Source organism: Poriferisphaera corsica (assembly GCF_007747445.1).
GTDB lineage: Bacteria > Planctomycetota > Phycisphaerae > Phycisphaerales > Phycisphaeraceae > Poriferisphaera > Poriferisphaera corsica.
On record NZ_CP036425.1, the window covers coordinates 1038086 to 1095756 of the forward strand.

Consider the following 57671-nt stretch of genomic DNA (forward strand, 5'->3'; position numbering starts at 1 on the left):
CTACGGGACCACGCTCGCTGAAGCCGAAAAAGAAGTGCACGCCATTTCCTATGATCGCTATCAACTCATCGAAGGTGTTGATGTACCCTGGCGTATGACTTTTTGGCATTGGGATCCCAGCAAAGGCATCACCGACAAGCTTGGCGAACTCAATTTCTCTTCTGCTAAATTCATCACGCCCGGCAAAACCTATTTTCAAAAACCCGAAAACTCACGCGAAGATAAAATCCCCAATCAATAATTAATACTGTAGGCAAATTCACATCAATAATTTTGTCTTCTAAGCGAACATTAGTCGCCATAGTTTACCCTGCTTATAATAGTGGGTTTTCTGCAATACTCAATCGCATTCAAGACATAGTTCAGTGCATCTCTCCATGGTATATTCGAACCGTTCACTCAAGAGAAACTCAAGAGTGGGCTGTATATCGCAACTTACTTCGTGGTTGTATACCAGAACGATATAACGAATAATTGCCTGTATAACAAACAATATTCGTTTTTTGAATATTCATCACAGGAATAAGTTTGTTCCTCGAACCGAGCAGACGACTCTTTGACTATAGAGAATATCAATAGTCGTTAAAGAAGCATTGCAGCCTAAGATGAGTTATGCACTGACGAGGTGAGTAACGATTGAACTTATCAATAAATGTCTTTCTATTATTAACAATATCAGTACTACATATGACGTTATTACAGCCAACAACGACGCACGCAAACGAACAATTGGATACCCCTTGGACGGCAGATGTCGACAAGAATAATCCTCTTCCAGAATACCCGCGACCACAGATGCGTCGCTCTGATTGGACAAATTTAAATGGCCAGTGGGATTATGCGGTCAAGCACCATTTAGATAACAAACCTACCGAATGGGGAGGAAGCATCACTGTACCTTTCCCCATCGAATCGCATCTTTCTGGCGTTAAACGTCATCCCACAGAACTCGAAGCGATTTGGTATCAGCGTAAGATCAATCTTCACAAGCCGATGGATGATCAGCGTATTCTCATTCATTTCGGCGCAATTGATTGGCATGCAAAGATCTATGTAAACGATCAATACATCGGCGAGCATCGCGGCGGCTTCGTCCCATTCTCTTTCGACATCACACACGCACTCAATAACACTTCCGCACAAACCATCACCATCCGCGTTTATGACCCGACTAACTCCGATTCACAAGCACGTGGCAAGCAGATCCATAAACCCCACGGTATTTTCTACACCAGTGCCTCAGGAATTTGGCAAACAGTTTGGCTTGAAAAAGTACCCCAAGAGTATATCCAATCCATAAAAATTATCCCTGACCTTGATAATCAATCCATTAGTGTCAATGTCAGAACCAACAAACAAAATTCTAAACTCAAAGCCATACTTGTCACAAAGTACAACAATCAATCTTACACGAGTGCCCTTAACACTCCCTTTGAAATCCCCGCGAATGATTGTCAGCTTTGGTCTCCTGAATCCCCTAATCTTTACGATTTTGAAGTCATGCTGATTGATGGCAATCAAACGGTCGACTCTATCAGCAGCTATTTTGCGCTCCGCAAAATCTCTTTTACAAAAGATAAGACCGGCTACAACCGTCTGCATCTCAATAATAAACCCATCTTCCAGTTCGGCCCTTTAGATCAAGGTTATTGGCCAGATGGTATCTACACCGCTCCTACCGACGAGGCGCTCCGTTATGACATAGAAGTCATGAAAAAGATGGGCTTCAATATGGTACGCAAGCACGTCAAGATCGAATCCGCACGCTGGTATTACTGGGCAGACAAGCTTGGCATCATGGTTTGGCAAGACTTCCCCAACAGTGGCGCTACAGGCGAAGCGAACAATCATCATGCCCATCAAAACACAACCGATGGTAAAGACGTTGACTTCAATGCCATCGAACACACACGTTTTATGGAGGAGTGGAAAGCCGCCATTGATGCGTACTATAACCACCCCTCAATCGTCGTCTGGATTCCCTTTAATGAGGGTTGGGGCCAGCATAAAACCAACGACGTTATTCAATGGACAATGAACTACGATCCTTCACGTCTCACCGACGCGCCATCCGGCTGGTTTGATCGTGGGCTTGGCGACATGATCGATAAACACAGCTATCCAGACCCAGGCATGTTCCCCGCATTAGACCACCGCGTATCTGTCCTCGGCGAGTTCGGCGGCCTCTTGCTAAATATCAAAGGTCATCTCTGGCAAGGCAAAACCTGGGGCTACAAAGAAACAAAATCACAAGATGACCTTCTCTATCAGTACGAAGACCTTATTCAACAACTACCACCCTTGATCGCTCGCGGCCTCGCCGCCGCCGTCTACACGCAACTCACCGATGTCGAAATCGAAGCCAACGGCCTCATAACCTATGACCGTAAAGTCATCAAAATCGACCCGCAAACACTCACGCAAATACACGCCACTCTTTTCAAGACCCCTCCTGCCATCAATCAACTCTTGCCTACATCCGACCTCACACCACAAACTTGGCAATATACAACCCGTCTTCCAAAACCCTCATGGATGAATCCCGACTACGATGATTCATTATGGCAAAGCAGCGAAGGCGGCTTCGGCACACCCGAAACGCCAAACACTAATGTCGGCACCAAATGGAATTCCCAGTCAATTTGGCTTCGTAAGGAATTCAATCTCAACACTGAAGATATACAAAACGCGGGCTCACTTCGGCTCAAGATCTATCACGATGAGGATGCCGAGGTCTATATCAATGGCATACTCGCCGCTGAATTCAAAGGCTTCACAACAAGCTACCGAACCGCCAGATTAAAACGTGAAGCCCTCGATTCACTCAAGCCCGGCCTGAATATCATCGCTGTCACATGTCAGCAAACCAAAGGTGGTCAATTCATTGATGTCGGCCTTGAACAATACCAGCAATAACATACCAATGTGATCGACCACGCATTGTTGCTTCTGGGGTATGGCATCTTAACGCCGTCACGTTAAGATAAATCGATCTCCACAGCAAAATCTCACCACGTTGTGGCTGTAAACAAATCAGCAATACTCTTCTCTAAGGATGCAAGACGTGAAAATCCATTGGATGTATCGTTACATACTCCTGTTCTCTGTGATTCTGCTTACAATCCCAAACGCCACCGCACTTGATTTGCCCGCCGCATTCACTGATCACGCCGTTCTTCAGCACGGTGTTTCTGTTCCTGTTTGGGGTTGGACTGACAATAATGCCCAAGTCGAAGTCACCTTCCAAGGACACACCATCACCACCACAGCCAACGCTGATGGTGAATGGCAACTCAAGCTTCCTCCTCTAAAACCCAGCAAAACGCCCGCGAATATGTCCATCCGTAGCGGCTCAGAATCAACTACTGTCAAAGACATACTTGTCGGTGAAGTGTGGCTATGTTCCGGCCAGTCCAACATGGAATGGATCCTTGAACGTTCTCTGTCCTTTGATAACGTCAAGCAAAATCCGAACACGCTTATACGCATGATCACTGTCCCTCGCAAAACATCTTCAGTCAGATTGAAGTCCGCCAAGACCAAATGGCAAACCGCTTCAAGCAACACCGTCGGCCGGTGGTCTGCGGTGGGCTATCACTTCGCAGAAAAGCTTCAGCAGGAACTCGATATGCCCGTCGGTATGCTCTCCATCTCCTGGGGCGGCACCCTCATCGAGCCATGGATCCCAATCGAAGGCTATCAAAGAACACCCGAAGTTGAAGATATTTACAATAAGATCAAATTAAGCAGTCCTTCAACCAGTGAATACGAAACCGCAGCAAAGAAATATGTCAACAAGGTTGAAGACTGGATTCAAAAGTCTAATGATCAGATAGATAAACAAAAACCGATTAGCAGCGCACCAGCTTTCCCAAAGTCACTCAAGCCGCTCGATTCGAATCGCAGCCCAACCGCGCTTTACAATGGCATGATTAATCCTTTTGTTCCTTACGCCATCAAAGGTGTCATCTGGTATCAGGGTGAATCCAATCACACGCAAGATGCCAACAAAATCGGCCCCGCCCGTTGGGGTTATCTCCACAAAACCAAAGCGCTACTCGCAGGTTGGCGATATCTCTGGGACAACCCCACGCTTCCCTATTATTTCGTGCAGATTGCGCCATACAACTACAAAAACAATGCCCCAGATGTACTCCCACAATTTTGGGAATCACAAGCCGAGATCGAAAAGCAACTCCCCAACACCGGCATGGTTGTCGTCAACGACATCGGCAATATCTCCGATATTCATCCTCGCAATAAGCTCGATGTGGGTCACCGCCTCGCCAATCTTGCCCTTCATGAGACCTATGGCAAAACCGAAATCGTTGCTCGCGGCCCGCAGCTCCGCGATATGATCGTCAGCGGTAACCAACTCCGTCTTAACTTCAACAACGCCGCCGACGGGCTTGACACACGTGACGGGAAATCGCCAAGTCACTTCGAAATTGCAGGCACCAAAACTTCATGGCGTAAAGCTAAAGCAAAAATTGAATCAAAAGATACCATCATTCTCTCCGCTAAAGACATCAATCAGCCTGTTGCTGTTCGGTATGCATGGGATATGCTCGCCGAGCCCAATCTCATCAATTCAGTCGGCTTGCCCACAGGTGCGTTCCGGCATGGCGAACTACCCGACTACTCCAAGGTCGAAAAGAATATTCCTGATCGCGATCAATACACCGTCGTTTATGAAGCTGATCTCAATAAAGCCAAAAAGAAAATTGTTTATGACATCAACAATACAAACGATATTCAAGGCTTCGATCGTATCGCATACATGCTTGAGCTAAATGGTGACCAAGGCTATCAATGGGTCTTCGTTTCCATGGATGCATTTACCGACGACATTCAAAAAATTGCCGTCCCGACCGCCGATTCTAAAGCAGTTTTTCAGCAACAACTCGACAACCTCAATGTCTATTCAAATAACAATAGCCTGAAAAACGGCAATCATAAAAACGGGAATATCGAATTCTGGGCGACCAACTACAAGCCTAACAAGCAAAGCGGTGTTGCCTCAGCATCCGACGAAGCCTTCGATCACAGCGATACCAATAGCAAGGATGGTGATTATGGCAGCATGCAAATTCATATCGCAAACCCAGCCGAAACTGTTTTTGCACTCAACCACTGGGTTGAAGGCTCAAAAACGTTAGACATTGGTATCGGTTCTCAGTCTTCCGGAAACGCCGACTGGACCTTCGCGAAAAACGGCGGCCGCTATAAACTAAAAAAATTAACCGTGCTTGTTCGTAAGGCCGATCCCGACGTCATGGCTGCAATTGAAGCCAAGCGACTTAAAAAACAAGCAATTGCTGCAGAGCAAAAACGCAAAGAATCCAAAAAGCTTAAATCAAAACTCATTCGATCCATCCCTGAAATTCGAAATTACACAGCCGTTTACACCACAAATCTCAATAACGCTGGCCCCGCAATCTCATATGATCTGAATATATCGGATCAAATCGAATCTTTTGATCGTATCGCCTATTACCTCGAACTCGACGACGGCTCCAAATCGCGATGGATCTACGTCTCTCTTGACGCGTTCACCGATGATGTCCAAAAAATCGGTATACCTACACTTCAATCCCCGTTCGTCTTTCAGACAACAGCAAAAAATCTTAGCGTCCTTACCAATCACCCCAATGTCACAGCCGGCAAATATCCAACCGGCCATATCGAGTTTTGGCCTTATAATTACGGCCCCAATAATCAACTCAACATTCCAAACGCGTCACAACAAATCTACGATCACGGAGACGCCAACAAAAATACAGGCGATTACGGCAGCATGCAGATCCATCTCCTGAACCCCGCCTCAACCCTATTCGCCATCAACAACTGGTATGACGGTGCCCGCAAAATGGATATCGGTATCGGCAATTCAACCGGCAAATCTCGTGACTGGACGTTCGCGAAAAACGGTAGTCAATACCGTATGAAAACACTCACAATCCTGGTTCGTGAATCTAATTAGCAGTTAGATTCAATACTTAGCCATATTTGGCTAGATAAGTTGGATCATCTATCGCAGCCAACAAAGCCATCACGTATGTGATGGCTTTTTATATGGAACTCTAATAAATGAACAAGTAACCTCATCCGTGTTTCAGGGTAAGGCAGCCTTCACAGATTGAACCAAAAAAAAGACTCACAATCCAAGGATCGTGAGTCTTTTAACTTAGTGACCGGGCTGGGACTCGAACCCAGAACCTGCGGCTTAAAAGGCCGATGCTCTACCAATTGAGCTACCCGGTCAATGAAACTCATCTGAGTCTCAATTTTTGACCAATTATAGATCGAAAACCGGCGTAGTGACTTTAAACGCCGCATCGATGAGGTGCAAATGATAACAAAACTGCGGAAAAGGTAAAGTTTGCCTGCGGTTTTCCGCAATCTTCAACCTTTCAACCGTGGACAAGCTGACATTCGTGTCCGTTCTGGATACAAAACCCACCAGTTGGCTCTGTAATCCCATCATAAGCCCCATTTGAGAGCTTGTCGCTTAGGCCCTCTCTGCGGTACGATGGCCGTATGAGCAGTCTTAAGCAGCGTCATATCCCGCTTTTCATAGAGCCGACAGCCGAGGTTAGCCAGCATACGCTGATCATTGCTGAGATCGGCGTGAATCATGATGGTTGCCCCAAAAAGGCGGTTGAATTGCTGCATGCTGCTCATGAAGCTGGGGCGGATATGGTGAAATTCCAGCTTTTTCATCCGGATCGATTGTTGAGCAGTCAGGCGCAACTCGCGGGTTATCAGGCGGGTAAGGCGGCGGATGCGTATGAACTTTTATCATCCTTAACACTTTCGACACAAGAGCTTACAGGGATTCTTCTCGAGGCAGATCGGTTGGGGGTCATGCGTGCCGTGACACCGTTTAGTTTGCAAGATGTGGATGATTTGGGGCAGATCGGGGCAGGGTTGGTGAGTGCTGTGAAATTGGCTTCACCAGACGCGGTGAATGGGCCGCTGCTGTCAAAGGCGGCAGGGTTAGGGTTACCGTTGCTGATTTCTACAGGCACGTGTGAGCTTCAGGAGCTGGACTATGCTGCTCAAATGATCCGTAGTCATTCCGTAGGCGGAGCATTATTGCACTGTGTATCGAGCTATCCAACGCCGCTTCCAGAAGCAGGTTTAAAAGCCATTGAGGTGATGCGTGATCGATTCGGATTGCCGATCGGGTATTCGGATCACACGCAGTCTGTGAGTACGGGCGCAATGGCGGTTTGTGCTGGGGCATGTGTGATCGAAAAGCATCTGACCTATGACCAAAATGCGGCAGGGCCGGATCATGCAGCAAGCATGGAGCCGTCAGATTTTGCTCTTTATGTGAAACAGATCCGTGAGGCGGAAGTCATGATGGGGCTAAGATTTAAGGGGGTACGTGAGGTCGAACGTGATGTGCGACTTGTATCTAGGCAAAGTGTCGCGGCAGCCAATGTTTTAACCGCGGGCCAAGTCATTGAATCAGCAGATTTAACGGTGATGCGGCCGGGCACGGGCGTACCGGCGATGCGATTTGATGAAGTCATCGGTAAACAGATCAAAATTGACAAACAGGTAGGTGAATTGATCCATGAGGAAGACGTTGCTTGGTAAGTCGTTAAATATATAGCGCTTACTGTTTGCGATTTTGGCTTTGCATGGCCTCAAGCGTGGATGCGGGGATTGAAGGCAAGATTGAGTGGGGGATGGCTGGGGAAAACGGGGGGTGTGTAAAATCATGGATTAGTGTGGGTGAGGCCGATGGTATTGGTGCGGGCCAGTGTGTGGATTGGGGTAAAGGGCATTTCCGGTGTTTCGTTGCAAATTATTTCAGATCCTGAAACGTTAAGTCTAATCTCTGATTAGAGGGTTGGTTATGTTGTCATACGTGCTTTGGGCGTTAGGTATCTATGTGTTATTGAGTTACGTATGGGGTGCATACGTAGCTTGGCGGCTGAATCGGTTGCGTCGTCAGATGCAGGAAACGATCGACGCGAGTGAAATGCAAATGGAGTCGGACGGGCTTTCGGTTGATTTTAAAGGCTTACGGAAATGGGCTGACGAAGGGGCAGGGCAGTTAGGGGAGCAGGACATGATGGACGTTACGGATGGTATTACTGATGGGCAAAACGAAGATGACCAGCATGAACACAAAGGCGAAAACAGCGGGGAGAGCGAAGCAGCCTAATTGAAGGTTAGGTAAACGGTTAACAAAAGACTAAGAATCATATGATGCGACTGAGCGGTAACACCCTCGCCTTTCCGGGGCGAGGGTGTTTGCTAATCTCACCCCCCCCTATCCCCCCCCATCATCCTCCATCCTCCCACCCCCTAAAAATTTCTGATCCCAATCTGCCATCATCCTTTGTCACACTTCTTTTTCGCGATCGTTCTCGAAAATAGAGATGCGATGGTGAGCAGAGCATCATTCTCAACTAATATCTGAACTATCTAGAAAGCTGAGAGGCGCGCACAAAATCAATGTGCATTCTGTGCGCGCGTTATAAAAGCGGTAAAAAACGGTCTATTTCTTGATGTTTTCTCGTGATTTCTATTTATATTTAGAGAAAGTTGAGCTAAAGCGCACGATTATCAGCAAAACATGATTTTGGGTGTGCGCACAAAATGGAAAACCTAATTTATGATTAGATAATATGTTATGGACAGTCTTGCTTGAAACGCACAATTTTTGTGCGCACAAATAATGTGAATAAATTGTGGGAGTTGGATTGTAAAAAACACAGATTGGAAGAGGATGAAAAGAAATGGCTGTACCATAAAAAAAATACAAACAGGATTTAGTATACATGATCTTGGTCGTTTGATACTTCATATGGTTTAGCGGTGGTGCGTATTTTTTTAAGTGTGATCAAGGCGAATAATAGGCAAGTGTTACTCCATGTGAAATTTAGAAAGATGTATAGGAATATAATCACATTGTTGATACGGAAAGGCTGCTTACCTAACGTCCAGTGACTGAGTAGATAGATAGATCCGATGAGCGTCATGGGAAGATAGATCATTGAAACTCGAGATGTGAGTTTTGCGATGCGTGTCTGTTTAAGCAGGCTCAGTGAAGCAGTGATATGACTCGTATATCTAAAGAATGCGGCGGCGTATAGGAATGCGACAAACGGAAAGATGTTATAGAGAAACAGGCAAACAGAATAGAAACGTGCCCGTGCGCGGATATGTGTGAAACCAAATAAATAGTAGTATCCGAAAAATAGTGTGAAATACGCGAGGAAAAGAAAGATTCGTGTAAGGGTTCTGCTTTTAATGCGGATTAGGTTGGGCGGATGGGGTTTGGTGAGTTGTGTGTAGTAAATGTTTGTGATGAAGAAGGGGAGGAGCGTGAGAGAAAGTACGATGCCGAATAGGGAGAATGAACAGTAGTAGAGTGCGGCAAAGGTTTCGAGGATACCACCGAAGGCGGGGATGCCGAAAATATCGGGAAGAGAGATGGTCATGAGTAGCAATTGATGTGTGCTGAGGCAGAACAGGATGACGCCGAGTGTGACGATGAGGGTGTCGAATGTTGAAAGGCGGCTGGTGATCCAGTTGATGGTGAGTTGACGGTGATCGAGTGTTTGATTGACGGGGTAGCCGCATTCAGGGCAAGATTGAGTGGGGGAGAGAGTTTTGAGGTTGTATTCACATTGAGCGCAGGGAAGGTCAGTCGTGATGGGCTGGTTGGCTGCGGTGATATTTGAGGACATAATAAAACCCGGATCTTATGAGTGACATTGGAAGAGGCGATTGCTATTCAGAAGATAGGTGTTATACGTTTGTGGGGCAGTGTTTGTTTACGTGGTTTGAATTTTGTTTTGTTTGAGATGAAAAACGCACGGCTTACTGGGTAAGCCGTGCGATGTGGATGAGAAGTGTTTTGGGGATGTTTAGAAGCGCGTTTATGCAGCGTCTTTGACTTTGAATTGTGCGACGAGCTGCTTGAGTGATTCGGCTTTTTCTGACAAACCGGCGGCGGCGACGCTGGCTTGTTGAGTGCCTTCACGGGACTGGTGCGTCACGGCGGCGATCGACTGAATGTTGCGTGAGATCTGCTCGGAAGCGGCGGACTGCTGCTCGGCAGCGGCGGCGATGGACTGCACCATCTCAGCGACGTTCTCTGCGCCATCCACAATATTGTTTAGCGACTCACCGGCACGACGCGCGGAATCGACACCCTTGCCGACGATCTCGGTGCCGCTGCTCATTTTTTCGACAGCCTGATGCGTGCCGGCCTGGATACCGGAGATGAGTTCGCTGACACCGTCGGTGGCTTTGGTGGTGCGGTCGGCGAGCTTACGGACTTCATCGGCGACAACCGCGAAGCCTCGGCCATGCTCACCGGCACGGGCGGCCTCGATGGCGGCATTGAGGGCAAGGAGGTTGGTCTGATCGGCGATGTCATTGATGACTTCGATGATCTCGCCGATGCGTTCACCTTGCTTGCCTAACTCACCAATAGATAGGCTGGAATCGCTGACGACGGTTTCGATCTCATTCATGCCGGACATGGTTTGCTGGACGATGTCGCCGCCGTCGAGAGCAACCTGCTTGGCATCCCCTGCACTTGAGTTGGCGTCGTGGCTTTTTTGTGCGACTTCATTGATGGAAGCGCTCATTTCCTCGACAGCGGTAGAGATTTCCTGGACCTGGCCGGACTGCTCTTCCATGCCGGCGGCGATCTCCTCGCTGGACGCGGCGATTTGGGTCGATGCGCTGGCGACGTCGAGCGTGAGACGCATGACGTCGGAGATAGTATCGTGAACTTTTTCGACAAAGACGTTGAAAGCTTGGGCGAGGTTGCCGAGCTCGTCTTTGGAGTTGATGGTCAATCTAACGGTTAGATCGCCTTCGCCTTGAGAGATATCGTTGAGGCTATCGACAACGTTTTGGATGGGCTTGCTGATTTTGCCAGCGGCGTACCACATGAGGAAGCCTGCGATGGTGAGGCAGACGATGCCGAGTGCGATGATTTGGTAGAGGGCGGCTTTGGCGGGGGCCATGATGACCGAGCCGGGGATACGCATGGCGCTGACGAGGTACTGGCCGGTGCTGCCGAGCTCGAACGGGTAGTAGAGAACGAGATCGCCGGAAGAGGTCCAGATGTACATGGATTCACCGGTAAGAACGCGGTCTTTCACTTTCATGAAGGTTGGGCTGATTTCGACAAGATCTTTGGTGATGAGGTCAGGTTTGCCTTGGAAGGCGATAATTTTTCCGGTGGGGCTGAGGATTCCGAGTTTTGCTGAGCCATCGAATTCATTGTTTTTGTCAGCGATTTCCTGCATTTGATTCATGGAGATGTCGACGCCGGCAATGCCAACGGTTTTATCGCCGCGTTTGATGATTGTTGCGAAGGATGCTTGGAGCACGACTTGGCCGTTACCGTAATCCCAGATGTAGGGTTCGGAGAGGAAAATTTGTTTTTTGTTCCATGGTTCCCAGAACCACTGGTCAGTTGGTTTGGCGGTGCGATTGACCCGGCTTGATGATTCGAGTTTTCCGTTGTTGCGTATTGTAAGTGTTGAGGCGAATTTGCTCATATCGTGTTTGATGCCGTCTATCTCAAAGTTAGTTAAATCGGCGGTGTCTTTGTTGAGCCATGTCCATGCGGCGAGAAGATCGGGCTTGAAGAGGATCTGTCTACGGTTGATGCCTTTGACATTTTGCATGTTGAGGAGCGGCTCATCATCGGTGCGGTAGAGCGCGTCGCAGAGGGATTGTGCGGTTGATGCCTTTTCGTCCATTGAGCCTTTGAGGGTTGTTGAGGTGGAAGCAATGATTTTCATGGCTTCCTGTTCGGCTTTGGCTTTGGTTTCATTCCAGATTTTGATACCTGCGAAGCTGAAACCACAGATCATGGCGATGGTCATGGTGAGACCACACCAGACGACGACTTTCATACGTATTGATAGATTGCGCATAGATGCCTCCTGGATATGCGTGTTGAGGGGATTGTGTTGCCGAATAACCGGGGCAACACCCCTATATTTGTTCGTGTGAAAAGAGAGGCGGCTTGAAGTGAAAGGGAAGAAAAAAGGAATAATTGGTTATCTTTTTCCGGTTTAGTCCGGATTTAATTGGGGTTTAGTACGTCTTGCACGGTTATTGTTGTGTTGACCAGTGGGCCGATCACATGAAACGAAGGTGTTGATCGATCCTATGAACTGACAAGACTTATGGATTTCATGCAAGCTGCTTTAGTTGTTGTGCTACTTAATGAGAGTGGTGTTGATGTGGGTTTTGATGGAGCGGTAGAGGCGAATAGAGAGGGTGACGGCGTAGAGATAGGAGAGAAAAAAGATGAGGGCGGTGATGAAGGCGGTGACGGTGAAGATGGCGAAGAAGGGGCCGGTGGTGATGTTGTTGAAGAAAATGTAGGTCGCATCAGTGGTCAGGAATGAGTGCATGTTGCTGGGGGGAGAATAATAGGTAAAGACAATGGCGGTGATAATGTTGATGATCCATGCGGTGAAGGTGATGAAGAATGAGTAGAGGAGAGATTTGGCACAGAAGGAGCAGGATCTGGCAGGTGCGATTTGGTTGAAGTGATTGGTGATGTGAGTCGAGAAGCGAAAGAACGTGGCGAGCATGAATAGGGGGTAGAAGCAGATGATGGTGATGCTGAGGAGGTAAATTGAGGCGAGGATCATGCTGAAGAGATCGCTGCTTGAGTTCATTAAGATCATGCTGAGAAAGATACCGATGATGAGGGCGGCGATGGGGAAGGCGATGATGATGACAGACCAGATGATGATGAGATTTTTGAGGACGATGCGCGAGGTAGCTTCTTTGATGTGAATGGGGGGGGATTGGCGAGCAGTGGTGTAGAGGATTCCTGCGATGATGAGAAGAAGGTAGGCGGCGAGGGCGAGGGGGATATTGAGTAGCGCTAAGAGGGTAGATGCGTTGCTGAACGATGAGTTGAGGAGGACGGTGTCGATGACGGGGTAGATGGCGTTGATGATGAAAAAGATGGCGATGAGGTTGAAGATGATGAAGCATGCGAGGCCGCGGCTGATGGATTTTAGCCAAGGGATGTGGTTGTAGTGGTTGTTGCCGCGGATGAGTGAGTCGAGCGTTGAGTGGCCGCATTCGGGGCAGGAACTGTGGGTGTGGAGTGTGCGGAGGTTGTAGGTGCAGTTATAGCAGGGGAAGTTGTCATGGATGTGATCGTCGGTGACGGGGGCGGATTGTGGTATGTCGGAATGTGTGGTGATTGGATTTGTCATAGCGGAGATGTTCCCGGCCGGTGTTGATATGGACCCATTATTGCAGATAAATTTCGTTTGGGAAAAGAAAAAAGCACTGCGCTGAGCAGTGCTTTGGATGGGCTATGGGTTGTCTAATCCTAGATTAGGCGGTCGCAGGTTCACCTGTTGAAGGTGTGTCCGGGTCTGTGTCAGATTGTGTTTCTGCGGCGTCTTGTTTTTCCTTTTCCTCTTCGGCTTTTTTGTTTTTAGCTTCTGCGGCGAGGATGTCGGCAACGGTTGCTTTTTCAAGCTTTTTACCGTCCATGAGGAGTTGGACTTCTTCGGAGTTGAGGGTTTCGTATTTGAGGAGCGCTTGGGCAAGGTCTTCGACTTGCTGTGCGTGATCTTCGATGATCTGTTCGGCTTGTTTGTAGGTTGTGTTGATGAGGTCGCGGATTTCATCGTCAACGAGTTTGTTGGTTTCGTTGGAGAAGGAGTCGCCGTGCTCCCAGGGGTTGTCGTTTTCGGTTGGGGCGTAGAGGAAGAAGCCGGCTTTTTCGGACATACCGAATTCGGTGACCATTGAGCGGGCGATGTTTGATGCTTGGCGGATGTCGCCGGCGGTGCCGTTGTACATGTCGCCGGTGTATTTGAGTTCGCCGATGCGTCCGCCATAGGAGACGCGCATCATGGCGAGGAGCTGCTTGCGTGAGTAAAGGTGTTTGTCTTTTTCGGGGAGCATGTGCGTGGTGCCGAGGGATTGGCCGCGTGGGATGATGGTGACTTTATGGACGGGGTCAGCGTCGGGGTCGAAGTGTGTGATGACGGCGTGGCCGGCTTCGTGGTAGGCGACGACGCGGCGTTCATCTTCTTCGATTTTGGCGGACTTACGTGCACGACCCCATTTGACTTTGTCGCGTGCTTCTTCGAGGTCGTCTTGCTCGACGAAGTCTTTGTTGAGGAGGGTGGCGCTGATTGCGGCTTCGTTGATGATGGCTTCGAGGTCGGCGCCTGAGAACATGGGTGTGCCGCGTGCGAGTTTTTCGAGATCGACGTTGGGGCCCATCTTGATTTTCTTGGCGTGTACTTTGAGGATCTCAAAGCGGCCGGGAAGGTCGGGCATGGGGACGACGATCTGACGGTCAAAACGGCCGGGCCGCGTGAGGGCCGGGTCGAGGACGTCGGAACGGTTTGTGGCAGCCATGACGATGACTTGATCGTTTGATTCGAAGCCGTCCATTTCTACGAGGATGGCGTTGAGTGTTTGCTCGCGTTCATCGTGTCCGCCGGAGTTGAAGCCGGTGCCACGGCGACGGCCGACGGCGTCGATCTCGTCGAGGAAGATGATGCAGGGTGAGTTTTCTTTGGCTTGCTTGAAGAGGTCGCGTACTCGTGAGGCGCCAACGCCGACGAACATTTCGACGAAGTCAGAGCCAGAGATGGAAAAGAATGGGACATCGGCTTCGCCGGCGACCGCTTTTGCGAGAAGCGTTTTACCGCAGCCGGGATTACCCATGAGGAGTACGCCGCGTGGGACACGGCCGCCGAGGCGTTGGAATTTCTTGGGATTTTTGAGGAATTCGACAATCTCAGAGACTTCGTCTTTGGCTTCGTCGATGCCAGCAACATCAGTGAGCCGGATTTTGGAATGCTCTTTGTTGAGCATTTTGGCTTTGGATCGGCCGAATTGTCCGAGCATTCCGCCGGGGCCACCGCCAGCGGCGCGGATGGAGCGGAAGATGAAGAAGTAGATGAGGAAAGCGATGAGGATGAGCGGGCCCCACGAGATGAGTAGTGAGGTTAGGAGGTGGTTTGAGGGTTCATTTTTATAGACGATGCCAAGATCGTCGAGTTTTTCAGTGTAGGAAGTGAGTTGGAATGTGGAGACGGATTTGACGGTGACGCGAGAGTTGGGGGTGAGGCCTTGCGGGAGGCCTGTAGCGCCGGGTTTAAATTTTGCGGAGATGTTTGAGTCATCGACGGTGATGGAGCCGGGCTCAAAAGCACCTTGTTTGGCGTAGTTTTGGAATTCGTTCCATGCGATGGGCATGCCGTTGCCGCTGCCTGAGGAGAGTGTGATGAGGAGTGCGACGACGAGGCCGGCGAGGACGATCCATGCGAGAGATGAGCGTGAGAAAACTGTGGGAGGTTTTGGGCCGCCGGGGCCGCCTTGTCCGTTTTCGCCTTGCGGGCGGTTTTCATTGCTATCTTGTGATTCGTTCTGATCTTTCTGATCTTTGTTTTCCGAATCGTTATTGGGGTCCTGTTGGTAGGACATTGATGAAACCTCTGTGTGTTTTGTAGGGGTTTTAGTTTTCAGTTGAATGGGGGTGTGGTTGCCCCGTGATATTGGGTATGTATCGGCATAAAAGTATGCGATGGCCCAGTGGTGTGCCGTATTAGGGTGTGGATTTGAGTGTTTGAGTGGTTAGATTATGGGATTAACCGCGTGGTTGGGGAAAGTGTTCCCGTGAGTGGGGGGAGCGTGGTTACCAATTGGTTCGCATGCTGTCGACGATTTGCGAGGCCATGCGTTGGATTGCCTGGTGCTGCCCGATTTGGATCAGTTCTGAGACGGGCTGTGTGGGGGTGTATCGGCCGATGGCTTGGTAGCCTTTGCGGTCAATGATTGTTTGCTGGGTACGAAGGTCTTTCCACTCGAAATTGATGGTGAGTGTGATTTGCATCTGCTCAGGGACGTTGCCTTCGCGTTTACGGGTAATGACGCGTTGTGCGAAGTTGGTAATTGTGCCTTGAATGATTGTGTCGGCAGTTGCGGGTGACGCGACTTTGTAGGGGGTGCGAGACTCCATTTCCTTGGCGAGTGCTTCGGCGAGGTCTGCTTCGACGCCGGTGTATAGTGATGAGTTCCAGAAGGTTCGGTTTTCGAAGATAGGTACGGCGACGGTGCGGTACTCTACGGGATAGGTGTCGTGGGCGACGTAGCCGAGGCCGCAGCCAGATGTAAGAAGGATGAGCGTGGTGAGGATAAGGAGTGTGGCGAGGTGTTTGTGTTTGCTGAAGTTGTTCACGTGATCTCCTGGCGTGATGTTGTTCAAGTGATTGTGTGCGTGAGTTGCCTAATCGTTGATTAGTCGGGTTGGTTCGGGGCTTCATTGAATTCGGGGTTGGGTGTGGGCTTGAAGTCGCCGGACTCTTCGGCTTGTGGGTCTTGGCCACGTTCGAGGAATTCGCGTTGCATGATTTGCTCGTCGCGTTCGGCTTTGTCGGATGGTGGTGTGCGTTCGGATTGAAGCTCACGGTTGATGGTGTCATCCTTGAGTGGTGCTTCTTCGATTTCCTGGTATTCGGGAAGCGTTTGGCCAACGTGCTGTAGTTTGATTTTGTCGGGGACATCGAGCTTAGAGAGTTTAGTGAGCGCGAGTTGTGCGGCGGTGGTTAGTGGGTAATCGTCGATGATGCGCCGGTAGATGTATGCGGCAGAGACGTTGCTGTGGCGGCGTGCGTACCAGTTGGCGGCAACGAGGTCTTTAAGTGCGAGTGATTCGTTGATACGGACGAGGAGTGATTTAGCGCCGATGCGTTCGGCGGATGCGGGGTATTCTTCTTCGAAGACGAGGAGGCGTGTTTGTGCTTCGATGAGGCCGGCGGGGTCGTATTCCGGGCCTTTGAAACGGGCGAGTGATGCGTGGATGAGGCGGAGGAGTGCCCATTCACGTTGTGTTGAGTTGGAGTAATTTGCGAGGAAGAGGTCGTAGCCTTCGGCAGCGTCTTTCATGTCGCCGATGTCGTAGAAGTAATCAGCGAGGTAGAGAGAGGCTTGTTCGCCGAGGGATGAGCCGGGGGCGCGTTCTTGAATGCGGATGAGGAGTTCTTCGCCTTCGGTATCGGCGGGGATGATGGGGAGTGAGAAGAGTCGGCGTTTGATGCCGTTGAGGAAGAGTTTGCCGATTTGGAATTCGCGTTCGAGAGCGGTGTGGAATTGTTCGGAAGCTGGGAAGTCGTTGATGACTCGCTCGTAGTCGTAGAGTGCTTGGTAGTAGTATTCGCGTCCGGTGAGTGAGTCGCCACGGAGGAGGTAAGCTTCAACGAGATTGGGGTTGTCGGGGTATTGGCTGATCCAAGATTTAGCTTTGTCTTGTGCTTCGCGGAATTTTTGTTCTGCGATGAGTTTGCGTATGGCTTGGAGCTTGCCTTCGGGGGAGTTTGGGGGGAATGTTGCGAGTTTTTGCCATTGGTTGCCGGAGAGTTCGTATTCTTCCTGAGCGTGGGTGAGTGGTGAAACGAAGAGGAGAGAAAAGAGGATGATTGTGATGCTGAGACGCATGTGTCGGGGTGAGTTTATGCTTGGTTGCATGGAAGGCATGTATGTCTCCGTCGGAGGCGTGACGAACAGGGTTTTGGTTAGTGGCTGAAGGGTTGAGGCGTGTTGTGGGAGTGCGAGGGATAGCCACGGATTTTTGTGACATTATGATACCGTGAAATGGTTGTTATTGCCCTGTTTATGATGAAAATGGGGGATTTAGGTAAGCGGCCTGTGGTGAGGTGCTGGTGTGGTGGATCGCATTTTTTCGGTGTTTACGGTGACCGATTGGAGGTGTGATGAGATTGTGTCATTAGTCATGTTGGGCTTCTACACAAGATCCACACATCTTGACAGAGAATTGATGTAATCTAAAATGCTGAACTTATGAAAATAGTTTGTGCGTGAAGCATGAATGTAAGCCTCCTTAGCTCAGTTGGTTAGAGCATCGGATTCTTAATCCGCAGGTCCCAGGTTCGAGTCCTGGAGGGGGCACTTGGAAGAGGATGAAGCCTTGGCGAAAGCCAAGGCTTTTTTTGTGGTCACGGGGAGTGTGGTGTTTGGCTGTGTGGCTGATTGATGAAACAATAATGAAACAATAATAAGGGGGAAATGATGATAGTTTTAAGTTTATTTTGAATGCAATCCATTTTTGTGAAAAGATTTATATGAAAATAAACTCGATCTTTGATGTCGGGGTTGGCTCATAAAAAAAGTGATAAAAAGCATAAAATGAAATTGCTTAGCCTATTGTTTCATGTTAATTTTGCGCCGTTGAACTAACTTATTCACAGCCTGCAGAGTAACAGGAGCTTTGCGATGCTAAAAGTCGGGCTTATTGATCATCATTTGGACAATTTTCACACGAATATCTTTCTTGATCTATTTAAGAATGAGCTGAAAGATGAGGAGATTGTGTTTGCGTTTGCTTATGAATCAGATGAAGCGAATCAAGAAAAGGATTGGTGTGCTGAAAATGGAGTGGAGCGTTGTGGGTCGATTGAGGAGGTTATAGAGAAGGCGGATGCACTGATGGTGTTGGCGCCGGACAATATTGATGACCATTTGGCCTTAGGTAAGGCGGCTTGCGCGAGTGGCAAGCGTGTTTACATTGATAAGTATTTGTCGAACTCGTATTCGGATGCGAAGGAGTTGATTGATACATGCCAAGCGAATGGGACGGAAATGATTAGTTCGTCATCGCTGCGGTTTTGTGAGGGTGTGGAAAAGATAGCTGGGGAGTTGGATGGTGAAGTGAGTTGGATGCAAGCGAAGGGGCCGGGGAGTTGGCCGTGGTATGCGTGTCATACGCTGGCGCCGGTATTGCGTTTGATGGGTGATGATGTTGAGAAGGTGATCCATACGGGGTCGGAAGACAATATTACGGTGACTTTGAAATATCGGGATGGTCGAAGTGCGATGATTCTGGTGAATGATTCAGAGAATATGTGGGATCATTATGGTTGGGAGTTTACGGTCAAGGTTGGTAAGGAGTTGACGCGGTTTGAGCCGGGTGATCATCGTGTGTTTTATGGCAATATGATGAAGGAAGTGGCGAGATTCTTCAAGACGGGCGAAACTTGCATCACGATTGGCATGTTGGAGATGGAGAGCTGGTTGTATCAGGCGGTGGCTGATTCATTGGCAAATGGTAATGAGTGGATTGCAAGAGATTGATGATCGGAGATAACGAATAGATCGAAAGAGCTAGCACGGTATGTGCTGGCTCTTTTTTATATTTTTGTTTGGTCGCCGATCTCTATCACTTGCTCAGTGGGTATGTTGATGTACTCGCGAAGTGTGTGTGCGTTACGATATAGCCAGATAAAAAGGGTTTTTTGCCATCGCCAAAGATTGGAATGGCCGGTGGGTAGGAGAAATTCTGCGTAGAGGAAAACAGTGACGGTGTTGAGGTCGACGGGGATCTGTTGCCGGCATGCGAAGGTGAGGATGCGCCAGGTGTCGGGCTGTTGCATGTAGCCAAAGTAACCATTGACTAACCATAAATTAGACCCCATGATTTTGATCTCAACTTGGTGGCGACGTTCAACGCGCGGTTGACGCAATGGAATCATGGAAATGATGACGATCTTTTCATGTAATACCGGTATATGTTGATAGATTTTATTGAGTGATGTGGGGATACGGTATGGTACTGTGGTGAAGAATACGCCTGTGCCTTTAATACGTGGGGGTTGCTCTTTGGCGATACGTTTGGAGAAATGGTCGAGTTTTTCGTTTTTCGAGATACGGATTTTATTTATAACTTCGCGACCTTGCCACCATGTGCCCATGATGATGGTGATGATGACGGCGATGAGAATGGGGAGCCAGCCTCCGGTGAGGAATTTGATTAGATTGGCGGTAAAGAATGAGAGATCGACGAAGAGGAAGATCGCAATGACGGGGAAGAGGATAGCTTTGGGCAATTTCCAGATGACGGTGACGGTGACGGTGAAGATAATGGTGGTGAGAACCATGACGGCGGTAACGGCGATGCCGTAGGCGCCGGTGAGTGCGGTGGATGATTGAAAGGCAAGGACGATGATGATGGAGATGATCATCATGAGATTGTTGACTTGCGGTAGATAAATGCGGCCAGGGATTCTGTGCGAGGTTTGTAGGGTTTTTAGTCGCGGGAGGAGGTCGAGATGGATGGCTTGCTTGGTAATAGAAAAGGCGCCGGTGATGATTGCTTGTGAAGCGATAATGGCAGCAATTGTTGCAATGCTAATCATCGGATAGAGAAGTGTGGGTGGTGCGAGAGCGAAGAATGGATTTTTAATGGTGGTTGGATCTGCGAGCAGGATCGCGCCTTGGCCGAAGTAGTTGAGTATAAGTGCAGGCCAAACGAGAAGATACCATGCAAGTGAGATGGATGCGCGATTGAATTGGCCGAGGTCGGCGTAGAGGGCTTCGCCGCCGGTGATGCATAGGACGACCACGCCGAGGAGAATGAATGCGGTGATTGGGGCATAGATAAAGAAGTTATAGGCATGGATTGGGTTGGCTGCGATAAGGATTTGTGGGTTTTGAATGATCTGACGCAGGCCTAATATACCGATAGATAAAAACCAGATAATCATCAATGGCCCGAAAAGAAAGCTGATACGGTCGATGCCGAAACGTTGAGAAATGAAGAGAAGAAAGAGGATGGTGACGGCAATGATGACGATGTAGTTGTGCAGGCCGTGGGTCGTGATTTCAAGACCTTCGACTGCGGAGATCACGGAAATAGCGGGTGTGATGACGCCATCGCCGTAGAGTAGGGCGGCTCCAAGTATGGCGGCAATGGTGAGTAGTTTGAGTGTGAAGGGGTTCGTGAGATGCGCTTTTGTGCGAAGGAGGGAAAGGAGTGCAAAGACACCGCCTTCACCGTCGTCGTCGACACTGAGAAGGACGAGGATGTATTTAATTGAAACGACAATGATGAGAGACCAGAAGACGAGCGAAAGGATGCCGAGTACGTTTAGAGGTGTGAGCTCTAATCCGTAGTCGGGTGAGAAGCAGGCTTTCATAACGTAGAGTGGGGAGGTGCCGATGTCTCCGAAGACGATGCCACAGGCAGAGATGGCGAGAAGCCAGACGGATTGCTTGGTTGTACAGAAAGCAGCGTCCTGAGGTGATAGATCAGGCTCGGAGCCGTTGTCCGGTGGAATGTTGTTGTCGGGTCCAGCCATCGTATTGCCACATCAGCGTTCGTAACGAGTCCGTCGAAGTTATCGTCGTGGGCGCACGGATCGCTTTATATATAGAGGTATTCGGCTGAATACGTGGTGGTGTTGATGGGGGGTTGGGTGAAGAGCCAGCGGAGCTGGAGGTGAAAGAAATTATGTTGATTCGTCTAGAACAAAGATTTTTTCTGCTGCGTTGATGCCGAGTTGGAATTGTTTTTTATTGACTGATAATGTGATGGTTTCGGCGATATCGTTGCGGTTGATGATCTCAAGGTTGGAGCCGGGAGTCAGTGATTGTTCATCGATGAACTGCAGGAATTGTGGGGAGTGATCGGAGATGCGTGCGATCGTGGCAGGGCCGAGTTGTGAATCGGCGAGGCTTATCAGACGCCGCTTGACGATTTCGCCTGTTGCTGCAGGGATAGGGTCGCCGTGAGGATCGTGGGTGGGGTTGCCGAGCATGTCGTCGATTTTTTGGAGTAGGTGATCTGAGATAGCGTGCTCAAGGATTTCGGCTTCCTCGTGGACCTCGCTCCAGTCGAGCTTGACAACTTCTACAAGGAAAAGCTCGACAAGCCTGTGTCGACGTAGCACATTGAGTGCTTTGCGTTCGCCTTCGGGAGTTAGGTTCGCTCCGGTTCGGGATTCGTAGTTTACGAGGCCGTTCTTTGCTAGACGCTTGATCATGATGGTTGCGGTACCAGCAGTGACACCCACAGCTTCAGCGAGCTTTCCGAGTGGGACAAGATCTCCTTCACATTTGAGTTGCATGGCGTAGAGTTCTTTGAGGTAATTTTCGACGGTGCTGGAGGGCATGGTTGATCCTGGTTATTTGAAATGGCAGTTAAGCCAATAGAGTCCGGCGTAGATTTTGATGTCAAGTATTTTACCGTTTGATTCTTGAGATGCGAGCCATGAGTTGAGTTCATGGAATGGGATGTGATGGACGGTAATGCTCTCGTTGTCGATACCGCCGCCATGGTTAATTTGCTTGAGTTTAGTCGCGAGGAAATAGTGGATAGTTTCGTTTGTGAGGCCAGCAGATGTGGGGCCGTTGCCGAGGTATGTCCAATCGACTGCTTTGTAGCCAGTTTCTTCGAGTAGTTCGCGTTGCGCTGCTTTTTTGAGTGATTCGTGTTCTGAGCCGGATTCATCACCAACGAGTCCGGCGGAAAATTCGATGACATTTTTGCGGAGCGGTTCGCGGTATTGCTCGACAAGAATAACTTCGTTGTCGTTGGTGATCGGGATAATGCCGACAACACCTGAGCAGTGATGACGTTGAGCGATTTCCCATGTGCCACGTTTGATGACTCGAAAGTAATCGCCGGACCAGAGGATGCTGTGTTCTTGTTCGTGGTTCATTATTGGCTAAAGGATTGAATTAGTTGTGAAGACTTTATACAGATTGCACCGGATTTGGTCATGTCTTGTATGGCTTGCTGGGAATCATTGGGTTTTAGGTTGACGCCGCGGATACCATCGCCGATGACATGCGTATTGTAGCCGAGGGAGAGCGCGTCGAGTACCGTGGATTTGACGCAGTAATCTGTCGCTAGGCCAAGGATATATAGATCTTTAATGTTGTGGGATTGTAGATACTCGTGAAGGTCTGTCTGTTTGCGTTTGCCGTTGTCGAAGAATGCAGAATAGCTGTCGATCGTTGGGTCGGTGCCTTTGTGAGTTATATGGGTAATAGCCGAAGTGTTGAGATTTGGGTGGAAATCTGAGCCTGCAGTTCCCTGAATACAGTGTTCGGGCCAGAGGGTTTGGGGGAGTCCGTGGAGATTGATGAGGTCGCCTATTTGTTGATTAGGGTGTTGCGATGCGAAAGATTGGTGATCGACAGGATGCCAATCTTTCGTTGCGATGACGTGCTGGAAACAAGGGATGAGGTTGTTGGCGATCGGGATAATAAGATCGCCTTCAGGGACAGCTAGTGAGCCGCCGGGGCAGAAATCGTTTTGGATATCGACGAGGATGATGGCTTTCATGTGATTATTCAGTACCCATTATTGATTAGATGGTGGTTCGGTATAGCCACGAGCGTTGAGGATAAGTTCGGTGCGAAGTTGATGAAGTCGCTGCTCGAGTCCTGCAGGATATGTATGAGGATTCATATAGCGGCGAATGGTTGGGTGAAGTGAGCCGATTTGAGCTTGAACGCGCTGTCGTATACGAGAGAGGGAAGGGGGGTCGTAGACAAGCTCGCCTTTGCGGAAGACCGGGACGAGTAGGTCTTCGTACGGCGGGTTTGTGGTAATCCGTTTTCTACGAGTGGGATCATTGGGATCAATAATGATTGGAAGATCACCGGGGCCGAGTTGTTCGTCGTAGATCATGTCGGCGATGAAGCCAGAACGATCGTGGTAGCGGCGTACCTGTAAAATACCTGGGTTTGATATTTTTGTCGTTTGCTCGGAGAGTTTGACTTTGTATTGCCAATCTTGACCGGGCAACCGGATGGCGGAAAGCTTTAGAACGCCGCCCAATGCGGGCTGGTCATATGCCGTGGCGAGTTTGGTGCCAACGCCCCAGACATTGATCTTTGCATCTTGACGTTTAAGGCTATCAATGATGAACTCATCAAGATCATTGCTTGCGACAATCGCAGCATCAGGAAAGCCTGCGTCGTCCAAAAGTTTGCGTGCTTCAATGGAGAGGTATGCAAGGTCGCCAGAATCCAGCCTGACACCTGCAAGGGTATGGCCGCGATCGCGGAGTTTGTGCCCAATGATGATGGCATTTTTGATGCCTTGGATGGTATCGTAGGTGTCGACGAGGAAAACGCAATTATTGGGGAGTGCTTTTGCGTATGCATCGAAGGATTCGAGTTCATCGTCGAAGGACATCACCCATGAATGAGCGTGGGTGCCTCTGACGGGGATGCCGTATAACTTGCCTGCTAGGACATTGGAGGTTCCGATGCAACCACCGATATAGGCTGCGCGGCTGGCGGCGATGCCGCCGTCAATACCTTGTGCGCGACGGAGGCCGAATTCGAGGACAGGTTCATCTTTCGCTGCAGCACAGACTCGGGCCGCTTTGGAAGCGATGAGTGTTTGATAGCTGATCATGTTCAGGAGTGCGGTTTCGAGTATTTGGCATTGCAGAATTGGGCCGGTAATTCGAAGCATGGGTTCATGCGGGAAGGCAACGGTTCCTTCGGGCATGGCATCGATATCGCATTCAAAGCGCATGTTAGAGAGATAATCGAGGAATCCAGATTCGAAAAGAGGTTTGTTGTCGTTGCCTTGTAGTGTTGCGAGATAATCGACATCGTCTTGATCGAATTCGAGATCTGAAAGGAAGCCGATGATCGTTTCGAGGCCGGCAGTGATGGTGTAGCCGCCGTTGAATGGGTGTTCCCGGAAAACGAGGTTAAAGATGGCTTCTTCTTTTTCGCGGCCCAGCTTCCAATAGCCGAAAGCCATGGTGAGCTGATAGAGATCAGTCAATAGTGCGAGTGAGTGTTTATATAGTTTGCCGGTCGCCATTGTTTTATCCTGCCGCCTATTTTTGTTTGTTGACACGGTATTTTAACCGAGATGGCGTGGCAGGGCTGAATAAAGTTCGGATGTGTTGTGTCTAGGCAAAAATGAAGAGAATGAGGGTGCAAATAAAGCCTATCAAAGTCCATCGGATGGTGGTTTTACGCAATGAGGGCACTTGCAGGGCAAGAACGACGCCGGTCAGGAAAATCAGTGCGGCAGCGATCGATAGAGCGACCGCAAATAGCTTGACTGGTGGCGATAACGCGAAATGAAAACGGATAAGGCGTTGAAAAAATGAGTACTGGGTGACTTTTAGTTCACCGGCTAGGCCAGCATCAAGAATCTTCAGTCGTACTGTTTTGCTTGTGTCGATCCATATGACGCTGCTCTTATTAAATTTGACGGTCCCCCATATGTGGCTCAGAGATTGTTTACTGAGTTGGTTTTCGAGTGCAGCAAGCTTATCAGAATTGGTTTCGCCGATCGGTGTATCAAAGAGTATGTCGTGTGTTTGGCTATGAGATGAGCCACGGATGTGGAATGGGAGCAATGAGCCTGTGATGAGAAAGATCATTGCAGCGGGGAGGAAGAAAGATGAAATCGCGGTGTGCAGCCACATCCATTTTTGGCGACCGATGCGTTTTCTGGGTTTTTGCGTTTTCTTGGTTGCTTGACGAATGGTTGTGGGCATAACGATCTGCCTTGAGTAACTGAAACTGAGTTGCAAAATCATAAAGTTAGTGTATATTGCCGTTATTGTCAATGAGAATCAGTCTCATTTGCGAGAATGGGCATTAATTGAGCAATGATATTTCAGTCATTAAACAAGGAGAGGATGTGATGCAAAATAAATATAAATGCTATCCAGTTAATAAGATACTTTTAGGGATGTTGGCTGCGGGCATGCTATGCGGTACTTCATTTGCGGCTGCTCCCAGCCATATGGATTTATTGGTTGGGCAAGCTCATTCAGAAGCTGATGGTGGGCGATTGGGTGGTTATGCTTACGATGCTAATACGGGAAACTTTTGGTTGGCGACATTTGGTACCGCTGCCGGAGTGCGACAGTATGATTCTGCAGCAGATGATTCCGAAACATATGTGACGCCAACAGATATTGAGTTGTTCAACCGCGCTTCCGATGTTTCGGGTGGCCTGACGAGTGCTAATAACAGCGGTAACACCTACTTATTCAGCATGCTGTTGAATCCTAAAGAGGTGACTCGCAACGGTGTTATATATCAAGCGGGTGAGTTGGGTGTGTTAATCAATTACTCAGATGTGAAAGAAGACGGCCTTACACTGCGCCCTGAATGGGGTAAAGCAGTCATGGCATATGATCTTCGTAAGATCGGTAGTGCGACGACTAAAACGCCTGACCGTGCGAATGCTCAAACTGGTGCGCCTGATGGCTCTGTGTATGGTGCGACAGGTGTTACTGATTGGAATGATGCATTCGGTGTTATTGCGACAAATAACGATTTTACGAACGCATCGATTGATTCCGATTATGAAAAAAGGCCATACATTGCAAGACAGTTCGCTTGGTCGAGTAGTGGTAAATCAATCTATATTTCTAATCACGGTAATCGTGAAAAAGGTGGCGGAATATATCGTTTAAATGTTGAAACGAATGAGTTGAATCATGTGGTAACGGTGGGGGCCGATTCCAGTAGTACGTACTACGCTGAGCCGAGTGTCGTGCATACCAGTGTTCGTGATTTCGGTGCTGGCGAAGGGGCTGGTGACCAAGTGATCATCAGCGGTGCAGCAGATAACGGCAATGCAAATGGCATCAGCTATTTTGTTGATGGTGAGTCTGGTGCTAGTGATGTCAAAACATTGGTTTCAGGGGAAGATTTGCTTGCGTTCACGGAACGTGATGATACAAGGCTTTGGGCTTCAACGGCTGATACTGAAGGTAATCTATATTTTGTCGAAGGCAAAGGTGGCAATATCTTTAAGTTGGATCAAGCTGGCCGCCTGATTAGTATCGCTAATAAAGCTCAGTTGTCTATATTCAACAAAACAAATGGTGGTAAGTATTACAGTAATAGTGGTAATGCAACCCGGCTTCAATTGCGAGAGATTGATGGTGGTGATTTACAGCTCATGACTCGTACAAATAACACGTTTGTTACCGGCGTCACGATTGGTAAAAGTGGCGATTTAAATCAAGACGGACAAATCAACGTAGCGGATACAAATTTCTTTAAAACTCAGTATGAACAGGTAGATGCTGCGAGCCTGATTGTCGGCAGTGATGAATATCTACATTATATTTCAGCAGATTTAAACGGCACGGCAGATTTTGATCGAAAGACAGGTGTGCTTGCTAGCCACGCGGTAACAAACAAAGACATGGATGTATTGCGTCAATTTATCAACCTGCGTGCAGGCGACACAAACTGGGATTTCAAAGTTGATATTTCTGATTTCGAAACATTGCGGAGCAATTTCGATCCAACAGCAACAGATAAGTCATGGTTTGATGGTAATTACAACTACAACACGAATGGTGCTGTCGACATAGCTGATTTTGAAGCGTTACGTGCTTCATTCAATCCTGCGGATTCTTACGAGACAGAAGTGGCAGTTACATCAGATGTTGTTACGACTCAAGCGAATACCCCAGTGTTTGCTGCGGCAGAATCGGAGGATCTCTCAATTGAAATTACTGCCGATGGTACAGTGAACCTAGTTGGTAATGCATCATTCACCAGCTTTCAAATCGTTGGTGACGCAGACAGTGTTGTTGAGAGCAATTTCATTCCTGTAGCCGGCATGTTTGAGACGTCAGGTGATAAGTTTGTTGGTGGTTTGGGTTTCGCACCAGTAGCTCTGGATGGCCGTCTTTCATTAGGGCAGATCTACAATATTGATTTGGATTTGCGAGATTTAGTTTTCAGCTACAACGGCAATCTTGTCGGCGAGGTCACTTATCTCATACCTGAACCTTCAGCGGTCATGATGCTCATGGCAAGTTCATTGTTACTACTACGTCGCAAGCAAGCATAGAGATTCTACTCCACCACATTCATCGTACATGTGCGTCTCTTCTTACCATATTCGCACAGTAAGAATAAGCATGAAAACTAACAAAGATAATACTAAGTACGCCATGACCACCCTTAATCGTAGTGGTCATGGCTTTACACTTATCGAATTGCTAATTGTAATTTCGATTTTAGCTGTGCTTATTGGCCTGTTAATGCCTGCTCTGAGAAAATCCAGAATCAAAGCTCAGCAGGTAGTCTGTATGAGTAATCTTAAGCAGATCTATACTGTCGGGCATTCCTATGTTGTGGATTTTGATGGATTCTGGCCTGGCTCTTATATATTGGGTGCTTTTAGCTATCGTCAGGCACCTGGTAATAAAACATCAAATGATCCAAGGGCATTGCCTGAGACTTTCGGTTTGCCTGCAATCTTTGATCAGCAGGGCTATATGGATGGTCATGATTCAACGTGGATTTGTCCTTCTCAAGTAGATCCATTTGTGTCATATGGCAATACATACATGTTTTATGCTCATTTCTCTGTGCGATCTAATGGTGAGATAAGAGATCTGTTTGGTAAGAAAAGATTCTACAACGTTCAGCGTGAAGAATTAAAGAAGGGTTTAGAAAGGCAAATGATCGTAATGGATAATTTTACACTCAAACCCGGACTGACTGGTTTTAGAGGTCCATTCCGTGGATATACAGTGCCGTACAAAGAGCAGGTTTGGCCACATCCATCTGGTAATGAAGCAAAGAAATATGGCTCCAACGTGCTATACGTTACCGGCCATGTAGGTCAAAAGATAAAATAAAACAGGGTCGTGTAGACCCTGTTTTATTTTATCTAATAAGAATAAATTTATTGTGTGGGAATGTATTCGTATTCAATTGAAATTATCCCGACAATTTGAGTACGTAAATATGTGGTATGTATCATGGAGTTGCTAGGATCAGAATCAACAATATAGCTCATTGCAGATTCAATATAGGTAGGCAATTGAAAGTTTATTTGACCATAACCGATAAAATCAGCGATGTTTCCAAAAGTCTTGCTGCCTGACAACGTGGATCCTAGATTGGTACCACTCTCATACTTGTAAGTGACAAAAAAATCACCATCTTCTAAATCCCCTTCAATGGGAGGTAGATTTATCATTGATTGTTTTTTACGATAATTACCTAGATTTGAGGAAAACCCAATTTCTGGTGACTTTAACCTGAAAACTAAGTGCGTAAAGAGCGGGCCAGATAATTCTTGTATTTCGGTTTCATCAATCCATTCCGAGAATTCTTCACTAATTCCGATATAACTGTCTACAACAGGGTTAGTAACAGTAAGAGAATATGTTATTTTCACATCTTTAAGGTCACCCAGACTGGGATCAAATCTTGTAACTCCTACATCTAGTGTATTGAAGTCGTCTCTCAGATCAATAATTGGATAATTCCCTGTGTCTTTACTCCAGCCTTCAAAAAATATTGGTTCACCACCCCAAGTCCAATCTCCAACAATCGGTTGGCCGACCGTAGTTGAATATACAATAAATTCACTAGTTTCAGCATTGATATATGTATTCATGTTTAATAGTAATGATGCGAAAAAAGTGTACTTAAATTTAATAAAGTAATTAATCATATAATTAGAATCCCTTTCTATGTGAAAATAGTAGTGTTACGCATATTTATATACAATTAACTAAATATACTTGCAAGTGATAATCAGTTTCAATATCATATAGGCGGCAATATTTTTATTAATATTTTTAGATAAAGTATTGTTATTAAATAGAATACGATTTGTATATAAATTTAGTTATTTTTTTGTATTAAATTGTTGGGTAACCCAACTGCCTTTAATCAATTGTTAACGACCAAATCACTAAATATATGAATCCTAATATGTTCTCTTTTGATAAGAGAATATTTGGCCAATCTTATAGGATAGTTTTTATATAAATGAAAATACTAATAACTATGTAATACCATTAAATGCGTAAGTTGATTCAAAAATAATTTAATAAAAATTATGAATTGAATTTGCTTAATTTTTACACGTTTGTCGTGCTTTAATAGGCTTGTCGGGGTTTGTAAAAAAGTAATTGGTGTCATTGATACGGTGAAGCAGATATACGATGCGTGAGCTTCATCTCGTGGATATGAATTAATAATTAAGTGAGATTGTAGTTGCATCTGCAATTTCGGTATCACACAAACTTATTTCTAGGATCAAAGAGATATGAAGAAAAATCTATTACTAACAATTTTGGTTGCGACGGTATTGGCAACGATGTCCACTCATTTGGCAGCAAATGATTCGGCCGGCAAAACGTTTTATGAGCGAGGGATGCAACACGTAGCGGCAACAGAATACGTACAAGCAGCAGAAGCGTTCAAGGCAGCATACAAAGCTGAACCTGAGAATATGTCATACAAAAAGCAGTACTCAAAACTGCACAATATTACGCGCATGCAAACGCTGATCCAAGATGAGGAAAGTAACGAAAAATGGTTCCGTTACGCAAAATCACTGCGCATTTTCTATACCAATAACAACGATGCATCTCGATTGATTGCCCTCTGCCAACAGATGCGGGAACGTGATCCTTCGATAACGACAACGAATATTTTGTCTGAAGCACTCATCAAAGTCGGTGAATATCAGGAAGCTGAGAATCTTCTAGCATCGATATCACCTGAAGAGGCATCGAGAATAACGCTTGTTTTGCAGGGGTTGGCTGCGGCACACTTGAACAAGACAGATCATGCAGAGGCCACATTGGTAGATCTAGCAGAGAATGAATCTGTGAGTATGGGCTTGTTGTTTCGTATAGCGAGGCTACAAGCGCTATTAGGGCATCATGCAGACGCATCTGAGAGCATGGCGACAATCTTAAAGGCAGCACACCCAAAATCACATGCTGGATTAAAACGAGTCGTGAATAACACGCTTGAATTCCAACCACTATTAACCGACGTCGAATTTGTTCAAGCACTTGCTACAAAATCCGAAAAACCGGAAAAAGAAGATGACTGCGCAACGTGCCCTAACCGTTCTACATGCAAGGAGCGCGCAGAGAAAGAGTCATGCGACGGCGATGATGATTGTGATGGCCAGAGTTGCTCTGAATAGATAAAGCGTATTACGTGAATAGAACTTGCTGTCACACGTCTCACATGATTTTCTGTGAGGCGTGTGCTTTATATACCTAACGCGATGGGGTCATACGATTGGTAGATGAAAATAAAAAACTCCCGCACAGAGTCGGGAGTTTTTTTAGTGGGCGATACTGGACTCGAACCAGTGACCTCATCGATGTGAACGATGCGCTCTAGCCAGCTGAGCTAAACGCCCTTTCATTTGAACAAAATACTCCCTCTCACTCACGGGTCAAGCTCACTCAGGCGCTTTGACCATTCTGTGGATTATCCGTGGGTGACTTTTCCTTCTCATTGCCCGTCATGTCCATCTGCTGACCGCTTTGCTGATTGTCGATCCGTGGCTGGCTTTGGCTTGCCGGATCAATGTCGTCCTCAATGCCCGCAAGTCCCTTCTTGAACTCGACAATTCCCTGGCCCATCTTTTTGCCAATCTCAGGCAGGCGGCGACCAAACAGTAGTACCCCGATCAATGCCAATATCAAGATTTCTTGCCAACCAATTTGGCCGAAAAATCCCATCGTTACTACTGTATTCCATTCCATGATTTGCGTCCTATTTGATATCCCCAACTCTTATTCAACGTCTTCCCAGCTGCCATTATTGCATCTAACCACTCAGCCAGCCAGTCTTTTACGTTTTACGCCCTCACAGCAGGCTCGTAAAGCCGCCCCCTTTAAAAAGACGGCCTGTCGTCTCCTTCAGGCCGTCTTGCTATTTCTTTTTCATCGGCTCTTTCAAGCCAAGTCCCCCATTCATTGTTTTTGGTCTTAAATCTTGCCGATTGCCAATGAGGTATTGTGCCCACCAAATCCAAAGCTGTTGCTCAGGGCATAAGTGATTTCTTTTTCGCGTGCTTCGTTAGGCACGTAATCAAGATCGCATTCATCTTCAGGATTTTCAAGGTTGATTGTTGGAGGCATCACGTCGTTCTTTACCGCCAAAGCTGTTGCAATGGCCTCAATGCCGCCCGACGCACCTAGTAGGTGCCCCGTCATGCTCTTGGTTGAACTGACAGACAGCTTGTATGCGTCTTCACCGAACGTTCGCTTGATCGCCCGTGTTTCAGCAACATCGCCTAAGCCGGTGCTTGTACCGTGAGCATTGATGTAATCAATGTCATTGGTCGTGATCCCAGCATCTTTCAATGCGTATTCCATCGCAAATGCAGCACCGCGGCCTTCTTCATCCGGAGCCGTGATATGTATGCCGTCTGCCGATTGGCCATAGCCCAATAACTCAGCATGGATTTCAGCGCCACGTGCCTTCGCATGTTCATACTCTTCGAGTAAGACGATGCCAGCACCTTCGGAAAGCACAAACCCATCACGGTCTTTGTCGAATGGACGTGACGCGTGGGTAGGGTCATCGTTACGCTTTGACAAAGCTTTCAATGCAATAAAGCAGCCCAAGCCAAGCGGCGTGACCGCAGCTTCTGAACCGCCACCAAGAATGACGTCGCATGAACCACGACGGATCATCTCGTAGCCTTCACCGATCGCGTGTGCAGCTGATGCACAAGCCGAGACTAATGCACAGTTAGGCCCACGTAATCCGTAATGGATCGACACGTTACCTGCTGCTGCGTTACACATCAGCTTCGGCACCATGAATGGGCTCAGGCGATCTGGTCCCTTTTCCATCAGCTTACGATGACCGTCTTCAAATTCCTTCATGCCACCAATACCAGACCCAATAATAACGCCGCAGCGATATGGGTCTTCTTGATCGAAATCGATCCCTGAATCATTGACCGCATCGATCGACGCATTCATTGCGTACTGTGCAAAACGGTCAAGACGCTTTGCAGCACGACGGTCAAGGTGATCACCCCCATCATATTTTGTGATCTCGCCAGCAATCTTCGTTGAGTATTTCGTTGTATCGAATTTCTCAATCTTTTTGATACCGCTCTTGCCAGCAAGCAGGTCTTTCCAGACCCCATCGACGCTCGTACCTAGGCTTGTGACCCAGCCGAGCCCTGTTATGACTACACGTTTGCTCATGCTTTGCATCTCGGATGCGTGTGAAACATTCTTAATCCCGCTTCGGTCCGCTCAAACTTCAGCAGGTCACATTTTCTCCGCAAGCGTTCTTCCGCTTGCGCCACTTAAATGTGTTCAACATTCAAACGTCTTCGACGTCTACTTCAGGCTGCTAGAACTCATACGAAATTCATACGGCTGCATGCCTGTGAACCAATCATTCTAAGCATACCCCGCCATATCGCCAACTTTTACCCCCTCATTCACCCTTTCCCCAAGTCTCATCAACCTGTTAATCCCGTCCCAATATGCCACTCACCACTCCCCAAAGCCCCATCCAGCACCTTGACCCCATTTTGAAACACAGCACTGGCTGAGCAGCCCCTGTCACCTCCCTGCTTTCGCAGTTCTGCTCAGGTCCCGCTCAACCAGCGCTGCACAATTTCCCAATTTTCGCGACGGGCCATGACGCCCGCTGCTCTTCTCCCCCACTCTCAAACTTCACACGGGAAATTAGTCCATGTGTTGCTTGATGAATTCGATTGCCTGACCAACAGTCTGGATCTTTTCTGCGTCTTCGTCTGGAATGGAAGTCTCAAACTCGTCTTCAAACTCCATCACCAGCTCAACAGTGTCCAAGCTGTCTGCGTTCAAATCGTTCACGAAATTCGTGTCACGATTGATTTCGCCTTTATCCACGCCCATCTGTTCTGCAACGATTGCGACTACTTTTTCTTCAATTTCTTTTTCGTCCATGATCGGCTCCTTGTTCCTGCACCGCAGGAGCGAGTAATTTATTTTTCTGGATCTGAAAATTTCGGTCCAATAATGACTAACCGGGGAATATAGCGAGTTCCGGCCACTCTCTCAAGCCATTCCCTCACTTACACCTAACAATGCCCTCACCTCACCACCCCCCGAAACCCCACCACTTTACAATTACATCATCGTCATCCCGCCGTCAACAGCCAACGTCTGACCCGTCACATAGCTCGCATCATCGCTCGCCAGAAACGCCACAGCCGCCGCAATTTCATTCGGCTCACCCATCCGACCAACCGGGGTAACCTGCTTAACCATCGCCTTAATCGACTCAGGAAGCACATCTGTCATGTCTGTCGCGATAAAACCCGGAGCAACCACGTTCGCTGTGATCTTCTTGCTCGCAAGCTCTTTCGCAATCGTTTTCGTCAAACCACCCAACCCACTCTTCGCTGCTGCATAATTCGCCTGACCTGGATTACCAGTCAACCCTGCAACCGATGCAATGTTGATAATTCTTCCGAATTTTCCACGCATCATCGGCCGAAGTGCCGCGCGACATGCCACAAACACACTACGCAAGTTCGTATTGATCACCTCGTCAAACTCTTCATCCGTCATCCGAAGCAGCAAATTATCCCGCGTAATCCCAGCGTTATTTACCAAAATATCCAACCGTTTATGCTCATCAGCAACCGCTTCAATTAAAGCCGTTACTGCAGTACCATCGCTCATATCACAAGTCTTCACACTTGCTTCACCGCCCATGCTCTCAATCTCACCCTTAACTTCGTTTAGCAAACCCTCATTCCGCGCCACCAACACCACATGACGATCCTGTTTCGCCAACGCGAATGCAATCGCCTTGCCAATCCCTCGGCTTGCCCCCGTCACAACCGCCACACGCTTTCCTTCAAGTTTTGCCATCTCTGCATATTCCCTGCTACCAACGCCAAAGCGCGGCCGCGCTCTCGCGCGTCATTTCTGTCCTGTCCATACGTCAGCAAGCCGATTTTAGCCCCCTCCTCGTCGGCAAGCCCCCGTGGCTGTCAACGTATCATATTGCGACAGATCATACACAATCAGCCCGTGCTTGCACGTTTCCCCGAGCTTTGGCTCTTTCTCGTACCCACCACGATCTGATCGATCGTTGCCACAATCAGCCCAATTATCAAGCCAACCATGATCCCCAATCCACCCCCAACCATTACACCTGCCTTCAAAGGATTGAATCCCCACGACATTGCCACATCACCGCTCCCATGCCGCTTCCCATGTCGACTCATCATCTTCACATCTCCCCCACTAACCTCAACCCGTGCATTGCCCGCCTGAATCTCAATCGAGCCCGCTTCCACTTTCGAGCCGTCATCTGCCTGCATCCGCGTCTTCGGATAGCTCATCTCATCACTATTCTCCGAAGCTTCAAAGAAAACCCCCTCTTTCCCACCACCAATCACCACAGCCTCACCACGGGGCCCGTTCGCTTCGAATGAAAAATCACCCGATACCGATTTTCCAATCAATCCACCACTAACTGCACTCAAAACACCAATAACAACTGTCATCGCCAAAAACACCATAAAAAACCGGATTACGCGCATGTCTGCTCCCTTTCGTTTCGATAATAAACCCGCCCAAATTTGGACACCTCCCCCTACACAAGCCTCACAGCATACTGCCATCATTTCCCTTATCGCTAGCCCTATTTCCCCCCAATCCACACATCTGCAGTTTCACCGGGCATAACCCACAAATCCGCATCACTACCTAACCTATAAGGCAAGTCCGGCTGTCGCTATTTTTTCAAACCTTGCATTAAATACCTATAGACCACACAACCACAAATGTAAGCACACGGAGATAACGTTTAAGACTCTATTAAACAGCAGAGATACCATGGATACCAAGACGCTTTATACGACGTATATTTTCGCCCTTAGCCTGCTTCTTGCCAGTTGTGAATCTACCAAATCGAATACCCACATCAAATCAGCCTCAGAGCAGCCTTCTGAGGTCTCAGCAGCCCCATCTCCTCATATGGCCGAAGAATCCACGCAAGCTGCTCAATCGCCGCTCTCTGCCCTTCCTGCCCCTCCAGGCCCCAATGATCCTGCCTTGTCGCCTCCAGAGCGTGCTCAGGTTGCCACGCAAATGCTCACACGCATGCTCAGTTTAAATGAAGTCCAATCCAGGCAAGTCCACAAGATCTTCCTGACCTCAGCGAAAGAAACTGATCGAGCTTTCGATGAGCTTTCTGCCAGTAAACGCCACGCTGCTTTCAGACGCATGCAGCAGCAAAAGGTAGATTCCCTGAGATCTATCCTAACTGTCGATCAATACATGGATTACATTCGTTATCGCTCAGAACTCAATCCCTATATGCGATTCAAATAACCCGCGTCATAACCTTCAAATGCCGCAAAAGCAACATTTCTACAAAAATGTATTTTTATTTGATTGTGGCGATGACTTAGGCGTTTACCCTGCCTAGTATTCAATGGAAAGGGATTCAAAAAGCTATGACAACTAAAACCGTTAAATCTTCTTCGATTTTGACCGCATTCGCAGCTTTAACCATCACACTCCCACTAGCGGGCTGTGCAAACTTCTCATTCCAGAAGCGAGCCGTGGAGGCCTCTCCACAAGCTCCCATTCAGCGAGCCACCATGGTCACTACAGAAATGGACCAAATCTGTAATCTCAATAATGAGCAGCTCGCTCAGATCCAGGAAATCAATCTCAAGTGTGCCGAAAAGTGTGATCGCGACTTGCAGAATACCAAGCTCTCACCCGAGCAGCGTGAACGCACCGTACTCCGTAACTGGAACCTGAAAAACGTTAAGTACCAGTCTGTCCTCACACCAAAACAGTACATAGCTTGGCACAACCGCAGCGACGACATGTTCTCTCAAGCGAACAACGTCGCAATCAGACCACAAAAGCAACACAACGCCTCAGCCGCTGATACTGTCACCGCCACAAACTAAGGCCCTAAACCTCGGCTTTAAATCGTTTCGTGCTGCCAATAAAGCTAGTGAACGATCAACATAAAAAAATTCTCTCTCATTGAATACAAAACCAAAATCCACTCCCTCCTTATAAGCCCGCACACATTCTCTTGTGCGGGCTTTTTATCACCCCTCTTTCAACCATGTCCACATAACTCCGCCTCATCCCACACTATGTCTTTTACCTATACCCCTTACTTCTGCTTATCCCAGGCCTAGCATCTCACAAAGCGGGCAGCACGGGTAACAAATTCCATTCGTTACTCTTCATCAATCGGAGTGAGAAACATGACCATCTTGACCAAACCGTTCACTGCTATTTGCGCCGTCCTGCTCGCTTTCTCGTTATTCCTATCGTTAGGCTGTGCTGCTGGGCATGTCGACGCTCAAGACAATACCCCCGCAATGTCTAACCAGCAGTTAGCCAAGCGTATTGCAGACCGTCTTCACACCGAGGTCGGTCTGAATCAAGAGCAATACCAACAAGTCTATCAACTCAATCTCAAATACATCCCTGAAATGGATCGCATCCTCGATTCAAAAGAATTCCGCATCAAGAAAGACCGCAAGCTCCGCGAGATCGAGTTGCGTAAAGATAACCAGTACCGCGAAATCCTCACTGACGAGCAATATCAAAAATACCTGAAAATGAAGGATCAAATCGTTGCCATGATCCGCGATCAGCACCCCGATACGAAATAAATAAACGTCTCAAGACGTACTGAAAAATACGAAATAACATTCTTTCTTTTTTGATTCACCCGCATCGGGCACACCACCCACGCGGGTTTTTTATTGCGCACCAATACGCTTCTTCCTGCTGAAATACAGATCCCCCCAGCCGATTGCCACACCGATCACTAACCCTTCAAGAGCACCGATCAAGCCGCCCAGCACAAACCCTTCTCGCCCTTTCGCTTCAACCTTTGTCGGGTCCGTTTTTCGCTCACCACCAAAAGTGACACCACCCGCCGCATCTCTCCCCATCATGTACCCGCCCCACGCGCTTAGCGCAGCCAACATCCCCATCACCACCACCACAATCACCATAAATCGAACCACTTGCCTCATATCTCCACCCATCGTCATCAACCCCCACGATCCAATAAAAAACCCACCACAATCGTGATGGGTCTCAATGACTATCTTTCGAATAGAATGTCGCATTAAGCTTTCGGCTCGGCAAAGTTCGTGACCTTGCGCTTCCGCTCAATCCGCTTCATCAACCCCGTCAGCACCTTGCCCGGCGACACCTCAATCATCGGCATCTCCGTATTCGCTGCCGCCCATTGCATCGACTGACTCCAACGCACAGGGCTCGTCAGCTGCTCAACCAGACGCTTCTTGATCGAATCAACATCCGCCTCATGTAACTCGCCCGTCACGTTTGATAGCACAGGAACCTTCGGAATATCCCAGTTCGTCTTGTCCAATGCCTCGCCCAAACGATCCGCCGCCGGCGCCATGATCGGACTATGAAACGCACCCGCCACCGTCAGCGGCGTAGGCTTCAAACCCATCTCATTCGCAACACCCACAACACGTTCACACGCATCAACGCTACCACTCACCACCACCTGCATCGGCGAGTTGAAATTCGCAGGCACCAAAATCCCATCTTCACGCGCCTTGTCACAAAGCTCGTTGATGATTTCTTCATTCGCATCACCAGTGATCGCCACCATGCTTGACTCCGACGCATCTGCCGCATCCTGCATCGCCTGACCACGCAACCTCACCAAACGCAAACCGTCAATGAAGTCATACGCACCCGCTAAATGAAGCGCCGTAAACTCGCCCAGGCTCAAACCAGCCGTAAAACCGACCGGATCAATCTGACCTTCTTCAATCAGCGCCTGATAGCACGCCACCGACGTCGTGTAGATCGCCGCTTGTGCAACGTCTGTTTTGCTCAACTGCTCGATCGGCCCTTCAAAGCACAGCTTCGATAGCTCAAAACCAAGCTCCTTGTCCGCAGCCGCGAACGTCTGAGCCGCAACAGGATATTTATCAAACCAGGCTTTCCCCATCCCAATGGCCTGTGCGCCCTGTCCCGGACATAAAACAAACGATTGCTTGCCAACTTCACTCATCACGCATTTCTCGATTCCAATTCCGATAAATCAATATTGAACGATCCGAATATGTTAGCGTCTCCCCCGTTTTCCACCATCCTCCCCCTCCATCACCTCATCTCCTCCCCCCATCTCAGCCATTCATCACCCCTTATTTTCACTCACAGCCCCGTTCAGTCGCCAAAACCCGCATAATCTGCAAATTCCGCAAAATCCACATTCAGATCCCTCTCCTTATCCCCGATAACACCCCAGTAAGCACGTTTTACACCTTTAGTACTCTGTCCACGCCAAGGCCACCGCCATGCTCAAGCCAGCCCCCACATCCCAGACCCAAGCCCCCACGCTCGCCCCGCGCCCTTCTCGCCTTCGCTCAGCCGCCGCGGTTGCCCACCTCGCTTCTCGTATTCACACCACCCGCTACAAGCTCCGCAAGATTGCCGACTGGAATCCACTCCCCAACCCAACCCCCGGCTACTCCCTCATCCTTGGCATCAATGCCCCGCTCCTCAATCTCCTCCCCCTCCACCTCGAACTCCTTGCCAAACAAAACACACAAAATCTCCATGAGATCATCCTCGTCGTCGATACCCCGCATCACCTGCTCAAAACAACACTCCCCCAGCAGCTCACCGCCCAATACCCACAATTCAAACTCCGCTTCCACTACTACTCGCCCGAACAATACCTCACCCTCAAAAAGCTCAACTGGTCCAAATGCTATTCCTTCCTCTCATGGGCCCTTGGCCTATCCCTCGTCGAGTCCCGCTATGCACTCCTACACGACTACGACGCCTTCATTCTCGATCCCAACTTCCTCGAATCTCGCTACGCCAACATCACCCGCACCAACGCCAAATTCCTTGGCCTCCAAACCTACTCACACTCACAAATCACACCACAAGATAACCTCGCCGCTACATGGGAAATGATCTTCGACGCTCAACACGTCCGCAACAACCACAAGCCCCTCGATATCTTCAATCGCCTCACCTACTTCCATCACCGTGCCGTTAACCTCGACACCTTCCACTACATTCAGCATCGCTCAAGATCCATCCACGTCATCCCCGCCAAAAACTTCAGCACAACCCTCATGCACGCCACGCAAATGATCTGTCAGTGCACCCACCTTCATCAGCAAACCCCATATCTCGCCCCGCAAAACACAACCCTTCTCTTGGCCCCTTATCTCCTCTACGCCGCTGGCGATCCCACCCAACTTGAGAACATCACACAACAGCTTAGCGCCAATCATCCCCCGCGTTTTCTCAATCTCTTTAATCGCAACGCTGATTTCTCTACCCTTATCCCTGATCGATTGAACGGCCTACGCACCATGGCCACCACCATTGAACAAGCTCTCGGCCATGCATCGCTTCGCCCTGAACCCGCACACTACTTCCATCTCCTTCAAAAACTCATCCCGCATCAGCTCCATCAAGACCTTCAATTCCCAACCCTTCAGCAAGCCGCATAATCATCCTCCCCTCCCCCCAAAAAAAATAAAAATCCTTCCATCCTCCCATACGACACGCTCCTCAGCGAAAAAAGGACTTGATCAAATCCACGCCAAGCCCATGACCGCCGGCCATGGGGTGTTTTGCAATGACCGATCAATTGCTCCCAAAACCGAACATTTACACGATGATTAACGCACATAAGATCCGCCTGTTATAGTATCGATTAATGCATAACAATCTAACCATTAGTTAGCCTTGTCTGTTATTCCCCTTCACATTGCCATTTCTTTCGCTCTTTCTTCTCTACAGTTTCCTATCGCATCTCTCTGCCCAATCCATCACCTTCGCCACGCCCACTATCCGTGAAAAATAAAATTGCTCATCATGTTTCTACTCGCATGCCAAGTAGATACGATATACATCTATTAGTAACCCGTTCTATACTTGATGCGTAGGTGTACCCATGCTCAAAGATCTCTGGGCCCATGCCTGGTTCAATAACCTCGTTGCCTCAATCGTTTTCGTGATCGCGCTGTTGATCTTGCGCGCCTTAACCCTCCGTTGGATTAAAGCTTCGCCAATCAAATCCGGTGACTATCGCCGCCGCTGGCTTGGCTGGATCCATCAGGCCTTCATCTTCACCGCAATCCTCGGCCTCATCATCATCTGGGCCACTGAAATACAAACCCTCGCCATCTCACTCGTTGCTTTCGCCGTCGCCATCATCCTCGCCACCAAAGAACTCATCCTCTGCTTCACCGGCGGTATGCTCAAAGCATCCACCGGTATGTTCACCATCGGTGATCGCATTCGCATCAACGACTTCCGCGGCCAAGTTGTTTCGCAAGGCATCCTCTCCACCAAGCTCCTCGAAATCGGCCCCGGCGAACGCGCTCATCAATACACCGGCCGCACCCTTAATGTCCCCAACTCACTCCTCCTCTCCGTCCCCACCGTCAATGAAACCATCACCGGCCGATACGGCTTCCTCTCCTTCACCGTCCCCATCAATATCGATGAAGATTGGCGTCTCCATCAGGATTGGCTCCTCGAAGCCGCCGAGCTTGCCTGCAAGCCACACATCGATGACGCACGTCGCAACATCGATGCCTTTGTAGAAAAGAAGTTCATGGACAACATCACTGCCAACCCGCGCGTGGTCCTCACCATTCCCGACGCGGATCACATCGAGCTTGTTGTCCGCGTCCCCGTACCCGGCGGCGAAGAGGGCCGCATCCAACGACTCATTATCCGCAAGTACCTTCAACTCCGACAGCCACACGAAGAATCCGAAGTTAGCAACGATTCATCAAACGCATAATCGCCTGTTATCTCATATACAAAATCTACAGTTAAGTGTTTTCCGTACTCTCATCGCTTTTCTCCAAAGTGCGTTGTAAATCACTTGTTTTTCCCTACAATCTCGCTTCTGAGCAGCATCTCTCTGGGGAGGGTACATCAATCCCGCCAAGTTGTTTCGCCTGTGAGAGAACTACGATCAACGCGATCGCTGCGCGATGACCACAACCGTATTTGGAGAGATTGATGTTTCTAAACAAACTTACCTGTCGTATCAAAACCACACTAGCCATCTGCGCTCTTACACTCACAGCCAATTTAGCTACCAACGCCACTGTCATGGCAGACACATTCACAATCGATTACGCTGGTGTGTTCCTCATCAACAACGGTGGTGAACTCATCAGCTCCGCATTACCTGCAAGTCTTTCCAGCGGTTCCGTTGGTGAGCAAAACCAAGTCATGAAGCTTGCCGGCGTTACCTCGTTTCATGGCTTCCGTCTTTCCTACGATGCATTCATTCTTCGATGGACTGGCAGGACACGCACGCCACTTACCACTGGAGATATGATGCATATCGCCGGTGAATACGACATCACGGTTCCCACATCGACACCCGTATCTTCAACATTGCATTTTTACGTATCTGACGCAATCTTTAATTACAGCCGCATCAATGGTTATTCTGATGATCCATCTACGCTCAAAGTCCAGGAGTCAAACACCGGCGCACTGGCGACAAACCTTGTGAACGCCGATGGTAACGACACTCACACCTTTACTTTCAATCATCAAACACCAATCCTGCAATTCGAAGATAGAGTTGAATGGGAAGCGGGTACGCGCTGGCAGGTCGAGCTAAAAGTGTATGCCTCGCTCGGCCACAATGATCGTATTACTGTGACTGTCCCTAATGACTCCATCGACTTTACTCAAGGGACGCTTCCTGGCATCCCAGAGCCTGCATCGCTTTCTTTGTTTGCACTCGGATCACTTGCACTGATTCGCCGCAAAGAACGCGCATAAATTCTGGAAATAACAATACTCGAAGCCCGGCTTTTGCGGGCTTTTTTGTGCGCACAAAAAAGCAAGTTGCCTGAGTCGCATTTGTGTGATTGCGGTCAAAAACTGCTTGTTTTTTAGTAAAATCAGTTCGTCTATGATGGGAACTTGATGTTTTTTTGCAAAGTCGAACCCAAACGATTCAAAACGAAATACGTACTTTGAAGTGGTAGGCAGATCGGTAACAAGTTGATGTTTCGACGGTTAAATGATGCGTGATTCGTATGCTGTAATTTTTGTGCGCACGGAGCATTTTCCTGTGCGCACGGTTTGTTCAATTCTCTGCAGGGCAGGGGCGCACAAAAGAGAATGTTGTTGCCCCGATTTTTGGGATCAGAAATTAAACCTGAGGCCGGCGGAGAGGCGCTGGGCTTCCATTTCATCGTGGAAGAGTGTGGTGTCAAAAGTGGTGTGGAAGATGAGTTTATCGGAGAGCGCCCAGAGCGAACCGAGAGAGAGATTGACGTAGTTCTCGTCAGTGGAGTCGACAAAGGCTTTGAATGGGTTGGATGGGTCGCCGATAAAGGAGACGTTTGTGGATCGCTGCTGGTCGATGAACTGGTGTTCATATGATGCTGAGATGAACGGCTCTAATACAGAGTTAGATAGTTCGTATTTGAAGGAATCGAGAGCGCCGATGGAGGTGGTGAGAGAATCGGTGGACTGTGATTTGACGTTGAGGCCGAGTGCGCCGACTTCGGTTTCGGTGTAGCCTGCGATGTTTGAGTTTGCGTAGCGGAGGTAGGCGAAGGGTGTGAGGATGAGGTTTTTGATTGGGGTTTCGGGGATGAGATAGTTGATGCCTGCTTCGGCGGTGAACTGGTGGTTGTGTGTGTTGCCGAGGGCGGTTTCGCCGTTGAAGAGATTGCGTTCGAGTTGGTAATCGGCGTAGGTGTAGCCGAGGGTAGCGTCGAAGCGCAGGTTAGGTGATGCGTAGTAGTTTGCGTAGATCTGTGTGTTGAGCGCGTTGGTTTCGGATGAGCCGAGTGAGTTAAGGTTGTCGGTGGTGACGTAGGCGTAACCGATGGCCGCGCCGAGCCGGAGGTTTTCGGTGGCCATGAAGTCGGCGCCGATGAGGAAATCGGATTGATAAGACTCGAAACCGACTTGATTTGCAGTAGAATTGTGATCGGTGTGTGAGTATGAGGAGGTGAGGAAGAGGCCGCCTGAGTTGCGGTTGAACCAATCGAAAATGGGTGAGCCAGAGAGCGACTCGCTGTCAGCGGAGAGCATGAGCATGTAATCGGTTGGCTCTTGCTGTGATGCGGCTAACGGTTGGTTAGGTTGGTGTGGTTGGTTTGAGGTTGGATTGAAGGCGAAGGTTTGTCCTTGCTGGACGGCGTTGAAGCGGCTGTGCATGGCGGAGGCATTGGAGGACGCGAGGTTGGCTGCGGTTGCGGATTGTGAGAGGAGATTGTTTTGTTGGAGGGACTGGACGGCGGCTTGCTGTTTGAGTGGGGTTGTGAGGTTGAGGATGTCGGTGACGACGGTGTTGAAGGCTGTGTTGTTTTTAGCGGCTTGGTCGATTGCGGACATGGTTTGGGTCATGCCGGTGGATGTTGGTGTGATGGTGGGTGAGATGCCGGCGGCTTTGACAATCAGTTTCATGAAGTCGGGGATGTTGTCGTCGTCGGCGGTATTGAGGACGATCTCGTACATGAGGCCTGCGGCTGGCGTTGGGAGAAAGGTGTTTGTGAATGAACCTTCGAGTGAGCCTGTGCCGTCTTCGCCGGCTTTGATGAGGGTGTATTCGTCGCCTGCTTCGAAGGCTGCGTCGTGGATTCTGTCTTCGGGAAGACCCATGTCGTTGAGGAAACTTGCGGTATGGTCGATTACACGAAGATCGCCAGCAAGGGTGAGGGTTTGGTCGTCGTTTATGACGATTCTTGCGGAAAAGAAATTGTTGGATGTAACGCCGAAATCTTGCATATCCTGCTCATTAAGCCAGAGGATGTTGAATTGGAGTTCCTTTGCTGGATTGAGTGTGTGGCTTTTATTGATGTAGGTTGATTTGGCTGTTGTTGGACTAATGATGGTGTTGCCGTTGATTGTGACATCACCGTCGAGGACGGTGTATGCGAAAGTTGCGTTGCCGTTGATGATGATTTGGCCGTTGTTTAGTGTTGAGAGTTGTGTGAGGTCATCGATTGCGTCGTCCTTGAAATCACCGTTGAATGTGATGATTGCATTGTCTGCGATGAAGGTTGATTCAGGGATTTCGGAGTCTTCGCTGAGGTTTAGTGTGATGGGTGAGTTATTCTTGGCGTGGAAGGTTGAGTCGAAATCAGCATCGATTTTGCCGGTGAATGTGAGGGATTCGTTTGTGCTGTCATTGAGGACGTATGCATTATTGAAGTTGATGGCTCCGGGGTGGAATCCGTTGGGATCGGAGTAGCCGGAGGTGATGTTGCCGTAGCCTGAGAGGGTAGGGTCGGATACGTCTGCGTTGTAGCCATGGAAAGCGATGAAGGCGTCGGAATCGGAACCATCGGAGACGGTGCCGATTGCGGAGATGGTTGCGTTTTCTAGTTGGTAGTTTGCGTAGCGGAAGTAGTGGTGAGAGCCTGGAGCGTAGTTAATTTTGGCAGCACGAAGGGTACTGTCTTGGACTGAGACATCGCCATCGAGGTAGAAGGATATGTTGCCGGTGGTGGTGATGATGGAATTGGATCTGGCGTAACAACGATCGACGACAGAAAGTTCGGTTACATCGCTGGTTGCGTAGCCGAAGTTGATGCCGCCATCGCCGGCTTCGAGATAGGTTTCGTGGGCGGTGAAATCGATCGTGTGGGCTGCGATATTAATATTGTTTGAAGCGTAGATACCTTGGCCGTTGGTATTGCAGACGCCTGTGTTGAAATAGGCGGTGTTTTGAGTGATGCCGTCACCGGCGAAAGAGATTGAGCCGGTTTTGATGGTGCATTGTGTGCCATGTATTTGAGATTGATCTGCGAGGCCGAATGCTATTTGCGAGTTGTTTGTGTTGTTGGGATCGGCATCATCATCAAGCAGTACTTTTGCGTTGTTGGTCACGTCAAGTGAGTAGTATTTACCATTGTCGGTGTTGGCAAGGATGTTTTTAGCTTTGAGGGTGCCGCCGACGAGGGAGGCGTCATTCATGCCGGAGCCGCTGAGGATGAGGTTGTTGCCGATGTTGATTGCGTTGTTGTCGCGTGCTGTATCATCGGAGCCGTAGGCGATGAGGCTTGTGTAGCCGGCTGTGTTTGTGCTGTTGAGTGTGAGGTCATTGGCAACGTTGAGAGTTGAACCTTCGTAGACGTAGAGTGCGGCGGGGATGTTGATGGCGTGGATATCGCGTGTGATGAGAGCGTTTTGTACGCTGAGGGTCGAGGATTGGATTTTGAGTTGGTCGTCAAAATGCTTGGCGTTGAAGGTTAGGTCCTTGGCTTGGGAGGCAGTGTTGACGAGGACGGTTGTGCCTGAGGTTGTGTTGCCTGTGAAGGTGGCGTCGATGGTTGAGGTGGGAAGTGTTGTTGAGGTCCAGTTGTTGTTGTCAGAGTAAAGACCGTTGCCTGCGGTGCCGGTCCAGTTGACTTCGGTGGGGGTGCTACCAGCTTGGGCGTAAGGGTTGAGCCAAAGCATTGAGGTTGCAGCGATGGCTGTGAGGGCTGCGGTGGTGAAGTGTGCGGTGTTGTTGACGATTGACATGGGATGCCTCCGGAATCGTACTGTTTCAGTTTTGTATAAATTGTTGCTGGGACGTGAGATATGTCCCGGAGACAGGCTAATATGAGTATCGTTTGTGACGGGGATTTACTTAAGTGGAGTTTGATATAGACCTATAAAAAAAACGCGATCCGTGGATCGCGTTTTTTGGGAACATTCAATGATAAATCGTAACTTAGTAGTGACCAGAACCACCATTAGTGGTTATTGCAGTATTTAGTTCAAAGAAGGTGTTGTTAAGAATTTCAATTATTACGCCTTCAGTTCCGTACCATTCTTCAGATTTACTCTTGTCTAAATGTATCGTGTCGTCTGAAAAATCAATCTTTGCACTTGCAAAGTACTGAATCAAAGTAAAGGCGTCATTAAATGTGATTTCATGTCCAAGTATATGAGAGTAGTCATTCCGGAGGTTATTGAATTGAATGAGTGCATTCATGAAATCATCAGTCACAAAATCATAATCCCTACACCTTTCAACCTTCTTCGGAAATGGCCATTTCCAAGGCGTTTCGCCATGATTTTTTATTTGTAGAAGTTCAACAAGCATTGCTTCAATCGTTAGATGTCCCACTAATATCGTTACTATAAGATCACGTTGCGGGTTTTGATTAAGCCACATATCAAACTGAGGTTTAATTTTTGCTTTTCTCATTGCAGCATTTTAAGTGAGGAGCAGCCTGTATAAAAGGGAGTCGATAGGCTAATAAAAAACGCGACCGGGAGGTCGCGTTTTGGGAGATTTGTTTTGTTTTGTTTTGTTGTGATGTGGTCGGGAGCTTAGAGCTTCCAGAGGCTGGTGCCCCAGCTTAATCCGCCGCCTTGAGCGACGAAGATGACGTAGTCGCCTTCTTTGATTTTTTCCTGATCCATGAGTTCATGGAGGCAGAGGCCGACGGTGCCGGCGGAGGAGTTGCCGTAACGGTCGATGTTGACGTAGACCTTGTCGATGGGGAAGCCAAGCTTCTTCCATGCGGTTTGGAGCATACGCAGATTTGATTGGTGGGGGATGACCATCTTGACTTGGTCGGCGGTGATGCCGGCGCGGCTCATGGCTTCATCGACACAGTCTGCCAATGCGTTGACGGCAAACTTGTAGACGGCTTTGCCGTTCATCTGGATGGTGTTGTATGCCCCACTGAAGGCTTCTTTTTCGCTTTCAGGGATGTCTGCATCGGTGCGCGGTACGTAGAGGACTTCGCCTCGTTCACCGTCAGACCACATGCCTTGGTAGAGGCAACCGACTTCAGGGTCGTCACTTGCGGAGAGGACGGCGGCACCGGCGGCGTCTCCGAAGAGTACGCAAGTGCGACGGTCTTTCCAGTCGGTGATTTTGCTGAGTGCGTCAGCGCCACATACGGCGATGTTTTTGTAGTGTCCGGACTCGATCATGCATGAAGCGGTGTTGATTGCTGCGACAAAGCCGGTACAGGCGATGTTCAGGTCGTAGGCTCCGCATGGGATGGCACCGAGTTTCTTGACGACGGTAGCCGCCATGGCAGGGCAGATGACATCCTGAGTCATCGAGGCAACGATGACCATGTCGAGATCTTTGGGGTCGATATTAGCGTTCTCACAGGCTTGCCTGATGGCACCGGTGGCTAGATCGCTGGTGTCTTGACCATCAGCGATGATATAGCGGGTTTTGATGCCGGTACGCTGTGTGATCCACTCGTCATTGGTGTCGACCATCTTGGAGAGGTCTTCATTGGTGAGAGCTTTGTTTGGGATACACATGCCGGTGCCGGTGATTTTGACACCCGCTGGACGCGAGAGACTGCGTCTTGTTCCTTGCATTAGGCTGATTCCTCTGCGACTACTTCGGAATTTGCGAACGCCTCCACGATGGCGTCATTCACATGATGCTCCGCATACGAGATCGCTTTGCGGATTGCATTTTTGATGGTTCTAGCCTGGCTTGAACCGTGGCAGATCATGCAGATGCTGTTCGCTCCGAGCAGTGGCGCGCCACCATACTCATGATAATCGTGTTTCTTCCAGACCCGTTTTGCGACAGGTTCGAACTGCATGGCAAGCCCGGGGTCTTCTTCGAGGATTTCGTGGGCGATGATCTCGAAGAGTCCTTTTGAAAGGCCTTCGGAAAGTTTTAGCACGACATTGCCGGTAAAACCTTCACACACGACGACGTCCGCCATCCCTTTAAAGAGAGAACGACCTTCGCAGTAACCAACATAGTTGATTGAAGAATCGCTCTTAATAATTTCGTTTGTTTCTTTAACAAGGGAGTTGCCCTTGTTTTCTTCGCCACCGATGGAGAGTAGTGCGACTCTGGGGTTGTCGACGCCGAGGACTTCGCGGGAATAGATCGCGGACATTTTGGCGTACTGGTAGAGGTGTGAGGGCCGTGGTTCGGGGTTTGCGCCGACATCACAGAGGACGACGGGGCCGTGGAACGTTGGCAGGATGATTGCGATTCCGGGGCGGTGAACGCCTGGGAGTCGGCGCAGTGACATTTGTGCGGCTGCGACACAAGCGCCGGTGTTGCCGGCACTGATGATCACGTCGACTTTTTTGTCGCCTGCTTTGCGTCCGGCCATCTTACCCATGACAACGAGGGAGCTGTCAGGCTTATCACGGATCGCCTGTACGGGTGACTCGCCCATGCCGATGGACTGGGTGGTGCCGACAATTTCGAGGCGTTGCTTATCATCGTCACTCAGGGTGCGTTCGGCAATCGCTTCTTCAATCAGCTCCTGGTCACCGATAAGCACAAGCGTGTCATCGGAGGAGAGAAGTTCAATCGCGTCGAGGCACCCAGTGATGATGGCATCTGGGGCGTTATCGCCCCCCATCACGTCTACTGCAATGCGCACGGGATTAGTCTTCCTTCGAGTTGAGTTGTAGTTTCAGGCCTGGGCGTACGTACCCGCAGTCACTGCATGCTGCGTGTGGCAATTTGATGCCGCCGCAGTTGGGGCAGCTGACGGAGACGCGCGCTTTAATTGCGTCGTGGCTACGACGGATGCGGCCTCTGGTACGACTCTGTCTCTGTTGTGGAACCATGGTTCTACTTTCCAAATACTACTGTTCAAGTTGAAATAAATCTCACCATTGGTTGGGTCGGGATGTGTTCATGGCACAATCGGCCCAGAATGGTGTTCAGGAAACCGCAAAGGGTAGCTTTGCGGGGGTATTCCGTCAACCTGACCCCTAACGGGGCCCGGACAGAAAATAGGTTTTAAAAGGTGCGAAAATACGGTTGTGGGGCTGTGTCGCGGGGGGGGTGTAGCAGCATGGGGGATAAATGAGGGTTGAGGGGCTGTAGGTGGGGGTCTGAAGAGTCTGTAGTTGTTTATGTGACTGTTTTTCGCGGATTTGAGGGGGATTGAGTATTTTTGAGGGATTCAGAAATCTTACACAATCTTAAGGCGTGAGTCATGTGGCGTCATGGTGAGATTGCGTGTTCTCTGGATATTGGGTGAAAAAAAATACCACGGAGAAGGACTCCGTGGCAATTCCTATTTATCACAAGATTTTGAGGGCAATGGGTTAAGCGTTGATGAGATCGGCTGCGGTGCTGGCGGGCTCGTGTTCGAGATCGACGGCTGGTGGTTCGTATTCGGGTTCGCGGATGGATGCGATCATCTCTTGCACTTTCTCGTTGGGGCCTGTGGTGAACGGAACGAGTGAGAGTGTGAGTACGAAGTTGATGATCATGCCGACGACGCCGATGCCTTGGGGGCCGATGCCGAAGCACCAGTGTGGCATTTTGAAGTAGACGGCGGCGATGATGTAAAAGGCGGTAAAGGCGATGCCAGCAATCATGCCGGTGATGGCCGCGGTGGTGCCGACACGTTTTGAGAAGATGCCGAGGACGATGGCTGGGAAGAATGAGGCGGCGGCGAGGCCGAAGGCGAAGGCAACGACTTGTGAGACGAAGCCTGGGGGGTAGATGCCGAAGAGTCCGGCGATGACGACGGCGAAGCCAATGGTGACGCGACCGACGGCGAGGCGTGAAGTTTCGGAGGCGTTGTTATTAAGGATGCGGAAGTAGAGGTCGTGTGCGACGGAAGATGAGATGACGAGTAGTAGACCTGAAGCGGTTGAGAGTGCGGCGGCGAGAGCGCCTGCGGCGATGAATGCGATGATCCAGTTGGAGAGTTCAGCCATTTCAGGTGTTGCGAGGACGATGATGTCACGGTCTGGGCCTGAGAGATTTTTGGCGGTGAGTATTTGCCGGGCATCAGCGCCTTGCTGGCCGTTTGAGTCGAGCCAGAGCTGATGGTTGGTGCGGAGTGTTCCGAGTTCTGCGGCGATGGCGCCGGAGCCTGTACGGAAGATTTCGTTGTCTTCGCGTCCGGTGTATTTGAGTTTGCCGTCGTTGTCGCCATCGAAGAATGCGATGAGTCCAGTGCGTTCCCAGTTAAAGAACCAGTGCGGAAGTTCGGAGAGGATGTCGCCTGTGGTTTTGTGGATGATGTAGCGTTTTTGTCCGGCGGCAGTGGTGAATGAGGTGAATTCAGGGGCGAATGAGCCATCGGTGCCGTGATCGACGGCGATGCGTGGGATGCTATCGGCATCGTTGATGAGTTTGAGCGTTTGGCCGGTGTCGGTTGTGATGCCTTGTGGCGGGAGTGGGACGTTGTAGGTTCGGTTGTTGAGTGTGGTGAGCATGTAGTATCGTGCGAATGCGGCTGTTGACGGCGCGGTGAGGTAGAGGCCGGCCATGAAGAAGAGTGCCCAGAAGGCTGACCATCGTGCGGCTTTGACGTTTTTAACGGTGTAGAAACGGACGATGACGTGGGGTAGTCCTGCGGTGCCGACCATGAGAACGAGTGCTACGCAGAACATGTTGAGGAGTTTATTGAATCCGCCGCCGGATTCGCCGGAAGCGGCGGTGTAAGAGCCGAAGCCGAGGTCACTGCCGATGTCGTTGAGTTTATCGAGGAAGAATGCGGAGGATTGTGTGGTTGTGTCGGTGATGGTTGAGCCGAGTCCTAACTGTGGGATAGGGTTGCCAGTGAGCTTGATTGAGATGGCGATCGCGGGGATGAGGAATGCAGTGATGAGGATCCAGAATTGGGCGACTTGAGTCCATGTGATGCCTTTCATGCCGCCGAGTGTGGCGTAGATGAAGACGATGATCATGCCGATGATGACGCCGTAGGTGACGGGGACTTCGAGGAAGCGAGAAAAGACGATACCGACACCGCGCATTTGTCCAGCGACGTATGTGAAGGAGATAAAGATTGCACATATCACTGCGACGAGCCGGGCGAAGTCCGAGGAGTAGCGGTCGCCGATAAAATCGGGAACCGTAAAGTGTCCGAACTTTCGGAGGTATGGTGCGAGGAGTAGCGCGAGGAGTACGAACCCACCCGTCCATCCCATGAGGTATTGTCCACCGGCGTAGCCCATGGTTGCGATGAGTCCTGCCATGCCGATGAAAGATGCGGCTGACATCCAGTCGGCGGCGGTTGCCATACCGTTGGCGGAAGCAGGGATGCCTCGTCCGGCGACGTAGAAGCCTTTGGTGTCTTTGACACGAGCCCGCCATGCGATGAAGAGATAGAGCGTGAAGGTGATGCCGACGAATATGTAAGTCCATGTCATGACGTTCATACGACACCTCCGTCATTGTTTTTGGATTTGGTATGAAGTTCGTCTAACTCGCGCTTATGGAGGTTGTCGATTTTATTCATTGTGAGCGCGTAGATGAGGATGATGATGACGAAGATGATGATGGCGCCTTGTTGGGCGAACCAGAAACCAAGTGGATAGCCTGTGCCGGGGAAGTTGAATTGGTTGAGCCAGTCGGCGAAAAGGATGCCGCAGCCGAGGCCTGCGGCGGCCCAGATGAGCAGGAGGATGCCCATGACGCGGATATTGCGTTCCCAGTATTTTTGAATCGATTTTACGATGATAGGATTCGAGTAATCTATCTTACGCTTAGGTTTTTGGTCAGGGGGTGCGGGTGGCTGATCGTGCATGTTTGGGCTCCTACAATGAAACAGGATAGCGACATCGCTTCATTATTTATGAAGCGATACAGCGGATGATTAGATAAGAAATACTGAGTCTAAAAGATGATTCAGCTAGGGAACCAATCGGGATGAAGCAAGATCGTAAAGATAAATATGATAAAGGTGCAAATGGTTTTTTTAATATTGTGGGAAGAGTGGTATATGGGGTATGGCGAGTAAGTATTCAGGTGATTTTACCAGGTATAATGATCGATTCCGAAGACGAGAGCGCTGCCGAAGAAACCAACGCAGCAGATTAATGGAGCGATGATGAAGAGTATGATACGTAGAGGAAGTCGAGAGCGAGATTCAGGTTTTACGGAGTGATATTCGAGAGAAATGAGTGCGAGGAAGGCGAGTATGGTGGTGGCGATGCCGAGGAAGCGGTGGGTGTTGAGGATCCATTGTTTGTGGGGTGCGAGTATGAGGTAGGCGGCGTCGAAGAGACCGAGCGCGGTGGCGAGTAAGGCGGCGAAGGCGCCGAGCCAAAGGGTGAAGCGTGTGATGGATTTGAGTGAGTGTTGTTGGGTGGTGATGAGGAGGAATTCGGAAAGGGCGGCCACAAGAAGGAGTGAGATGGGGAAGTGTGAGGATGCGGGATGAAACTGGCCGAGGAACTGAATGATTTTGCGTGAAGCCGAGATGCGGGGTTGATCGATGGTGACGGTGCGTTCTGTGAGGGGGATGTCGTGGATGATGACGGTGGATTGATCGCGGGTGGCGGCGCCTGACTCGATCCACCATTTCACGGTTTCTTTTTGTTTCTCAGAGAGTGGGGGGATGTCGGAGTCAGGTGGCGGCATTTCGTCGGATTCGATGACTTCCCAGATGTAGGATTGATCGGGTTTTGTGGGGACGATGTAGTTGGGATCGGCGGCGAGCTGTTTGAGGTTGAGTATGAAGTCGAAGCCGCCTTCGGGGTCGTCGAGATCGGGGCCATGGCATTGTGCACAATGGTTGAGGAAGATGATGTGGACTTGTTCGGAGAGAATGAGTGAACGTTTGTGTTCGGTGTCATTGGTGTTGGAGGTTGGGGAGGTTTGCGCGTAAAGCAAAGCTGCGGTCATCAAAAGCATGAGCAGTGGTGGGAAGAGGTATTTCATGTGCATGTCCTGATTTTTAGGGTTTTGTGAGATCAGGATTGGGAATCGCTACCTACTAGTCTTTGAATTTTTTGTGGCTGGCTCGTTGGGTTTGCTTGACTTCGGAAAGGAATTGCGCGGCTTGCTTTTTGTTGCCGAGAAGGAGTGCGTTTTCGGCTTGAGCGAGGTTGATGATGACGTCGTTCATTTGGATGCGATACTCGGCGATGAGTTTGGGTTGCTCGGCGGGGGAGGCGTCTTCGATGATGTGGACGACGTGGGCTTGGTCTTTGGCGGTGAGTATGTGCTTGAGCATTTCAGCGGTGATATCGGCGGCTTGCTGTTCTTGGCCGTCTGCGCGAAGGGTTTTGTTCAGGTCACGGAAAAGGTCTTTGAGTTCTTCCATGGCGTGTTCGAGTGCTTCATCTTTATCGGCGGGTTCGGCGCGATCGTTGGCTGAGGAGGTCAGTGACCAAAAGCCAAGTGAGAGGGTGGCGAGTAGGATGAAAAGAGGAAGGCGGCGGCGCATTGTGGGCGTCGACATGGTGAATCTCCGTTATGAAAAGAATTTTCTCGTGTTTCCGCTGGTTATGGTGATGGTTTATTAGGGACGCGTCAATAGTAATTTTGATGTGGTGCGATGGATATAAGGAGTAGAAGTGGGGATTGATCTTGCAGGTACAGGGGAAGTTGGTTGGCGGGGCACTCCATGAACTGCGGTCATCGGCTTGATGGGTGGAGCCCGTTATATCGTTTGGGAAGGGATGGTATGAAAAAAAGATGCAATGGTGTGATTGCATCCTTTGGGATTTGTTGGTTTTTTTAGGGGGGGAGGTTATTTGATTTTGACTTCTTTGCCGCCTTGGTCGGCGGATTTGTAGATGGCGTCGAGCATTTGCTGAACCATGAGGCCGTCTTCGATGGGTGCGATGGGCTTGGAGCCGTAGAGGATGTGGTCGATGAAGTTTCTAATCTTAAGATAGAAATTTTCAGCGAAGTCGGGTTGAGGGAGGTGGTGGGGTTTGGTGTCGACCATGTAGCCGTTTTCATCTTTAAAGATGCGTGAGTCATCCCAGGTTGCGCCGCCTTTGGTGCCCATGAGTTGGAAGTCGATTTTATTTTCTGGGATATGTGCGGCGAAGGATGATTCGACTTGGATGACGGCACCGTTGTCGAATCGGATGTGGCCGACGGCGAGATCTTCGACGTCGTAGGTTTTGTAGTCCCAACCCTTCCAGATGGATTCGACTTGGTCGGAAGGTTTGTTGCCGAGGTAAGTCCATGTCATGCCTGATGCGGCGACGGGCTTGGGTGAACCCATGGCGTAGTGGCACATTTCGAGGGAGTGGACGCCGATGTCGATCATGGGACCGCCGCCTTGCAGGGCTTTTTGGCCGAAGACTCCCCAATTGGGGATGCCGCGGCGTCGTAGCGCGTGGACTTTGCCGTAGAGGACGTCGCCGATAACGCCTGAGTCGACTTGTTTTTTGATGAATTGGGTGCGTGGGTCGAAACGCCATTGGTATGCGACGATGATTTTTTTGCGAGCTTTTTTAGCGGCATCGATCATGCGCTTGCCTTCACGAGCGTTCATCGCCATGGGTTTTTCGACCATGACGTGTGCGCCAGCGTTTGATGCGGCGATGGAGGCAGGAGCGTGGAGGCTGTTGGGTGTGCAGACGAAGACAACGTCGGGTTTGGTTTCCCTGAGCATCTGTTTGTAATTGGTGTAGAGGATGTCGTGGGGCAGGTCATGCTTTTCGGCGCGGGCGAGCATGGTGTCCATGTTGATGTCGGCGAGCGCGGCGACTTCGATTTCATCGATGCGTTTGAAGCAATCGTGATAGATGTCGGTGATGCCGCCTGAACCGATGAAGGCGGCTTTTAGTTTTTTAGTTTGTTTCGCACCCATGGTTACTCCATTGCAGCGTTTACGAGGTGAGGATGATCGGGTGTGATCGTTGTTTGGTCTTTGAACGTTGATCGCGCATTATCGCGGATGGGATGTGGGACGCAATGCGAAATTGAAGAATGTCATAAAAAGAATGTGTGGAGGTGTGGATCGGGAGAAAAATGTATGAATGGGAGAGAATAGGGTGCAAGGACATGTATGGGGGCAGTATGATGTGATCGGATGATTTGTGAACGATCGAGGGCAGGCATTGAACGATATGAGTGAAACACAAAGACAGGATGTGGCTGATGGTCAGGGCGCTGGCGGGGGTGTTGGGGGTGAGCAGGAGCCGGTGCATCCGTTGGCGGCGCTGCGGGCAGATTTGGCAGAGTTTGGGACGATTGAATGGCAGAAGAAAGATGAGCGGACGCTGTTAGAGCGTTATATGCCGTTCATTTTGTCGATGGGTATACATGTGGGTTTGGTTGTGGGTGCGATCTTTGCGGTATGGACAACGATTGTGGTGGTGGCGGATCATGAGACGGTGGTGCCGAATATTGAGTTGGGACAGAGGCCGGGGGCGCCTTTGAAGCAGTCGAAGGCGAAGTCGGTTGAGTCTCAATCTTTGACGAGTAAGCGAACGATTACGGAGGTGGAAACGTCGCAGTCGACGTTGTCGCCGCAGCCGATTACGAATTTACCTTTGGTGGGTATGGCGGGTGGGATGTCGAAGATGAATCCGTTTGCGGCGGATGTGGGTGGTGGTGCTGAATTTCGCGCGTCGTTTTTTGGGTCAGCGGGTAATGCGCGAACGGTTGTGTTTGTGGTTGATGCATCGGGATCGTTGATTGACACGTTGCCTACGGTGTTGAGGGAATTGCAAAAATCGATTCGCAAGTTATCTGATCGTCAGAATTTCACGGTGATTTTTTTTCAGGGCAAGCGGGCGTTTGAGGTGCCGCCTCGTGGTTTGAAGCAGGGGACGGCGGCGTTGAAGCAGCAAGTGATTGAATGGATAGATCCGGCGGCTCATCAAGTTGAACCGGGCGAGCAGACGAATCCGTTGCGGGCATTGGGGATGGCGCTTGGGTATAAGCCGGACTTGGTGTTTTTGCTGTCGGATAATATTACGGGGCAGGGGGTTTATGAGGTGGATCAGAAGCGATTGATCAATGAGATTGCGCGATCGAATCATCGTGGTACACGGATCAATACGATTCAGTTTTTGTATGCGGATCCATTAGAGGGCGAGGGGAGGCCGGGGACGATGCGGTTGATTGCGGAACAAACGGGTGGGCTATTTAAATTTGTGGAAGAAGGAGATCTTTAGTCCGTCTTATAGGGTAGAGGGGCGTAGGGGGCGGTGCGCGGGTGTGAGGGAGTCTGTATTGAAGGATTGCTGCAAGATCTTGGGTTAGGGGAACTTGCGACAATCTATTGGTTGATGAAAAGGGTTTGAGAACCTTGGAATCTGGGCGCAAAAGAATTACAATGAAAACCACGATCAAGGGAATTCAGGGTTAACTTGATGGGTATGAATCGGGGGAATGTTTGTTTGGGCTGGTCGATCGTTGATCAATGAAGATGATGCTGATGTTATGAGCTGCTGAGTTGTGAGATGAGGCGGCGAAGCGGGGGGATGTAGCAGAGGCAGTAGATAGAACAGAGGATGTACGTATGCGGCGAATGGTCGTCATCGTGACGGGAATATTGATGCTGATGTTGCCTATGAATGTGGCGTTTGCGCAGTCAGATGGCTCGGAGGTTTCTTGGTTTCGTCAGTTTATGTGGGCGGGAGATTTTTTGGGTTTGGTGATCATATGGACATTGCTAGCGATGTCTGCATTCTCGATTGGATTTTCTGTGAATCTGATGCTGGGTTATCGTCGTAAGAAGATGATGCCAGAAGAGACGCTGAAGAAGATTGAGGTGCAGTTGGGTAATCGGCAATACCGCGAAGCGATTACTGAGGCGGATAATAATCCATCGTATTTGTGTAAGATCATTGGGGCGGCATTGCATGAAGCACCGAATGGTTTTGTGTCGATGGAGCGAGCGATTGAAGAGACGTCGGATAACGAGACGGTTAGGATACTGAGGCCGTTGGAGTACTTGAATGTGTTGGGGAATATTGCACCGATGGTCGGTTTGTTCGGGACGGTGTACGGGATGATTCGGGCGTTTCAGGAGTTGGTTGCTGCGGGAGGCAATGCAGAGCCGGGCAAGTTGGCGGCGGGTATTTCGACGGCATTGATAACGACGTTTTGGGGTTTGGTTGTTGCGGTTCCGGCGTTGACGGCCTATGCACTGATTAGGAACAAGGTTGATGCGTATGCATCGGAGGCAGTGTTGGTCGCAGAGAGTCTAATAGCGCCGTTTAAGCCGACACAGGTGGCGATTCAGCAGGCGCGTATGCAACAAGCACAATTGCAGGCACAGATTCAGGCTCAGGCTCAGGCTCAGGTCTTAGCTAGAAATCAGGGGTCGGGGATGGGACCATCACCGGTTCAGCAGGCGGGTGCGGTGCAACAGGAACAGGGACAAGGCCAGCAAGTTCAGTCGCAACAGCCCGTACCGC

At 49.4% G+C, this 57671-nt stretch carries 47 protein-coding genes and 3 tRNA genes (2 of these 50 running past the window's edge); 18 read left to right on the top strand and 32 right to left on the bottom strand.

Annotation, left to right across the window (positions count from 1 at the left end; all coding sequences use genetic code 11):
• From KS4_RS04160 to KS4_RS04170, 3 genes are all read left to right on the top strand, one after another.
• Window positions 1-241, top strand: the 3' portion of a protein-coding gene (locus KS4_RS04160; protein WP_145075031.1) for a hypothetical protein. Its footprint begins 1313 nt before the window's first position; the window shows 241 of its 1554 coding nt (coding positions 1314-1554); its start codon lies off the left edge, out of view; the stop codon is at window positions 239-241.
• 446 nt (window positions 242-687) lie between these two features.
• Window positions 688-2916: a glycoside hydrolase family 2 protein gene (locus tag KS4_RS04165; protein WP_145075034.1), complete on the top strand. Its 2229-nt coding sequence runs from the start codon at window positions 688-690 to the stop codon at window positions 2914-2916.
• 148 nt (window positions 2917-3064) lie between these two features.
• A complete protein-coding gene (locus KS4_RS04170; RefSeq protein ID WP_200761559.1) occupies window positions 3065-5983 on the top strand; it encodes a sialate O-acetylesterase in 2919 nt (972 codons plus the stop codon).
• A gap of 208 nt (window positions 5984-6191) precedes the next feature.
• Here the strand turns inward: KS4_RS04170 and KS4_RS04175 are convergent.
• Window positions 6192-6264: transfer RNA gene (locus tag KS4_RS04175), tRNA-Lys, on the bottom strand.
• A gap of 276 nt (window positions 6265-6540) precedes the next feature.
• Between KS4_RS04175 and KS4_RS04180 the strand changes: the two genes are divergently transcribed.
• A complete protein-coding gene (locus KS4_RS04180; protein ID WP_145075040.1) occupies window positions 6541-7608 on the top strand; it encodes an N-acetylneuraminate synthase family protein in 1068 nt (355 codons plus the stop codon).
• Between the two features lie 262 nt (window positions 7609-7870).
• Complete coding sequence (locus KS4_RS04185) at window positions 7871-8182, top strand: hypothetical protein (RefSeq protein ID WP_145075043.1); 312 nt, start codon at window positions 7871-7873, stop codon at window positions 8180-8182.
• Window positions 8183-8792: 610 nt separating this feature from the next.
• Here the strand turns inward: KS4_RS04185 and KS4_RS04190 are convergent.
• From KS4_RS04190 to bamD, 6 genes are all read right to left on the bottom strand, one after another.
• Complete coding sequence (locus tag KS4_RS04190) at window positions 8793-9713, bottom strand: hypothetical protein (RefSeq protein ID WP_145075046.1); 921 nt, start codon at window positions 9711-9713, stop codon at window positions 8793-8795.
• Window positions 9714-9905: 192 nt separating this feature from the next.
• Entirely contained in the window at window positions 9906-11927 is a 2022-nt protein-coding gene (locus tag KS4_RS04195) for a methyl-accepting chemotaxis protein (protein ID WP_145075049.1), read from the bottom strand.
• Window positions 11928-12215: 288 nt separating this feature from the next.
• The gene (locus tag KS4_RS17490) at window positions 12216-13235 is read right to left on the bottom strand and encodes a hypothetical protein (protein WP_200761560.1); all 1020 of its coding nucleotides are present in this window, start codon (window positions 13233-13235) and stop codon (window positions 12216-12218) included.
• A gap of 124 nt (window positions 13236-13359) precedes the next feature.
• Window positions 13360-15474 carry an ATP-dependent zinc metalloprotease FtsH gene (gene ftsH, locus KS4_RS04205; RefSeq protein ID WP_145075051.1) on the bottom strand — a complete coding sequence of 705 codons (2115 nt, stop codon included), beginning with the start codon at window positions 15472-15474 and terminating at the stop codon, window positions 13360-13362.
• A 211-nt stretch (window positions 15475-15685) separates the two neighbouring features.
• Window positions 15686-16228, bottom strand: a complete 543-nt coding sequence (locus KS4_RS04210) for an LptE family protein (protein WP_200761561.1) — start codon at window positions 16226-16228, stop codon at window positions 15686-15688.
• A 59-nt stretch (window positions 16229-16287) separates the two neighbouring features.
• Window positions 16288-17523 (bottom strand): outer membrane protein assembly factor BamD, encoded by a 1236-nt coding sequence (gene bamD, locus KS4_RS04215; RefSeq protein WP_145075057.1) that lies wholly within the window; start codon window positions 17521-17523, stop codon window positions 16288-16290.
• A gap of 358 nt (window positions 17524-17881) precedes the next feature.
• On the opposite strand from bamD, the gene KS4_RS04220 reads away from it, so the two are divergent.
• Window positions 17882-17955 (top strand) — tRNA-Lys (locus KS4_RS04220).
• A gap of 324 nt (window positions 17956-18279) precedes the next feature.
• Entirely contained in the window at window positions 18280-19137 is an 858-nt protein-coding gene (locus tag KS4_RS04225) for a Gfo/Idh/MocA family protein (RefSeq protein ID WP_145075059.1), read from the top strand.
• Window positions 19138-19193: 56 nt separating this feature from the next.
• On the opposite strand, the gene KS4_RS04230 is transcribed toward KS4_RS04225, so the two are convergent.
• From KS4_RS04230 to KS4_RS04255, 6 genes are all read right to left on the bottom strand, one after another.
• Window positions 19194-21140, bottom strand: coding sequence for a potassium transporter Kup (locus KS4_RS04230; protein ID WP_145075062.1), 1947 nt, complete (start codon window positions 21138-21140; stop codon window positions 19194-19196).
• A gap of 150 nt (window positions 21141-21290) precedes the next feature.
• Window positions 21291-21953 carry a metal-dependent transcriptional regulator gene (locus KS4_RS04235; protein ID WP_145075065.1) on the bottom strand — a complete coding sequence of 221 codons (663 nt, stop codon included), beginning with the start codon at window positions 21951-21953 and terminating at the stop codon, window positions 21291-21293.
• A 12-nt stretch (window positions 21954-21965) separates the two neighbouring features.
• The gene (locus KS4_RS04240) at window positions 21966-22502 is read right to left on the bottom strand and encodes an NUDIX hydrolase (protein ID WP_145075068.1); all 537 of its coding nucleotides are present in this window, start codon (window positions 22500-22502) and stop codon (window positions 21966-21968) included.
• Window positions 22502-23131: a bifunctional nicotinamidase/pyrazinamidase gene (gene pncA / locus KS4_RS04245; RefSeq protein ID WP_145075071.1), complete on the bottom strand. Its 630-nt coding sequence runs from the start codon at window positions 23129-23131 to the stop codon at window positions 22502-22504. The genes KS4_RS04240 and pncA overlap by 1 nt, the downstream gene beginning before the upstream one ends.
• 18 nt (window positions 23132-23149) lie before the next feature.
• Window positions 23150-24634 carry a nicotinate phosphoribosyltransferase gene (locus KS4_RS04250; protein ID WP_145075073.1) on the bottom strand — a complete coding sequence of 495 codons (1485 nt, stop codon included), beginning with the start codon at window positions 24632-24634 and terminating at the stop codon, window positions 23150-23152.
• A 91-nt stretch (window positions 24635-24725) separates the two neighbouring features.
• Window positions 24726-25322 carry a PepSY domain-containing protein gene (locus KS4_RS04255; protein WP_200761562.1) on the bottom strand — a complete coding sequence of 199 codons (597 nt, stop codon included), beginning with the start codon at window positions 25320-25322 and terminating at the stop codon, window positions 24726-24728.
• A gap of 149 nt (window positions 25323-25471) precedes the next feature.
• Here KS4_RS04255 and KS4_RS04260 point away from each other — a divergent pair, with 149 nt between their 5' ends.
• Complete coding sequence (locus tag KS4_RS04260; protein ID WP_200761563.1) at window positions 25472-27649, top strand: hypothetical protein; 2178 nt, start codon at window positions 25472-25474, stop codon at window positions 27647-27649.
• A 70-nt stretch (window positions 27650-27719) separates the two neighbouring features.
• Window positions 27720-28445, top strand: a complete 726-nt coding sequence (locus KS4_RS04265) for a type II secretion system protein (protein WP_200761564.1) — start codon at window positions 27720-27722, stop codon at window positions 28443-28445.
• A gap of 47 nt (window positions 28446-28492) precedes the next feature.
• Here the strand turns inward: KS4_RS04265 and KS4_RS04270 are convergent, their stop codons facing one another.
• Window positions 28493-29212, bottom strand: a complete 720-nt coding sequence (locus tag KS4_RS04270; protein ID WP_145075084.1) for a hypothetical protein — start codon at window positions 29210-29212, stop codon at window positions 28493-28495.
• 657 nt (window positions 29213-29869) lie between these two features.
• On the opposite strand from KS4_RS04270, the gene KS4_RS04275 reads away from it, so the two are divergent.
• Window positions 29870-30763 (top strand): tetratricopeptide repeat protein, encoded by an 894-nt coding sequence (locus KS4_RS04275; protein WP_145075087.1) that lies wholly within the window; start codon window positions 29870-29872, stop codon window positions 30761-30763.
• A gap of 148 nt (window positions 30764-30911) precedes the next feature.
• On the opposite strand, the gene KS4_RS04280 is transcribed toward KS4_RS04275, so the two are convergent.
• The 6 genes from KS4_RS04280 to KS4_RS04305 form a co-directional block, all read right to left on the bottom strand.
• A tRNA-Val gene (locus KS4_RS04280) sits at window positions 30912-30985 on the bottom strand.
• 46 nt (window positions 30986-31031) lie between these two features.
• A complete protein-coding gene (locus KS4_RS04285) occupies window positions 31032-31334 on the bottom strand; it encodes a Sec-independent protein translocase subunit TatA/TatB (protein WP_200761565.1) in 303 nt (100 codons plus the stop codon).
• Between the two features lie 225 nt (window positions 31335-31559).
• Window positions 31560-32795: a beta-ketoacyl-ACP synthase II gene (gene fabF, locus KS4_RS04290; RefSeq protein WP_145075090.1), complete on the bottom strand. Its 1236-nt coding sequence runs from the start codon at window positions 32793-32795 to the stop codon at window positions 31560-31562.
• Between the two features lie 492 nt (window positions 32796-33287).
• Window positions 33288-33530: an acyl carrier protein gene (gene acpP, locus KS4_RS04295; RefSeq protein ID WP_145075093.1), complete on the bottom strand. Its 243-nt coding sequence runs from the start codon at window positions 33528-33530 to the stop codon at window positions 33288-33290.
• Window positions 33531-33713: 183 nt separating this feature from the next.
• A complete protein-coding gene (gene fabG / locus KS4_RS04300; protein ID WP_145075096.1) occupies window positions 33714-34463 on the bottom strand; it encodes a 3-oxoacyl-[acyl-carrier-protein] reductase in 750 nt (249 codons plus the stop codon).
• Between the two features lie 155 nt (window positions 34464-34618).
• Window positions 34619-35140, bottom strand: coding sequence for a hypothetical protein (locus KS4_RS04305; RefSeq protein WP_145075099.1), 522 nt, complete (start codon window positions 35138-35140; stop codon window positions 34619-34621).
• Between the two features lie 295 nt (window positions 35141-35435).
• On the opposite strand from KS4_RS04305, the gene KS4_RS04310 reads away from it, so the two are divergent.
• The 3 genes from KS4_RS04310 (at window position 35436) to KS4_RS04320 (ending at window position 37249) form a co-directional block, all read left to right on the top strand.
• The gene (locus KS4_RS04310; RefSeq protein WP_145075102.1) at window positions 35436-35933 is read left to right on the top strand and encodes an RAD23 family protein; all 498 of its coding nucleotides are present in this window, start codon (window positions 35436-35438) and stop codon (window positions 35931-35933) included.
• Window positions 35934-36058: 125 nt separating this feature from the next.
• Window positions 36059-36526, top strand: a complete 468-nt coding sequence (locus KS4_RS04315; RefSeq protein ID WP_145075104.1) for a hypothetical protein — start codon at window positions 36059-36061, stop codon at window positions 36524-36526.
• 309 nt (window positions 36527-36835) lie between these two features.
• Entirely contained in the window at window positions 36836-37249 is a 414-nt protein-coding gene (locus KS4_RS04320; RefSeq protein WP_145075106.1) for a hypothetical protein, read from the top strand.
• 90 nt (window positions 37250-37339) lie between these two features.
• On the opposite strand, the gene KS4_RS04325 is transcribed toward KS4_RS04320, so the two are convergent.
• Both KS4_RS04325 and fabD read right to left on the bottom strand, forming a co-directional pair.
• Window positions 37340-37636 carry a hypothetical protein gene (locus KS4_RS04325; RefSeq protein ID WP_145075109.1) on the bottom strand — a complete coding sequence of 99 codons (297 nt, stop codon included), beginning with the start codon at window positions 37634-37636 and terminating at the stop codon, window positions 37340-37342.
• Window positions 37637-37713: 77 nt separating this feature from the next.
• On the bottom strand, window positions 37714-38640 hold the full coding sequence (gene fabD, locus KS4_RS04330; protein WP_145075111.1) for an ACP S-malonyltransferase: 927 nt from the start codon (window positions 38638-38640) through the stop codon (window positions 37714-37716).
• Between the two features lie 286 nt (window positions 38641-38926).
• Between fabD and KS4_RS04335 the strand changes: the two genes are divergently transcribed.
• The 3 genes from KS4_RS04335 to KS4_RS04345 all read left to right on the top strand — a co-directional run bounded on the left by KS4_RS04335 (window position 38927) and on the right by KS4_RS04345 (window position 42410).
• Window positions 38927-40102: a hypothetical protein gene (locus tag KS4_RS04335; RefSeq protein ID WP_145075114.1), complete on the top strand. Its 1176-nt coding sequence runs from the start codon at window positions 38927-38929 to the stop codon at window positions 40100-40102.
• Window positions 40103-40548: 446 nt separating this feature from the next.
• The gene (locus tag KS4_RS04340) at window positions 40549-41406 is read left to right on the top strand and encodes a mechanosensitive ion channel family protein (RefSeq protein WP_145075117.1); all 858 of its coding nucleotides are present in this window, start codon (window positions 40549-40551) and stop codon (window positions 41404-41406) included.
• A gap of 224 nt (window positions 41407-41630) precedes the next feature.
• A complete protein-coding gene (locus KS4_RS04345; protein WP_145075119.1) occupies window positions 41631-42410 on the top strand; it encodes a PEP-CTERM sorting domain-containing protein in 780 nt (259 codons plus the stop codon).
• 369 nt (window positions 42411-42779) lie between these two features.
• Here the strand turns inward: KS4_RS04345 and KS4_RS04350 are convergent, their stop codons facing one another.
• The 10 genes from KS4_RS04350 to KS4_RS04395 all read right to left on the bottom strand — a co-directional run bounded on the left by KS4_RS04350 (window position 42780) and on the right by KS4_RS04395 (window position 55111).
• Window positions 42780-46115 (bottom strand): autotransporter family protein, encoded by a 3336-nt coding sequence (locus tag KS4_RS04350; RefSeq protein ID WP_145075122.1) that lies wholly within the window; start codon window positions 46113-46115, stop codon window positions 42780-42782.
• A gap of 193 nt (window positions 46116-46308) precedes the next feature.
• Entirely contained in the window at window positions 46309-46788 is a 480-nt protein-coding gene (locus KS4_RS04355; protein WP_145075125.1) for a hypothetical protein, read from the bottom strand.
• 125 nt (window positions 46789-46913) lie between these two features.
• Window positions 46914-47930, bottom strand: coding sequence for a beta-ketoacyl-ACP synthase III (locus KS4_RS04360; RefSeq protein WP_145075127.1), 1017 nt, complete (start codon window positions 47928-47930; stop codon window positions 46914-46916).
• Window positions 47930-48967 carry a phosphate acyltransferase PlsX gene (gene plsX, locus KS4_RS04365; protein WP_145075130.1) on the bottom strand — a complete coding sequence of 346 codons (1038 nt, stop codon included), beginning with the start codon at window positions 48965-48967 and terminating at the stop codon, window positions 47930-47932. Before plsX ends, KS4_RS04360 begins: the two co-directional genes overlap by 1 nt.
• 4 nt (window positions 48968-48971) lie before the next feature.
• Window positions 48972-49157 carry a 50S ribosomal protein L32 gene (gene rpmF, locus KS4_RS04370; RefSeq protein ID WP_145075133.1) on the bottom strand — a complete coding sequence of 62 codons (186 nt, stop codon included), beginning with the start codon at window positions 49155-49157 and terminating at the stop codon, window positions 48972-48974.
• A 486-nt stretch (window positions 49158-49643) separates the two neighbouring features.
• Window positions 49644-51716, bottom strand: a complete 2073-nt coding sequence (locus tag KS4_RS17495) for a sodium:solute symporter family protein (protein ID WP_200761567.1) — start codon at window positions 51714-51716, stop codon at window positions 49644-49646.
• Window positions 51713-52084, bottom strand: a complete 372-nt coding sequence (locus KS4_RS04380) for a DUF4212 domain-containing protein (protein WP_145075136.1) — start codon at window positions 52082-52084, stop codon at window positions 51713-51715. The genes KS4_RS17495 and KS4_RS04380 overlap by 4 nt, the downstream gene beginning before the upstream one ends.
• 227 nt (window positions 52085-52311) lie before the next feature.
• The gene (locus tag KS4_RS04385) at window positions 52312-53220 is read right to left on the bottom strand and encodes a DUF2231 domain-containing protein (protein ID WP_200761568.1); all 909 of its coding nucleotides are present in this window, start codon (window positions 53218-53220) and stop codon (window positions 52312-52314) included.
• Window positions 53221-53275: 55 nt separating this feature from the next.
• Complete coding sequence (locus KS4_RS04390; protein WP_145075140.1) at window positions 53276-53743, bottom strand: hypothetical protein; 468 nt, start codon at window positions 53741-53743, stop codon at window positions 53276-53278.
• A 291-nt stretch (window positions 53744-54034) separates the two neighbouring features.
• The gene (locus KS4_RS04395; protein WP_145075143.1) at window positions 54035-55111 is read right to left on the bottom strand and encodes a Gfo/Idh/MocA family protein; all 1077 of its coding nucleotides are present in this window, start codon (window positions 55109-55111) and stop codon (window positions 54035-54037) included.
• A gap of 259 nt (window positions 55112-55370) precedes the next feature.
• Here KS4_RS04395 and KS4_RS04400 point away from each other — a divergent pair, with 259 nt between their 5' ends.
• Window positions 55371-56423 carry a vWA domain-containing protein gene (locus KS4_RS04400; protein WP_145075146.1) on the top strand — a complete coding sequence of 351 codons (1053 nt, stop codon included), beginning with the start codon at window positions 55371-55373 and terminating at the stop codon, window positions 56421-56423.
• Between the two features lie 347 nt (window positions 56424-56770).
• A protein-coding gene (locus KS4_RS04405) for a MotA/TolQ/ExbB proton channel family protein (RefSeq protein WP_145075149.1) crosses the window boundary here: on the top strand, window positions 56771-57671 show its 5' portion. It continues 266 nt past the right edge of the window; only the first 901 of its 1167 coding nucleotides appear in the window; it begins with the start codon at window positions 56771-56773; the stop codon falls past the right edge of the window.

Bases quoted from the DNA above. Each gene is read 5' to 3' on its own strand.
- KS4_RS04340 (WP_145075117.1), top strand. From the start codon at position 40,549: ATGCTCAAAGATCTCTGGGCCCATGCCTGGTTCAATAACCTCGTTGCC.
- KS4_RS04185 (WP_145075043.1), top strand. From the start codon at position 7,871: ATGTTGTCATACGTGCTTTGGGCGTTAGGTATCTATGTGTTATTGAGT.
- bamD (WP_145075057.1), bottom strand. From the start codon at position 17,523: ATGCCTTCCATGCAACCAAGCATAAACTCACCCCGACACATGCGTCTC.
- KS4_RS04355 (WP_145075125.1), bottom strand. From the start codon at position 46,788: ATGAGAAAAGCAAAAATTAAACCTCAGTTTGATATGTGGCTTAATCAA.
- KS4_RS04270 (WP_145075084.1), bottom strand. From the start codon at position 29,212: ATGAATACATATATCAATGCTGAAACTAGTGAATTTATTGTATATTCA.
- KS4_RS04325 (WP_145075109.1), bottom strand. From the start codon at position 37,636: ATGACGATGGGTGGAGATATGAGGCAAGTGGTTCGATTTATGGTGATT.
- KS4_RS04310 (WP_145075102.1), top strand. From the start codon at position 35,436: ATGGATACCAAGACGCTTTATACGACGTATATTTTCGCCCTTAGCCTG.
- KS4_RS04320 (WP_145075106.1), top strand. From the start codon at position 36,836: ATGACCATCTTGACCAAACCGTTCACTGCTATTTGCGCCGTCCTGCTC.
- ftsH (WP_145075051.1), bottom strand. From the start codon at position 15,474: ATGTCCTACCAACAGGACCCCAATAACGATTCGGAAAACAAAGATCAG.
- KS4_RS04345 (WP_145075119.1), top strand. From the start codon at position 41,631: ATGTTTCTAAACAAACTTACCTGTCGTATCAAAACCACACTAGCCATC.
- KS4_RS04275 (WP_145075087.1), top strand. From the start codon at position 29,870: ATGAAGAAAAATCTATTACTAACAATTTTGGTTGCGACGGTATTGGCA.
- KS4_RS04315 (WP_145075104.1), top strand. From the start codon at position 36,059: ATGACAACTAAAACCGTTAAATCTTCTTCGATTTTGACCGCATTCGCA.
- fabG (WP_145075096.1), bottom strand. From the start codon at position 34,463: ATGGCAAAACTTGAAGGAAAGCGTGTGGCGGTTGTGACGGGGGCAAGC.
- KS4_RS04265 (WP_200761564.1), top strand. From the start codon at position 27,720: ATGAAAACTAACAAAGATAATACTAAGTACGCCATGACCACCCTTAAT.
- KS4_RS04400 (WP_145075146.1), top strand. From the start codon at position 55,371: ATGAGTGAAACACAAAGACAGGATGTGGCTGATGGTCAGGGCGCTGGC.
- acpP (WP_145075093.1), bottom strand. From the start codon at position 33,530: ATGGACGAAAAAGAAATTGAAGAAAAAGTAGTCGCAATCGTTGCAGAA.
- KS4_RS04225 (WP_145075059.1), top strand. From the start codon at position 18,280: ATGCTAAAAGTCGGGCTTATTGATCATCATTTGGACAATTTTCACACG.
- KS4_RS04260 (WP_200761563.1), top strand. From the start codon at position 25,472: ATGCAAAATAAATATAAATGCTATCCAGTTAATAAGATACTTTTAGGG.
- fabF (WP_145075090.1), bottom strand. From the start codon at position 32,795: ATGAGCAAACGTGTAGTCATAACAGGGCTCGGCTGGGTCACAAGCCTA.
- KS4_RS04195 (WP_145075049.1), bottom strand. From the start codon at position 11,927: ATGCGCAATCTATCAATACGTATGAAAGTCGTCGTCTGGTGTGGTCTC.
- KS4_RS04165 (WP_145075034.1), top strand. From the start codon at position 688: ATGACGTTATTACAGCCAACAACGACGCACGCAAACGAACAATTGGAT.
- KS4_RS04235 (WP_145075065.1), bottom strand. From the start codon at position 21,953: ATGCCCTCCAGCACCGTCGAAAATTACCTCAAAGAACTCTACGCCATG.
- KS4_RS04305 (WP_145075099.1), bottom strand. From the start codon at position 35,140: ATGCGCGTAATCCGGTTTTTTATGGTGTTTTTGGCGATGACAGTTGTT.
- KS4_RS04180 (WP_145075040.1), top strand. From the start codon at position 6,541: ATGAGCAGTCTTAAGCAGCGTCATATCCCGCTTTTCATAGAGCCGACA.
- KS4_RS04285 (WP_200761565.1), bottom strand. From the start codon at position 31,334: ATGGAATGGAATACAGTAGTAACGATGGGATTTTTCGGCCAAATTGGT.
- fabD (WP_145075111.1), bottom strand. From the start codon at position 38,640: ATGAGTGAAGTTGGCAAGCAATCGTTTGTTTTATGTCCGGGACAGGGC.
- KS4_RS04335 (WP_145075114.1), top strand. From the start codon at position 38,927: ATGCTCAAGCCAGCCCCCACATCCCAGACCCAAGCCCCCACGCTCGCC.
- KS4_RS17495 (WP_200761567.1), bottom strand. From the start codon at position 51,716: ATGAACGTCATGACATGGACTTACATATTCGTCGGCATCACCTTCACG.
- KS4_RS17490 (WP_200761560.1), bottom strand. From the start codon at position 13,235: ATGACAAATCCAATCACCACACATTCCGACATACCACAATCCGCCCCC.
- KS4_RS04395 (WP_145075143.1), bottom strand. From the start codon at position 55,111: ATGGGTGCGAAACAAACTAAAAAACTAAAAGCCGCCTTCATCGGTTCA.
- KS4_RS04255 (WP_200761562.1), bottom strand. From the start codon at position 25,322: ATGCCCACAACCATTCGTCAAGCAACCAAGAAAACGCAAAAACCCAGA.
- KS4_RS04350 (WP_145075122.1), bottom strand. From the start codon at position 46,115: ATGTCAATCGTCAACAACACCGCACACTTCACCACCGCAGCCCTCACA.
- KS4_RS04360 (WP_145075127.1), bottom strand. From the start codon at position 47,930: ATGCAAGGAACAAGACGCAGTCTCTCGCGTCCAGCGGGTGTCAAAATC.
- KS4_RS04250 (WP_145075073.1), bottom strand. From the start codon at position 24,634: ATGGCGACCGGCAAACTATATAAACACTCACTCGCACTATTGACTGAT.
- KS4_RS04390 (WP_145075140.1), bottom strand. From the start codon at position 53,743: ATGTCGACGCCCACAATGCGCCGCCGCCTTCCTCTTTTCATCCTACTC.
- KS4_RS04190 (WP_145075046.1), bottom strand. From the start codon at position 9,713: ATGTCCTCAAATATCACCGCAGCCAACCAGCCCATCACGACTGACCTT.
- KS4_RS04230 (WP_145075062.1), bottom strand. From the start codon at position 21,140: ATGGCTGGACCCGACAACAACATTCCACCGGACAACGGCTCCGAGCCT.
- KS4_RS04240 (WP_145075068.1), bottom strand. From the start codon at position 22,502: ATGAACCACGAACAAGAACACAGCATCCTCTGGTCCGGCGATTACTTT.
- KS4_RS04380 (WP_145075136.1), bottom strand. From the start codon at position 52,084: ATGCACGATCAGCCACCCGCACCCCCTGACCAAAAACCTAAGCGTAAG.
- KS4_RS04385 (WP_200761568.1), bottom strand. From the start codon at position 53,220: ATGAAATACCTCTTCCCACCACTGCTCATGCTTTTGATGACCGCAGCT.
- pncA (WP_145075071.1), bottom strand. From the start codon at position 23,131: ATGAAAGCCATCATCCTCGTCGATATCCAAAACGATTTCTGCCCCGGC.
- rpmF (WP_145075133.1), bottom strand. From the start codon at position 49,157: ATGGTTCCACAACAGAGACAGAGTCGTACCAGAGGCCGCATCCGTCGT.